This is a genomic window from Acinetobacter nosocomialis, assembly GCF_041021905.1.
GTDB classification, from domain to species: Bacteria; Pseudomonadota; Gammaproteobacteria; order Pseudomonadales; family Moraxellaceae; genus Acinetobacter; species Acinetobacter nosocomialis.
In genome coordinates this window covers 2,939,333-2,995,755 of record NZ_CP157432.1, presented here as the reverse complement: position 1 = coordinate 2,995,755, position 56,423 = coordinate 2,939,333, and the positions used below count along the sequence as shown (strand labels likewise).

Genomic DNA, 56,423 nt, shown 5'->3' with positions numbered 1-56,423 from the left:
CATTGCTTTATATGATGCATCGACTTTATTGCGTTTACCTGATGGTGCTCAAGGCGTCCGTTTAAAAATGGATGATATTTTTGCAGCACCTCAAGTTGCCGATGATATTGTGAAAAACTTGCCAAGCAATTTCTACGCAACGAACTGGACCTATACACACGGTAATTTGTTTAATGCCATTCAAATGGAAAAAACATTAGTTGGTTTATTACTTGTACTGATTATTGTGGTTGCTGCATTTAACATTGTTTCGTCTTTGGTCATGGTGGTAACTGACAAAAAATCGGACATTGCAATTTTACGTACTTTAGGTGCGTCACCATCCATGATTACTAAAATCTTTATGGTGCAAGGTACAGTGATTGGTGTGATTGGTACAGTTGCGGGCACGGTTTTAGGTGTAATTTTGGCACTTACGATCAGTGATATTATTTCTTGGTTTAATAATGTTCTTGGACTTAATTTGTTCGATGCCTATTTTGTACATTACTTACCTTCGTACTTAAGATGGCAAGACGTGACAATTATCGTGATTGTTTCTTTACTCTTAAGTTTCTTGGCAACTATTTATCCGGCGCTTCGTGCAGCCAAAGTTCAACCTGCCGAGGCATTGCGTTATGAGTAAAGTCGTTCTAGAAGCAAAAGATATTTATAAGCATTTTGATGATGGTAAATCTAAGGTTGAAGTCATTAAAGGTCTTTCTTTACAAGTTGAAGCAGGGCAGTTTGTATCTATTGTTGGTGCAAGTGGTTCAGGTAAAAGTACTTTGTTACATGTACTCGGTGGCTTAGATCAACCAACCCAAGGCCAAGTCTTTTTAAATGGTCAGCGCTTTGATAACTTGGGTGAAGCAGAACGTGGTTTTCAACGTAATCAGTATTTAGGTTTCGTTTACCAGTTTCACCATTTATTGCCTGAATTTAGTGCGCTTGAAAATGTGGCAATGCCTTTGATGCTTCGAGCGGACAGTCAATATAAGTCGGTTAAGGCCCAGGCTGAATATTTGTTAGATCGAGTTGGGTTATCTCATCGTATGGACCATAAACCAGGTGAACTTTCAGGTGGTGAGCGTCAACGTGTTGCGCTTGCTCGTGCATTAGTGACTAAGCCTGCGGTAGTACTAGCTGATGAGCCTACGGGTAACCTAGATCGTAAAACAGCAGTAGGTATTTTCGAGTTGCTCACCGATCTTAAGAAAGAACTAAACATGGCCATGTTAATTGTGACCCATGATGAGCAATTAGCTCAGGCAGCAGATTCAATCTTGCATATGGAAGATGGGCTGTGGGTAAACGGTTCTTAAAAAAATTGTCATTAAATCACATTGTTAAAGCCCACTGAGTTGGGCTTTAATTTTGCCCCTAAAATGATAATGACTAGATTTTTAAATGTTTAAGATTATTCTATTGGGGTGGGTTGGCGGTATTGCATTGATGGGAATAGATTTCCCTTTAATCATGCAATATGAAAAAGTGGGCGAGGCTCTACTGTTACTTGCCTTTATTTTTTATCTTTATAAACGCTCAGTATTCGTTAGCCGACCATTTTTAAAGGCAATGTATTCTTTGTTATGTGCAGCCAGCCTTTTTGTTGTGGGGTATCAATATGCCGAGAATGCGTTGGTCGAACGCTTACAACAAAGAGAAATGGATTCAAAAAATCTCGATATTATTGTTTATATAAATCAACTAAGTGAAGAAAAAGACAATAAAGTTCAACAAAATGCTCAAGTATTAAACCTATCTAAAGATCCGGTAAATTGGCTACTGTATTTAAAAAATGATAATCAAAGTATGTTGAAGAGCAATCAAGAACTTCAATTAGGCCATTACTATCGACTATCTGGAAAAACAAAACCTGCTCATAGTTACGCCACAGCAGGAGCTTTTGATCAGGAAAAGTGGTTTATTCAGCGAAATATAATGTCTGGTTTTATTGTTCAGTATATTGAGCCTTTAAGCCTTGATGAAATTTATCGATTGGGATATCAACAGCATTCAAGAGAACAGCAGTCCTTTTTTAATAGATTTCAAATAAATATAGAAAAGCTGCGCTTAAATTTTAGGCATCTATTGCAAAATTCTTCACTACAACAAAAAGGGCTAATTTTAGCTTTGCTGACTGGTGATGAAAGCCTTTTATCAGATGAGACCCAAATACAATTTAAACAATTGGGAATTGCTCACTTGTTAGCGATTTCAGGGCCACATGTACTTATTTTTGCCATCATGTTGTCTTGGTCCTGTCATCAAGTCATCTGCCGTTATTATCCTCAAATTTACTTATGGAAACCCAAACAAGTTTTGATGGCTATACCATGCTGTTTCGGTGTTTTAATTTATACAGCTTTTGTGGGGTTCGAAATTCCTGCACTACGGACATTGTTGTCAGTCTTTATATTTATTTCTTTTATAGTATTAAAACAACCTCTTAAACCATTTGCATTGCTCGTATACAGCGCAAGTTTATTATTACTCATGGACCCGTTTAGTGTCTTGTCTGCAGGTTTTTGGTTGTCTTATGGGGCATGCTTTATTTTATTAAGAATTTATCAAACTATAGTTCAAATACCTGATCAACATTTTTTAAGCTTACGCTCGAAAATGAATTTTATGACTAAGGTGTTAATTGAGTCTCAAGGCAAAATCTTTATTGCATTGAGTCCTTTAACCTTACTTTTCTTTCAACAAATTTCTTGGATTGCTCCATTAACCAATATTGTTGCGGTGCCTATCGTTGGTGGGATTATTGTTCCTTTAAATATTCTGGCTGCTTGTACATGGTTTATTGTCAAACCATTTGGAAACATGCTTTTTTATTTCAATGATATCTTGCTCAGCATATTGCTAAGTTGTTTGGGCTTATTAGAAAAACTCTCTTTACCATTACAAGGTATAAGCTTGACACCACTGTATTTATTAGCGATTAGTTTTGCCATAATTATTTTATTTTTACCTAAAGGAATTCTGCCCAAAACTTGGGGAATATTATGTTGTTTACCTTTAGTTATTGTGAACAACACGAGTCAGCAAATTCAGCTTAATATTTTAGATGTTGGGCAGGGGCAGGCCATTTTTTTACAACATTTCGAACAAAACTGGTTAATTGACACAGGCGGTTCTTACGATGAAAAAATATTTAGTATTGGACAAAATGTTGTAGTTCCATTCTTACGCCAACAAGGAGTAAAGCGATTAGATCGTGTTGTGCTATCTCATCTTGATCAAGATCATAGTGGGGCTTTTCCTTTCATTCAGCAGGAGATTCCTGTAAAGCAGGTTCTCTCAAATGAGCAATCTTCCACTACTCTAAAGCAGCCATTTCAGTATTGTCATCAAGGTCAACAATGGCAATATCCTGAATTAGATATTCAAATTTTATGGCCTAAAGAAAAAGATTTAGCTTTTGTCCATTCTCAACAGAATCAATATTCCTGTGTGGTATATCTGCATTTTAAAGGAATTAGTGATTACCAAAATTTTCTGATTATGGGAGACGCTGGATGGGAGGCAGAATACGAATTGTTAGAAGACTATCCAAGTTTAAAAGTAGATGTTTTGGTATTAGGCCATCATGGAAGCAAGCACAGTTCGGCTTATGATTTTTTAGCAACCCTAAAACCAAAACTGGCAATTGCATCGGCAGGGTTTGATAACCCTTATGGCCATCCAAGCCAAGAGGTTATCAATCGTTTAAAAGCCCTTCATATCCCGCTTAAAAGTACAGTAGAGCAAGGAACGTTAAGTTTTGTTTTGGAAAACCAAAAAATAGTTTTACACAACCGACGTTTTGAGCGCCTCTGGTTGCGTAGAGTTCCCTAAAGCTTCAGCCTTGAGCCTATTCACGGTTTTAATCGCTTCTGCAGGGTCAATATTATAAACATTGTCTAAAGCTGGGTTTGCTTTAAAGCGTTTATAGCTCCAGTGATAGTGTTCTGGATATTTATGGATGAGTTGCTCAATTGCCTGATGGATGACATAAGTACCATCGTCTGCAGTTCCTTCATAGATCTTCTCATCCATTGGTTCGATATGCATGGTAAAACCATCATTTTCATTACGGATCGCATAAAGGAATAAAGCTTTTGCCTTAGTCTTCTGGATGAGTTTTGCACTTAAATTACTTGAAGCAAGTGGCACACCAAAATAGTTCACCATATCTCCCCCAATGTTCGGAGTATGATCTGGCAAAATTACTGTAGTTTCACCTTGTTTGAGTGCTTTAAAAATTTGTCTTACACCAGTTTCATCGGTTGGGACTAGATTTGCTTGTTCACGACTGCGAGCTTCTCGTACAAAACGGTCAGCATCATCATTTTTGACTGGTTTATATAAAATAGTCATTGCTGTGAACTGAGCACACCATGCATTCATGACTTCCCATGTGCCAAAATGAGGAACAATGAGCACAACACCTTTTTTTGCTGCTAAAGCATCATGAAAGTATTGTTCGCCTTCTATCCGATGGATACGAGCAATATTTTCTTCATTAGATGAACCCCAGATACTTAAAAACTCGAAATATGAGGTTAATTCATTACGTACAGCTTTTTCTGTAATTGCTATACGTTGCTGTGGTGTTAAGTGGGGCAGTGCAATTCTTAAGTTAAGCTCTATACTTTTTGAAGTTTTAGTAATTTTTAAAGTATTTACAAGGCCAGCCAATAGACGAGCAATAGAACGCCCAAATTGAATAGGTAGTCGGCTAAATGTTTTGAGTAATTGATAGTTCATGCTTTTTGAATCTGGTCTGGTCATCTATAGCAGTAAGGAGGAAACAACAAGTAAAAAAAGACAAAAATATTATAAATGAAATCATATTATTTAGACAGTTTTTATCAAATCAACGTATATAATGACATCATTTCGATTGATTTGGATTGGAATTTTATGTCCGATTGGCCACCAAAACCACAAAATGAACCTATAACCCCTAAACAGAACGGACCGGAATGGCAAATCCTTGAGAAAGCTGTACTGGCTTCTGTAGAAGAACAACGCCGTAGTCGTCGCTGGGGTATATTCTTTAAAACACTTACTTTTATTTATCTATTGTTCATTGTTGTGTTAATGGGCAAAGGTTGTTCGACCAGCAAAGAAGGCTCAGCTGCAAGTAGTAGCAGTGCTCATCTGGCTGTGGTTGATATTGTTGGAACCATTGATGCTTCAAGCAATCAATCAGTAAATAGTGAAGATACGAACAAAGCGCTTAAGCGTGCTTTTGAAGCTTCAAATAGCAAAGCAATTGCACTTAATATTAATTCTCCTGGCGGTTCTCCTGTTCAGTCGGATGAAATTTGGCAAGAAATTCGCTATTTGAAAAAAGAACATCCTGACAAGAAAGTCTATGCAGTGATTGGCGATATGGGTGCTTCTGGTGCTTATTATATTGCTTCTGCTGCTGATGAAATTATTGTGAATCCATCAAGTTTGGTAGGCTCAATTGGTGTCATTATGCCGAACTATGGCATTACTGGTTTAGCTCAAAAACTTGGAATTGAAGACCGTACTTTGACAGCGGGCACCAATAAAGACATTTTAAGTATGACAAAACCGATTAATCCTGTACAACGAGAGCATATTCAATCTGTACTCGATAATGTTCACACTCATTTTATTAATGCAGTGAAAGAAGGACGCGGTAAACGCTTAAAATCAAATGATCCTGCTATTTTCTCAGGTCTTTTCTGGACTGGCGAGCAAGCAATCCAGTTAGGTGTCGCTGACCGCTCAGGTAACATTACGAGCTTGATGCGTGAACTGAAGCTTGATAATAAAGTTGACTACACAATTGAACGTAATCCACTGCAATCTATTTTAGGTCGAATGGGAGCAGAAATGGGTAAAGGTTTAAGTGAGTCAGTTGCTCAACGTTTAGAGACGAGCCAAGACGCAAAGCTACAATAATTTAAATCAGGATAACGGTATGTCAGTAAAACCGGTTATACACTTTGCGCATGCCAATGGCGTGCCGTCTAAGGTGTATCAAAAGTTGTTTGATCAATTAAAAGATGAGTATGACGTGATTTATGTTCCACTCATTGGACCTGACAAACGTTATCCGATTACCAATCACTGGCCTTTTTTGGTTGATCAGGTGATTGATAGTATTGTACGCCAAGCGAAGGGGCGCAAGGTGATTGGACTTGGTCATTCGCTCGGTTCAGTTTTAACTTTAATGGCCTCTTTTAAACGTCCTGAGCTTTTCTCACAAGTAATTATGCTAGATCCGCCTCTTATTTTGGGTAGATACTCTTTTGCTTTCCATATGGCAAAATTATTTAAACCTAAAATAGTCGATGACATGACACCTGCGGGTTTATCTGCACGTCGTCGTGAGCATTGGGAGTCTCGTGAGCAAGCCGCGGCATTGTTACGTCCAAAAGGTTTTTATAAAGACTTTGATGAAGACTGCTTTCAAGCCTATATTGACTATGCTTTAAAAGAAGATCCAATTCGTGGCGGTGTAACTTTAACTATTTCTCGTGAAGATGAAGTCGCGATTTTCCGTAAAAATCCTTCTTGGTGGTGGCTACCTATGCCAAAACCGAAAATGCCTGTACATCTAGTCGTGGGTAAAGAGAGTGCTTTCTTAAAAAGAGGTTTTCCTCAAATGGCAAAGCGTAAAATGGGAATTCCATTTAGTGTGGTTGAAGGAGGGCATATGTTCCCTCTAGAGCATCCAATTGATACAGTGAATTATATTAAAAAGCTTATCGATAGTAATTCGCGCTAATAAGACTTTTATAAAAAAAGGACATGCATGCATGTCCTTTTTTTACTTACGTTGAGCAAATCTTTTACCAAGATGCAAAACGAATAGGGTGTTCAAGAATTTGATTACGGAAATAGGCTTGTCCATCTTTCCATGTCAGCTGGCCATTACATAACCATTCTGCAACTTGAGGATAAATAAAATGCTCAAGTTTATGTACACGTTCTGCCAAAGAAGCAACATTGTCATGTTCTTTGACTTCAATTGCAGATTGAGCAATTGCTTGACCAGCATCAAGTTCAGAAGTTACAAAGTGAACTGTACAACCATGCAATCGATCGCCCGTATTTAATACACGCTGATGTGTATTAACACCTTTATAAGCAGGTAATAGCGAAGGATGGATATTGAGCATTTTACCTTGCCATTTATCGACAAAGTTTGCAGTTAAAATACGCATGAAGCCAGCTAAAATAACGATATCAGCTTGCCATGCCATAAGTTGCTGATGCATCGCTTCATCAAAATCGGCACGACTAGGAAAGTCTTTATGCGAAATTACCGCTGTTGCGATATTGGCATTTTGAGCACGCTCTAGGGCATAAGCATCGGCTTTATTGGACAATACACCTACAATTTGCCCTGATAGACGTGCATCTATCAAGGCTTGTAAGTTACTGCCGTTCCCAGAGACTAGAACAGCAATTTTCATCATTCAAAGATCACACGAATTTTTTCGTCTGCACCTTCCACTGATTCAGCATTTTCTTGGATATGTCCGATTTTCCAAGCTTTTTCACCTTGAGCATTAAGCACTTCAATTGCTTTTTCTGCATCATTTGCGTCAACTGCAATCACCATACCTACACCACAGTTAAAGGTACGGTACATTTCAAAACGTTCTACATTACCTTCACGTTGTAGAAGTTTGAATAATTCTGGCCATTCCCAAGAAGCTTCATTAATGACAGCTTGAGCACCATTTGGTAATACACGCGGTAAGTTACCAGGTAAACCGCCACCAGTGATGTGTGCCATAGCATGCACATCAACTTGTTTGCAAAGCTCAAGAACTGGTTTTACATAAATACGTGTTGGTTCCATTGCGACATCTGCAAGAGGACGGCCATCAATCACTTGAGTTAAGTCTACATTCTTAACATCAAGGATTTTACGTAGTAATGAATAACCATTTGAGTGAGCACCACTTGATGCAACACCAATAAGTACATCACCAGATTTTACTTTAGAGCCATCAATAATTTTGCTTTGCTCAACAACACCCACTGCAAAACCAGCAAGATCGTAATCTTCACCTTCATACATACCAGGCATTTCAGCTGTTTCACCACCTACAAGTGCACAACCTGCAAGTTCACAACCTTTACCGATACCAGTAACTACGTTTGCAGCTACGTCTACATTTAAGTGACCAGTTGCATAATAGTCGAGGAAGAATAATGGTTCTGCACCACAAACCAAAAGATCGTTAACACACATAGCGACAAGATCTTGGCCGATTGTGTCATGACGATTAAGGTTAAGTGCTAAACGTAATTTAGTACCTACACCGTCAGTTCCAGAAACCAAAACAGGTTCTTCGTAACCTTTAGGAATTTTGCATAGTGCACCAAAGCCACCAAGTCCGCCCATTACTTCTGGACGAGTTGTACGTTTAGCGACTGACTTGATACGATCGACCAGTGCGTCGCCCGCTTCAATGTCAACACCCGCATCTTTGTAGCTTAAACCGGTATTTGGGGTAGAAGTTGAGTTGCTCATAAATGAAGTCTCCGCATTGGCGGCAGATTATAACCTGAATATACGAAACTCTTATGTTATTTATGCTCGAAAATGCTATCTTTAATAAAAATATTTTTCCATTTATAACGATTAAATCAAAAAAGGCTAGATTTTATGCAAGATCGTATACTGCGCCGTATTTTCTTACTCGCAGGTATTGTATTGCTGGTATGGGTATTATACTTGCTCAAGCCTGTGGTCATTCCATTTCTTGGTGCTTTTTTCCTGGCTTATTTATTCAGTCCACTTGTCGATGTTCTAGTAAAAATTAAGCTCCCTCGTTGGTTGGCAATTAGCATCGTTTTTATCGGTATCGGTGTAACTTTAACTGTTGCATTATGGTATTTGGTTCCACTCATCTGGAAACAACTTGTTTATGCTCGAGATAGTATCCCTGCTGGAATTCATTGGATTAATGCAGAGCTACTGCCTTGGATTTCTTCGACCTTCCATGTACAACAAATGGAAATCGATACCGATCAAATGTCCAAAGCGGTTATGGATTATGTCCAGACCAATTACAGTGCCGATAGCATTCAGGCTGTTTTATTAAAGCTTGCACAATCAGGTCTGAATTTTATTCAGATTGGTGGAACACTCGTTTTAATTCCAATTATCGCTTTTTATTTTTTATTAGACTGGGACCGTATGTTGCAGAACTTACGTCGTCTCATCCCACGACCATATGAAGCCACTACCTTACAAATCGTTCGTGAATGCCATAGTGTTTTAGGAGCATTTGTTAAAGGTCAGTTCCTCGTTATGCTTTTGCTCGGTGTGGTCTATGCGGTAGGTCTACAATTAATTGGGTTAGAGGTTGGACTTATTATTGGTATGGTGGCAGGCCTTGCCAGTATTATTCCTTATTTGGGATTTGCAGTCGGCATTATTGCAGCCATTATTGCAAGTCTATTTCAGTTTGGAATGGACTGGACTCACTTGTTACTCGTTGGTGTGGTTTTTATGATTGGTCAAGCTGTAGAAGGCTATATTCTACAACCATTCCTACTCGGTGATAAAATTGGTCTTTCACCAGTTGCTGTTGTATTTGCTGTTTTGGCAGGCGCGCAACTTGCTGGTTTCTTAGGAATGCTCATCGCATTACCAGTGGCTGCGGTCATTGTTGTACTCTTAAAGCACTTAAGGGATAACTATGAAAAGAGTAGCCTTTATGGTGCGTATTCGGAATTATTTGTGCAAGAGGGTAATATTCAGCAAATTCATGTAGAAACTGAAAATACTAAACTTGATCTTGAAGTTAAAACACAGCAAGATACAGATACACCAAATCTTTCAGATCAGAAATAATTTCAAGGCCAATTCATTATATGCGTCAACTCCAACTGGATATAGAACCTCAACTTGATGCCCGAATCAGTGATTTTTCGGGACCAGGTTGGGGGCATGTAGTCGATGCAGTGCGTCAACTACATGCAGGTCTAGTCAATAGATTTTATATCTATGGTGGAGCTGGAACAGGTAAGAGTCATTTGCTTTCAGCGATTTGTGATTCTTATTTAGAAGTAGGCAAGTCAGCAATAAAAGTTTCACTGTTGGAACTTCTTGATGCTCCGATTGAGGCAATTACTTGTTTAGAGCATTATGATTTAGTTGCTTTAGATGATATTGAATCTATTAGTGGCGTGCCACACTGGCAAAAAGCTGTGTTTCATTTAATGAATAACCATGAAGGACAACTTGTATTTTCTTCACGGGTTGCGCCGATTGAACTAAAACTCGAGTTACCAGACTTGCAATCACGTCTTACCCAAGCGGTCAGTGTAAAAGTGCCAAGTGGAAGTCTATACGCAGACCGTTATGCTTTAGTTACTTCCGTTATGGCTAGACGTGGTATCCATTTCGATCAGCAGATTGTCGACTATTTACTTTTACATGGGCCGCATCAAGCTTCTGTTTTATTACAAACCGTAGCACAGTTAGAAAAACTTCTTAAAGGTGAGAAGACTAAGCTTTCAAATGCAACGTTAAGACAAATTTATGCTTTAATTGATGAGTACCAACAATAAATTGTTTCATACATCTCGTTATTTCTTTGGTTGGGGTGAACTTGGGTTTTTTGCTATAAAAATAATGAACTATTAAATACTTATGCTTTTAACTTTAAAGTGTATTGTTAAATTTTTTCCTAAGAAAATTTTCATATATCAATAGATGCTTAAATAACCAAATATTTATAAAGTTATATGAACAAAATGACCGGATAGACCGATCAAAATATCTTGAGAAATTCTGATTCCTGTGACAAAGTACGCACAAAGGATGCGATTGCAAAAGTGGACACTTTGCAATATTGACAAAGAAAAATGAAAAAAATAGGTAAGGAGAAGGGTATGCTCAAACGGAGCATTGCTTTTGCATTATTGGCTGCTGCTGGGCACGCTTATTCTGCTGATATTCAAGTGACAAGTTTAGCTGATGAAGATAAAGATGATACGGTATGTACGCTTAGGGAAGCTGTACAGTTCCTAAATTATCGTGGCTCATCTAATGCAGCTGACGTTGAAAAATATGCAAATGGGTATCATGGTTGTGGAAATAAAGATGCTTCATCAAATATTATTTTACAGCGCGATCAAGAATATAGCTTAAATAGCAGAATAACGATTACAGCTCCCCTTACAATTAGTACAGTAAAAAATGATTCTACATTAGTTGATACTGATCAGCCTGGTTCTCATAATGCAACTATCAAAATGGTCGGTACAGATCAATTATTTAAAATTGATGATGGTAGCGTTGAAAAAGCTTCTTTTGCTGTGACCTTAAGTGATCTTAACTTACAAGGTGCAGGCGCAAACTCTAATGTTTTAACAGGTGGTTTAATTTTAAACCATGAAAAATTGACTATTCAAAACTCTCGATTGATTGGTGGATATGCCAATCAGGGTGGGGCGATTTACAATCAAGGATTGTTATCGAAAACAGGTCAAACAGCTGGCTTTGTAACTATCATAAATAGTTTGATTCAAAATAATAAAGCAACCCAAGGCGGCGTCATTTACAGCGAACAGCCTTTATATTTAGTGACCCAATCTGTAGTCCGAGATAATGAAGTTTCTTCTGCAGATGGTGCCTTATTTTATGGCGCAACAAAATTTGATGATGAAAGTACTGGTGGATACTTAAATGTACGTGCCATAGGCTTTAGTAATAGTACCTTTTTCCATAATAAAGTTGGTTTTATTGCAAACATTAAAGATGGAATGTTTGTTAATAATATTACAATGATTAAAAATGCAGCAGGTTTATTTTTAGATGCTCCTCAAGGAAATGCTTCTGTTTCTAACAGTATTTTAGTCGGTAATGGGGTTAACTGTACTCCAAATACAAATGATCAAACTGTTGTCCAAAGTAACTTAGTGACCACTGACTGTAATCGGAATGCTTCTGCAAAGCTGCCTAATATACTTTTGCCTACGAGTGAAAAGTTAATTGCGGGTGATAGTGATGAAGGCATATGTGATGTAACCGCTAAAGACGGCTTGTTATGTCCATTTAATACACCAAAAGATAGTTTCCTTGGCTTTTTTAAACCACGATTACTTGAGAGCTATAACACTTTAGCTGACTCCTTAATTATTAATAAAGGACGTTTATATAGTGATGGCTCATCAATTGGTTTAGCGAGTTGTGAGAAACTTGATCAACGTGGAAAAAATCGTAGTGGTTATGATGAGTTATGTGATTTAGGGGCAATTGAATATATTTTAAATAATGAAATCGCAACAGTAGGGCAAGATATTAAATATGGACAAGTTGCAAAATTTAATATTTTAAATTCTTTAAGTGAAGCAGATTTGGTCACACCAGCTACATGTAAGCGTTTATTTGGTGACCGTCCCGATGGAAAAGAATGGCAACCAGGTTGTCTAAAAATAAAACAAAGTACTGATACGCCAGTCTCTAAAGGTAGTGTAACCATAGACCAAAATGGAAACGTGGTTTATACGCCAAATGGAAACTGGCATGGTGCAGACATTTTTAGTATTCAAGTCGTTACGAGTGTATCAAGATTTAATGATGGAACCGATTTCCAATATGTCTCGATTCCAGCAACCGTAGTCCAAGAACCTGTATCTGGTATTGAAGATAAGTCTGTTAGTACCGGTGGTGGGGGAAGTGTCGGTGGTGGATTAATTTTAGGATTATTCGGATTAATTGCATTGCGCCGTTTCAAGTCATAATCAGGGATGAGGACTATGAAAAACTATAAAAAAGCAGTATTAGCATTAGCTGTGCTAGCGGCTATGCCACTTTTTGCTGATACAGCAAATCAAAGAATCGAAGTAACAACTTTTGCAGATGAAGATGGTGAAAACCCTAATGCATGTTCGTTAAGGGAAGCCATAAAAGTTGCTGAAACACGAAGATCTGATTATGGATGTACAGTCTATAACACTTCTAAAAGTCAGGTAATCCAATTAAAAGCAGGAACTTATACATTAAACAAAGAATTGGTTCCAAATGCAGATATTGCGATTTATGGATATGGTGAAAAAGATCAAGATAAAAATTGGGCAGAAAAAAGTGTTTTAACCAATGATTATCCAGCATTACAATCGTTACAGACGAGAATTAATGCTGCTGGTAAGTCACGTATCTTTAATACAGCAGTAAATAAACAACCTTTATTTCTTCAAAATATTATTTTGGAAAATGGTTCAGCAACAGACTTTGGTGGTGCTATTTATGCAGGTGGTAATGTTACCTTATTAAATAGTCAAATCTTGAACTCACAAGCATCTAAAGGTGGTGCTATTTTCCTCGGTGGCGATAATGTTAATTTGTCTGCAACTCACTCTTTGATTCAAGGTAATAATGCAACATCTGGAAGTGTACTTTCAATGAGTTGTTGGAATGGCACAGCCTATACAAAACGGGAAGTAACATTTACCTCTTCTAGTGTTATGAGTAATGGTTCAAATAGTTCTAATAATACTTTTGAGTTTTGCGGAGAGCCGAAAGCAACCTTTACAATTAATACAATAGCTAAAAATATTGCAAATACAGTAAATGGTAGTATTTTGAAATTTACTGGTGATGCTACTCCTAACGGTACTCCTAATCCTTCAACCATACTTAGCGCTAACAGTAGTTTAACCTTAAAAAATAATACTATTGTTGAAAATAATGCTTATACCACGTTTTTATATGACACATTAGGAAGTAAAGAATTAAGATTTAATTTAATCGGTTATAACCCGGGAACCTATGCCTGTCATTATTTTATAGGGCCAGCCACTGATTTAAAAAATGCTGGTTTCATACTATCTTTTAATGCATTAAATTTGACGAATGATGCTGGAAAATGTGATCTACCAACGGAAGCTCTTACGTCTACACATCGAACTGTTGATATAGCAGGCCAGTCTTTTGACTCATTATTAGAACCTTTACATTCAGCTGGGCCAGAGACTGGTTTTTTACCAATTTATTATCCTAAAAATAATATAGGTGGTAAGAATCTAGTAGATGTAGACCCAGAGGGTAAAGACTCATGTACTTCTATCGACCAGCGCGGACTTTCACGCCTTGCCGATAGTAAATTATATTATCAACCAAATGGTCGTAATAGCTGTGATATTGGTTCGATTGAACTAATGAAACTGACCGCTGGAGATATAAAAGGTTTAGGTAATACGTCACTTACAGATCTGCTTGCAAAATATCAATCTCAATATGATACGGTTCAGAAGAATATCTTGAATCCAGATTATGCATATTTATTAAATGTATTAAAAATCGATTCAGCAAATTACAAGAACCTTCTTGATCAAACTAAAGCAAATGCAAAATATCGAGCAATTTATATCGACTTAAAGGCAAATGGTTTACCTTTACCAAATGAAGATAGTAGTCATTTATTAAAGTTCTTTAATACATCTGATTATAATATTAATCTTGAAACTGTCGGTACAGGATTGATCGACGATAAAGTTACAAACATTAAAAAGGATGATGGACTTTTTTGTGAATGGAATGATGCTTTACAGCAAATTATATTCTATCGTTCAGATGATATTATTACCCAAGCAGGCGATTATAACTATTGTAAATATACAATTAGCAGTAAAGATGGCACTACTCAATCATCTGGGTTATTAGAAGCCCGATTTGATAATATCCCACCAGTTGCTGGTGATGGAACTGTAACTTTTAAATATTTAGCAAATGAAGTCATTCCTTTGAATTTATTACAGTATGCGAATGATGATGGAGATGGTCCTACAAGTACACTTAAGACAAAGCCAAATAAACCTAAATTTTGGGTGAATGATCAGGGTGTAGAGTTACCGATTTATATACCAAGTAAAACTTCAAAGGATGGTATTTTCAAGGTAGTCAAAGCAGATCGAGAAGGGCCATGTCCTAAAGATGATAGCGGTAATACTTGCTATGGTGGTAACATCTATATTCAAGCGAGTAACGTATTTAACACCTTCAATGATACATTGACTTACTATGTTTATGATGCAGATGGAACTATTTCAGCTAAAGCAGGAACGATTAATTTAGTAAGTACAGCAACTACAACAGATGATTCTCGAAGTGGAGGTGGAGGAAGTATTGGAATTTTCTCTCTTGCTTCCTTACTAAGTTTAATTGCCTATAGACGTTACCGTAAATAAGCATAAATAAAAAAGCCTCCATAGGAGGCTTTTTTATTACTTGTTATATTTTTGAATAGCACATTATTAAAAAAACAGTTTTTAGTGCTCTAAATATTTGTTGATATATTCTTCACGTATAGCGGTTCTTTCATCAGCACTTGCTTTGAGCATGCGTTGACGTAAATCATTACGTTCTTGTGTACTCATTTTTTGCCAAGCTTCACGCATTTTCTGTTTTTCTGCATCTGGAAGTTGGTTGAACCAATCCATACGTTGTTGCAGATTAGCACTTTGGTTTGCTGGTAATTCTTTCAAGCTTTGATAGCGTTTAATTACTGCTCGTTGTTCTTCTTCAGACAAAGCATTCCAAGTATCATCTACTTGAGTATTGGCATCTTTAGAAAAAATCCAGAAACGTTCAAAACCCGCAAAACTGGTTTGCAGGAAACTTAATGAACAAAGGATAAGTGCTAACTTTTTAGCTACCATGTTGAACTTTATCCTCACCCAACACCATCAGCATTTCTAAATCTTCTACCATTTGTGGTGATAATTTAGGATTTACAACCACTTGATTTTGTGGCTTATCCATCATATCTACCGAATTAGGCAAAATAACAAAACCAGTAATTGCTGCTGCAAGTGCAAAACCAGTCATTTTCCAGACACTATAAAAAGAGGCTGGTTTTTGCTGGATATGGTCAAGCACATGATTCATCACCACTGTTTTATTTTTATGGTGATGGGCCAAACTATCGAGTTTAGACGTCACCTTTTTAGTGAAATCATCATGATTCATTAGAACCTCCCATGGGATTTAAATGCGCTAAGTACTCTCTAAGTCCCTGAATTGCTCGATGATAATGGGTTTTTACACTACCTTCAGTACAGTTCATAATTTGCGCTGTGGTGTGGGTATCGAAACCTTCCCAAGCACGTAACATGAAAGCTTGTTGTTGACGAACAGGTAGTTTTGCAATCGCTTCCTGAATTTCTTCTATGGTCACTGCTTGATCTAGAAAATCTGCTGGATTGATTGCTTTTTCATCGACAATATCAATGATTTCTTCATCATCATTGTCTAGACTAACTTTTTTGAAGAATGATAATGGATTTGCTCGACGAGCTTCTTTGCGGCGCCAATCCTGAAGTTTGTTGTTTAGAATGGTATAAAACAGCGGATACCATTCTTCAGTACTTCGATCGGCGTAAGACTTGTGTAAAGCAATAAATGCTTCTTGAACCAAGTCCATGGCAATGCCCTGTTGACCTTGGGTAGCACTTTCCATCATCACTAAAGCACGTCCAGTAACATCTTGCATAAAAACCTTTAGGCGTTGTTCAGCCGTGCTGGCATGAACACTAGATGCTTCCGATCGAGACTTTTTCGGTGCTAAATCCATGGAGATGGAAAATCCTGTCATTGGACGTACCCACCTTATCTTCAATATATCTCTTATATAACGTTGAAAAGAGGTGGGAGGTTGACAACAATCGGCTATTTTTTAGTAGTGTAAATGATTTTTTTCACAAATATGAGCGATGTAAAATAAATTAACGTTTTATTGGCGTTGGCGAACCATTTCAAAAAAACAAATTGATCCTGCAATTGCTACATTTAACGACTCTTGACCACCTGGTTGCGGTATCGTTACTGATTGTGCATGCTCTAAAGCGTAATCACTTGCGCCTTGTCCTTCGTTGCCTAAAATCCAAACACATGGTTTTGAAAGATCTTTTGAATAAAGACTAGTCGAGCGATGAGAGCTTGTAACGAAAACAGGAATATCGAATTTAGGAAGAATATCTGTCAATTGAAAGTTTTCAAAGCAAGACAGGCTAAAATGAGCCCCCATACCTGCTCTTAAAACACGTGGAGTCCAAAGTGAGGCAGAGCCTTGTGTACAAATAATTTGTTTAATATTCGCTGCTGCTGCAGACCGTAATAATGTACCTACGTTACCTGGGTCTTGTACATTTTCGAGAATTAGAGTGTCTACGTTATAGTCAATCGTTGATGCAGTTTTAGGCAAATCAATAATAGCTAAGCAAGGAAGGGTATTACCTAAGGTACTTAAGTCTTTATATAAAACTTCGCTAATAATAAAGACATGACCTTGGTGAAGTTCAATGATTTTCTTTAAATCGGGATGTTCTAAGGCTTGTTCAGTTGTAAACAAAGAAAAGAGTTTTTTCTGTTGTTGTAACCAAGCTAGGCAAAGGTGAGTACCTTCAAGAACCGTTTGTTGATGCTTTTTTCGGGCGCTATTGAGTTCAATTAAACCACGCAAATGTTTAATTTTTGCATTGTCTTTTGATTCTAAAAAAATAACCGCCATAAGGATATATCCAAAAGGGCGTCATCATACTATATGACGCCCTCTATAATTTAATTATTAATGATAGCTTGTTACGCGTTCAACTTCGTTTTTAGAACCGATAATTACCGGAACACGTTGGTGAAGCTCTGTTGGTTCAATATCTAAAATACGAACACGGCCTGTAGTTGATGAACCACCTGCTTGTTCAATGAGCATACTCATTGGGTTAGCTTCATACATTAGACGTAAACGACCAGCTTTTTTCGGGTCTTTTAAGTCATATGGATAAAGGAAGATACCACCACGGCATAAAATACGGTGAATATCACCCACCATACATGCTACCCAACGCATATTGAAATCTTTTTCACGTACAGATGTTTTACCTGCAAGTAACTCTTCAATATATTGTTTTACTGGTTGTTCCCAATGACGCTGGTTAGATGCGTTAATTGCAAATTCTTGAGTATCTGCTGATACTTGAACATTCTCTGTAGTAAGTAAGAATGTTTGAGTTTCTGGATCTAAAGTAAAGAAAGCTACACCATTTCCAACTGTTAAAGCCATCATTGTTGATGGGCCATATAATACATAACCAGCAGCGACTTGTTGAGTACCTGCTTGCATGAAATCTTGCGCTTGTGTAACTGCATTTTTTGCAGGAAGAATCGAGAAGATTGTTCCTACGCACATGTTGATATCAATGTTACTTGAACCATCTAATGGGTCGAATAGTACCAAGTATTTGCCGTTTTCTTGCGCAGGTGTAAAATCATCAAGTTCTTCAGACGCAAGACCACCTACGTGAGGATGAACTTTTAAAGCATCAATTAAATAGTCATTAGAAATCACATCAAGTTTTTTCTGTGTTTCACCTTGAACATTTTCATTACCTGCACTACCTAAAATTCCAGCCAATGCACCTTTTTGTAGGGCTTGGTCAATGGTTTTACAAGTCGTCGCAATCGTGTCGATAACTTGGGCCAACTCAGGTGTAAGGTTCCCTTTTTCTTGTTGTAAAAATTGGGACAATGTGAGGTTGGACATAAAAAAACGCTCCTGTGCGCAAGCATCAAAATGAGTCAAATAAATACGTGGCATATTCTAGATGAGAATGCCGGAAAATAAAAATTATCTTACTTTATTTGTGTTGCATTTATGCTTACAAGCCCCATTTTACGTGGTATGTTGTTTGCATAGCAAAGGAATGTATATTTAGGAGAATCGAAATGACAACTAAGAAGTTTGATGCGACCCCAACGGCAGGTGAACCAATCAATTTAGAAGAAATTTCGAAAGAAAGTGTTCAGGAGGCTTGGAAAGATTATGAAGCAAAACCTGAATATAAAGCTTTTAATAAGCACGATTTGATTGAGTCAATGCAACATTCAGAAGAAGAGGACAATAAATCTTCTTAAATTAAGAATGCAAAAATAAACGCCCATATTTGGGCGTTTATTTTTTTAGATGTTTTATTTTAATAGGGGAGGAACCGCTTCATAGTTAATTTCAACACGGCGGTTTTCTTTCCATGCTGATTCGTCATGTCCTGGATTAACTGGTGCTTCTTTACCATAACTTACCGCTTCAAGTTGCTGTGGATTTACACCACTTGTAATAAGGTAACTTTGAACGGCTTTTGCACGACGTTCACCTAAAGCCATGTTGTATTCACGCGTACCGCGCTCATCTGTATGACCAGTTAATGCAACTTTTGAGTTTGCATTGGCCATGAGGAATTGAGCATGGGCTTGAAGAGTTTGATAGTCTTCAGCAGATAAATCACTACTGTCGTAATCGAAGTGAACAACACGTTTAGCTAAAGCAGCTTTATTTGCCTCAGTTACACCTTTTGATGAAGCACCTGCCAAATTTTGGGCATTTAATGCAGCATCTTCACTTAAACCTGTGGTGTTTACGGTGCTTGGGTTTGTAGTACCAGCATTTGCAGTCGTTGCTGGTTTACGGCTCGCACAACCTGTCATGACAAGCGCTACACTAAGTAGAGGAAAAGCCAAATATTTGATTGATTTCATCATCATCTCCATCAATGGAAGAAAAAGTTATTTAGGTGCCCAGGCTGGTTCACGTACTTCACCTTGCTCACTCGGTAAATTCATACGGAAACGACCATCAGTGGACATGATAGACAGTAAACCACGGTTTCCTTCACGAGTTGCGTAAACCACCATTTGCCCATTTGGTGAGAAACTTGGTGATTCATCTAAACTGGTTGGGGTAAGAATATTGACAATGCCTGTATTAATATCTTGGATAGCAACTTTATAGTTACTGCCACTTGGTCGATGCACCAGTGCAATTTTTTTACCATCTGCACTTAAAGTGCCACGAGCATTAAACGACCCTTTAAATGTTAAACGTTTTACTGAGCCATCTCCAAAATCATAGCGATAAATTTGAGGAGAGCCTCCACGGTCAGATGTGAAAATAAAAGCTTTTCCATCTGGTGTATAACGTGCTTCTGTATCAATGCCTGAGTCATTTGTCATACGTTTGACTTGGCGAGTTGATAAATCCATTTGATAAATTTCAGGGTTACCATTCATCGATGCTGTAAATAGCATTGATTTGCCATCTGGTGAAAAGCTTGGTGCACCATTTAAGCCTTTAAAACTCGTAAGTACTTCACGTGTTCCAGTAGAGAGATCTTGTAAATAAATGGCTGGACGTTTAGTTTCAAAAGAAACATAAGCAATTTTTTTGGCGTCAGGAGTCCATGCCGGAGACAAAATCGGGTCACGTGAAGAGAGAACAGTTTTTGGTTGTTCACCATCTGTATCGGCGATTTGTAAGGTGTAACGTTCAGCAGGAGTGGCAGGATTACGTAATACATAAGCGATACGACCACTAAAATCACCTGGAATTCCGGTTAAGGCCTGATAAATAGCGTCACTTACCATATGCCCTGCTTGACGTATGCGTGAAGCAGGAACATTTAACAACTCATTCAGAAGATATTGCTGTTTTTGTACATCATAAAGTTGGTAATGGACTTCAAACCCGTCAGCTGTTTGCTTAATTTGTCCAGTAACAACATAAGGGATACCCGCAACTTGCCAATCAGATGCTTGAATCTGGTTAATAGCAGCATTTGCAGGTAAGTTTTTTGATGAACTCGTGAAACGTCCTGAGCGGTTCAAGTCAGTTTCAACAATAGGATAAAGTCCATTGTCGTTATTAAAAGGCACAATAGCGATTTTAGGCGCCTGATCAGGTGCTTTTGCAATCTCTAAATGTAATTGAGCAAAGGCAGCTGTTGGTGCAAGAGGACTTAATGCTGTAAGTAGCGTTAAGGCTAGAAGGTGTTTGCGGCTCGTTTTCATAGGTTTAAAGTCATTGAAGGTATTTTTTGTGACTGGTGATTTTGTAGCATAGTTACATGCTTCAAACTATTTAAAGCATGTAACTCTTACAAAATTATTGTGCTCTGAAAGTAGAGGTAACGCTTCGTGCTTCTCGTCTTGCATCAGGATCCGATGGCATTGGGTAGGGAGCAGATGCCTGAATTGCAGCTTTGATACTTGCATCCAATGCATCATCTCCACTTGACCGTGTAATAACAATCGAGCTAACACTACCTGAGTCAGACAGGGTAAATCTAACGCTAACAGTTTTACCACTGCTTCCTGTAGGAACATCCCAAGCACGACGAATTTTCTGCTCAAAATCACGTTTAGCTGAAGATGCAATTTTTTTAGCTTCACCTTTTTTCTGAGCAGCTTCTTCTTGAGCTTTTTTAGCAGATGCAGCTTTTTCTTCGGCCTCAATTTCGGCTTTACGTCTAGCATCTTCAGCTGCTTTTTGCTGTTTAGCTTTTGCATCAGCCTCAGCTTTGCGCTTAGCATCTTCAGCTGCTTTTTGTTGTTTGGCTTTTGCATCAGCCTCAGCTTTGCGCTTAGCATCTTCAGCTGCTTTTTGCTGTTTGGCTTTTGCATCAGCCTCAGCTTTGCGCTTAGCATCTTCAGCCGCTTTCTGCTTTTGGGCCTTCGCATCAGCTTCAGCTTTATGCTTAGCCTCTTCAGCCGCTTTCTGCTTTTGGGCTTTCGCATCAGCTTCAGCTTTACGCTTGGCTTCCTCAGCTACTTTCTGCTGTTTAACTTTCGCATCTTCAGCTGCTTTACGTTTAGCATCTTCCGCAGCTTTGCGGGCCTCATGTTTAGCTTTTGCCTCAGCTTCAGCTTTACGTTTTGCTTCTTGTTGTGCCTGAAGTTTTGCATTTTCTGCTTCACGTTTTAGTTTTGCGTCAGCCTCAGCTTTACGTTTGGCTTCCTCAGCAGCTTTGCGAGCTTCACTTTGTTCATGTTTAGTTTTTGCTTCAGCTTTACGCTTTTGTTCAGCCTCAACTTTTGCAGCTTTCGCTTCAGCTTGACGCTTAGCTTCAGCCTGCTGTTTTTGAGCTTCCTCTAAACGTTGTTGTTCCGCAGCTTGCTTCGCTTTAGCAGCTTCTTCAGCTTTACGTTTTTCCTCAGCTAATTTTGCTTGCTCAGCTTTTTGCTTTTGGGCAACCAGATGTTGTGCTGTTGGTGGAGGAGGTGGCACTGGTACTGCTGGAATATTTTGAGGAACATTTTCATCCACAATCGGACTTAAAACTTCTTCAGCCTGATTTTCTGCTGTGGTTTGTTGCTCAACTTCTTTTGCTAAAGGCGGTGGTAAATCTTCTGGCTTAACTAAAATAGTCGTCAGCTTTTTTGGCTGTTCAGGTGGTTTACTCAAGCCTAAAAAAAGCAAGCCGACAATAGCAATTGCATGAACTCCAAGTGTGAAGCCCAATGCAATTGCATTTTGTTTAAAAGGAGGCTTTTGATTTTTGTTCATAGCTTATTTTAAAGGCTCTGTCAGAAGGCCAACTTGCGTTAAACCTGCTTCTTGTAAACTTGCCATCAATGATACGACTTCGCCATAAGGACGAGATTTATCACCATTCACTAAAACCGTAAGCTGTTTGTTTTCTTGTTCAGCTTGCTTTTGTGCTTCACTTAAAACAGATTCAAGTTTTTCACGAGAAAGTGGTTCGTTATCTTTGTAGTCTTGATATTGAAGATAAATATTGCCGTCTTTACCAATGGTTACCATGGCTGGCATATCTTTGGATTCAATTGGACGATTATTTGCCTGCGGTAAATCAACTTTAATACCGCTAGTAATCATGGGAGCAGTCACCATGAAAATGACTAAAAGCACAAGCATTACATCGATATAAGGGACGACGTTCATGTCACTTTTTAATGGTTTTTTTATGCGCTCAAAGCGCCCTGAACGTTGAATAGCCATTATGCATCTTCCTGTGATGAACCCACAGATTGACGTTGCAATAAAGCAATCATTTCTTCGGCAAATAGTGCACGGTCAGAGTAGACGCTTTCACCTTTAGCCGTAAAGTGGTTAAAAGCTAATACCGCAGGAATTGCAGCAAATAAACCAATAGCAGTTGCAATAAGCGCTTCAGCAATACCCGGCGCAACTGTTGCTAAAGTCACTTGATCAACGGCAGCCAAACCGATAAAGGCATTCATGATTCCCCAAACTGTACCGAATAAACCGATATATGGAGCAACAGAACCGATACTTGCTAGAGTACCTAGGCCATATTCAAGAGTACCCTGATCACGACTTAAACCTACACGTAAAATACGCTCGGTGCCTTCGATCGTTTGAGAGGTAGACGCGTTACGCTTTTTAAGTTTGAAAAACTCACTCAGTCCTTGATAAAAGATATCCTCAAGGCCTGAGCGTTTTGAATTGAGTTGTGCGTTGTTATAGAGCGTATTAAGTTCAGCACCAGACCAGAACATTTTTTGGAAATGTTCATCACCTTGACGTGCTTTTTTATAACCCATATGTAACTTGGCAATTAAGTACCAACTAAAGATTGATGCTAACAATAAAATTAGCATGACCAATTGGACGACTGGACTTGCTTGTAAGATAAGGTCAGAAATATGCAGGGTTGATTCAATGTTTGTTGCCATAGTTACATATGCCGGTTGCTTTTTTTAGTCTTGTTCCAATTCTTTACGAATAAGATCACGTATTTCTTCAGGAAGGCGACGTGGCATCATTTCTTTACTTAAACATGCCAATTCAACCTCGCCAGAAGCAAGCAAGATTTCACCACGATAAATATTTTGTTGCAACACAAATGACGCAGCTTTACATGAAACTACACGTGCTGTAACAGTAATTAAGTCATCCATTAAAATAGGACGCATGTATTTCACATCAATTTTATGAACAACAAAGTTGTAATCTTTTTGACGCCAGTAATGGTCAACACCAGCAGCGCGGAGCCATTCTGTACGGGTACGTTCCATATAGCGAATGTGGTTGGCATGGTAAACAATACCACCTGCGTCCGTATCTTCGATATAAACACGAATGTTGAATTCAAAATGATTCGCCATGAGAGTATTCCGTTTTAGTTCACTATAGAGCTTTATATTTAAAATATGACTGCTGAATAAAACATCAGTTCTATCTCAAGTCATACATCTGCTTTTAAATACGGGGCAGTTTAGCAGATTGCATACTAAGTCCTATGGCACAACCTTTCAATTGCGATGGCTGTCTTTGTTGTCTAAAACCGTACCCTCTATGACGAGCATATTGTTAAGTTAAGACTGTTTCCAAGCAGCCTGAACTTGTTTAGCTATATTGGGATAATCTAATACAAATCTTATATGCAGCTCAGTTCCTGTTTTTAAGGCCTTATTATCTACAATAAAATAGGGGCTATGATTTGGTGCAGCTTGAGTTAAATCATGATTTTCTGGTGTTGCACCCAAGAAAATAAAAAATGAGGGCATTAATTTACCATAATAGGCAAAATCTTCACTTGCGCTTGCATTATGATCCAAAACATGAAGTTTTGAGTCTCCAACAACCTTGAGTAATGTGGGTTGAATAAGTTGAGTCAGTGCTTTGTCATTCATTGTTACGGGAGCATAGGGCGCAATTTCAACTTTGGCAGTCACATCATTGGCTTGAGCATTATGCTCTATCATGGCTGGTAAACTTTTTAAGATATTCGCCCGTATCTGTTCGTTATTAGAACGAATAGTCCCCACCATATTAACTTGTTCAGGAATTATATTTCCTGCTGTGCCACCCTGAATATTACCAATGCTCACTACACCCATACCTTTGGTGAGATCAGTCCTTCGGCTAATAAGGCTTTGTAAATTATTAATCATTTGTGCCGATGCATAAATTGGATCTCTACCTAACCAAGGGGTAGAGCCATGTACTTGCTTGCCGTTGACTTGGATACGTAAATGATCTGCACTATTTAAAATTGCACCGTCTTTATAATAAAGATGTCCACTTTGCATACCAGATATGACATGTATGCCAAAAATGGCTTCAGGTTTATAGTCTCTAAATGCTCCATCTGCGATCATTTTTCTTGAACCGATTTGATCACCTTGCGTGAAATTGTCTATATCTGCTCCACCTTCTTCAGCGGGTTGAAAAACAAAGACAACGGTACCTGATATTTTATCTTTATTGGCAGCCAGAATTTTTGCAGCCCCTAATAACATTGCAGTGTGCGCATCATGTCCACAAGCATGCATTACATAGGTTTCTTTACCTTGGTAAATTGCTTTTTGTTTACTTGCAAATGGCACACCACTTTTTTCTTCCATAGGTAGTGCATCCATATCGGCTCTAAGCGCAATAATAGGGCCGGGTTTATTTCCTTTTAAAATACCTACAACCCCTGTTTTGGCATAACCCGTTTTGACTTGAATGCCATAAGACTTTAATTCTTTTTGAACAAGTGCAGATGTTTTAAATTCCATATTGCCAAGTTCAGGATTTTGATGAATATGTTGTCTTAACTGAATGACCTGATTTTCATTTTGTTGTGCAGCATCTTTGATCCAATCTGCTAGGCTCAGTTGACTCATTAAGGCGAATGGCAGAAGTAAAGCGGCTTTTTTGTACATGTCCTTATCCTAAAAATATTATTGTTCATAAGATTTAATATCTAGATTTCTTATAATTCAGTTTTTAAAAATATTAAAAAATCAATAAGGTATAAATAAAGACTTAAAAGGTATAGAGTAATTAACTTATTGATAAGACAGTTGTTATTTGAGTTAAAAAGAATAGTTAAATTAAAAAAGGAAGAGAAAATTCTCTTCCTTTGATTAGTTTTTAGGCTCAGGGGGCGTCATTCCAAACTGTAAATAAGATTGGTTGGTTGCTATACGACCTCGTGCGGTACGCATGACATAACCTTGTTGAATTAAATAAGGTTCAATCACGTCTTCAAGTGTGCCGCTGTCTTCAGCCATGGCAGCTGCAAGCGCTTCAACTCCAGCAGGACCGCCATCAAAACGCTCGAGTAACATGCTCAAATAACGACGGTCTAGGGTATCTAGACCAGCTTTATCAACATTGAGCATATCAAGCGCACGTTGTGCCATTTCATGAGTCACTTCACCCGTACCTTTTACTTGTGCATAGTCTCGAACACGTCGTAATAAACGGTTGGCAATACGCGGAGTACCGCGTGAGCGACGAGCTACTTCTTCTGCACCTTCAACTGTAATTGGTACATCCATGAGGTTTGCAGAACGTGACACGATATGAGTTAGGTCTTCTACAGAGTAAAACTCAAGACGCTGCACAATACCAAAACGGTCGCGTAGAGGTGAGGTGAGTAAGCCGGCACGTGTGGTGGCAGCAACGAGCGTAAAAGGTGGTAAATCTAGTTTAATTGAACGAGCAGCAGGGCCTTCACCAATCATGATATCGAGTTGGTAATCTTCCATTGCCGGATACAGAATTTCTTCAATCACTGGAGAAAGACGGTGAATTTCATCAATAAATAGAACATCGCCTTCTTCAAGGTTGGTGAGCATTGCAGCCAAATCACCCGCACGCTCTAAAACAGGTCCTGAAGTGGATTTGAGATTGCCACCCATTTCACGCGCAATAATATTGGCAAGCGTGGTTTTTCCTAAGCCCGGTGGACCGAAAATCAGTGTGTGATCGAGTGCTTCACCACGACCACGAGCCGCACCGATGAAAATTTCCATTTGCTCGCGTACAACTGGCTGTCCAATATAATCGGCAAGTGAAGTCGGTCGAATAGCCCGATCAAAATGATCTTCAGGTTTTTCTGTTCCACTGATTAGACGGTCTTGCATAAGTGTATTTACTTCATCATTGATTTAAGAGCAGCACGAATAATATCGGCTGATTCAGTGTAATCGGCTTTAACCGCAGCTACAGCTTTTTGTGCTTCAAGTGGTTTATAACCTAAAGATTGCAGCGCAGCTTCTGCTTCAGCAACTGGAGAGTTCGCAGCAAATTGAATTTGAGGCATGGTAGCCACAGTTGAAGTGCCTTGAGCCAAGGTTTTGAAACGGTCACGTAGTTCAATCATTAAACGTTCAGCCGTTTTTTTACCTACGCCCGGAACTTTAACCAAAGTGTTTACATCGTCATGTTCAATTGTGTGTACTAGCAATTCAACACTTAAAGTAGAGAGAATACCTAATGCCATTTTCGGGCCAACACCATTTACTTTTAATAAGGTGCGGAAAATTGTTTTCTCTTGAGCATCACTAAAACCATAAAGCTGCTGAGCATCTTCACGGACGACCAAATGTGTCCATAGCGTAACTTTCTGGCCTTTTTGTAATTGGCAAAATGTTGAAAGTGGCGTATCAATTTCATAGCCCACACCATTTACATTCAGTAAGACAGTTGGGGCTTCTAAGGCAAACACTTCGCCAATTAAACATCCGATCATTGAATCTTTCACTTATTTGTTAATGGTTGAATAGTAGATGCCATTTGTTCTAAACGCAAAATGGCTTTTAAAATTTCCTTTCGATTTCGTGTGGATTTTATCCATGCAGGTAGACGCGAAAAGTAACTGCTATTACCAGTCTGTTTCGTTCGTTCTCTTAGATTAGCTTCAACAAACATTTTTAATTCTTTTAAATGTGTAGGGTTATAAACGTATATATCTCCATGCCTACTTGAAGTTTTCAAATAAAGTTCAAGTCCATAATTTGTATAACCAAATTTTTGGTCTAAAACAAAATCTACATTATATTTTTCAAATTTTGAAAAATTTTGGCATAAATGACATTTAGCTTGAATATACGGAGGATATGCTCCGGAATTATTCAGCTTTTGATTTGCTTTGAGCCATGACCCCCCACAACTGTGACAACGCTGATAAGTTGTGGCGTAAAAATGGCCATTGTGACGACTCGATATTGAACTATCTTCAGCTTTAATTTGATAACAACAATTTAAACAACTAAAAGAAAAAGTTCCGTGATAAGGCGCATTTACTAGTGACAAAGGACTGTCATATTTCAAGATACTCAGATAAGAACATTTAGGACATTTGACCCACTGATCTGAATACATAAAAGATGATGGATAAAGCCCTCTATCAACATGTCGACTTATCATTAAAACAGACCTATTTTATTACCTTGTAGCTCTTGCGCCAAGCTATAAGCCTGATGATCTGAAAACTTACTAATAATATCGAGTACCTGCATGATATTGTTATAGTGGTTGTTGCTAAAGCGAGCACCGTATAAATGGAGAATAGACATTAAACGTTGCTCTTTAAAGCTTAAAGATTTATGCGGCATGGTTAATGGTACAAATGCATCAAGAATAGTTTGCAAACTTTGGTGAGCAATAATTTCTAAACCAGACTTTTGTGGATGTTCAAATATTTTTTCACGTGCCAGATTTTTGGCTGTTTCAATTCCTTTAGCAATATCAGGTGAGCAGTATTGTAAAAGGCTACCTTGAAGCTGACCCGTAATAATTTCATACTGATGCTTGGCAAAAGCTGTTGTGACTTCATCAACCAAACGTTTCATAACACGGCCACGTAATGCCGAGATTTTTTGTTGCCATGTGCTGCTTGGAAGTGATAGCTCTTCAGGTTGACCATAATCTGCAATTAAGTTGAGAAAAATCGGCTCAACCTCTTGGTAACTCAGCATATTTAGAATAATGCCATCTTCTAAGTCGATGAGGGCATAGCAAATATCATCAGCAGCTTCTAACAAATAGGTAAGTGGATGGCGGCAGTAGTGATATTCACCTAATTGAATGAGACCAAGCTGTTCAGCAATTTGCTTTAAAATTTCTTTTTCAGATTGATAACAACCAAACTTCGCCCGTTGGTGAGAGGGACGATCGCCTTGGGAAGCAATTGTTTTTGAAAGCCAAGGATATTTTAAATAAGCGCCTAAGGTCGCGTAAGTTAAACGCATACCTCCATCATCTGGGTGGTAGTCAATACGGGTTAATAAACGTAAACCTTGAGCATTGCCTTCAAACTGACGAACATCGGCTTCTTCTTCGGGCGTCAATTTTTTTAGAAAATCATTATGTGAGGCATCGTCAAACCATTCACGAATCGCATACTCGCCGGCATGACCGAAGGGTGGGTTGCCAATATCATGAGCAAGGCAGGCTGCTTGAATGATTGCACCGACATCGGCAGGAGAAATCCAAACGGGCAATTCATCTTTTATTTTTTCGGCTGCCAGCATGCCCATGGAACGGCCAATACAGGAAACCTCAAGGGAGTGAGTTAAACGGGTATGGATACCGTCATGCTGTGCTAGAGGGTGAACTTGAGTTTTACGGTTTAACTGACGAAAACTTTGCGAGAATATAATGCGGTCATAATCTTTATGAAATGGGCTACGAGCCAACTCTGTACTGCTTTTTTTACTGCCTAAACGAACTGCAGAAAGCAGTTCTAACCAACGCATTTGTTCCATTTATCATTATTCAAAACTATAAAGCCTGATCATGCCAAAAAAAACTTAAAAGCACTAGCGTGGTGCGACATAGTTTGTCTTAGTTCAGGTTTTATTATGTTATTGAATAAACATGAAACAATTTATTTTGAGTGAGAATGATTAAAAAAATGATTTTGAACAAAAAACACGTCACTTCTTGCAGAATTAGGTTACAGAATACTGATTCTACATCTAGCTGATTTTAGCAAGACACAGTAGAATATGCGCTCTCTCTAAAGTCACATTGCGGTAAGGTTCACAAGACCTGCCCGTGGAGCCAAAATCAACATGTTTATCGTGGCCGGTGCAGCAGCACATTCTTCTTTTAAGAAAGCTCAACTATTAACACGTTTATCGTCAATTAGTTCTGTTCAATCTTTTGACAGCCAATGGGTCTATTTGTTTGATCAAGCGCTCAACGAGCAGCAACATCAATCTGCTTTGCAATTATTAAATGACGGTGAGTCTTTTGAACTTCGTCAACCTGCAAGTGATGAGATTCAGATTTTAGTGACACCACGTGTGGGTACTATTTCACCTTGGTCTTCTAAAGCAACTGATATCTTCAAGAACTGTAATACACCAGTTCACCGTTTAGAACGTGGTCTTTTATTTACGTTAAAAGGTGTTTCTGAAATTTCTAATGAAGTAAAACAAGTACTTCATGACCGTATGACTGAAACTGTTTTTGCACAAATTGAAGATGCAAAAGCACTATTTTCAGAAACAGCACCAAAACCTTTAAATTCAATTGATATTTTAGGTCAAGGTAAAGAAGCATTAGTAAAAGCCAACAACGAATTTGGTTTTGCTTTATCTGAACAAGAAATTGATTATTTAACAGAAACATTTACTCGACTTGGTCGTAACCCAAATGACATCGAGTTAATGATGTTTGCACAAGCAAACTCTGAACATTGTCGTCATAAAATCTTTGGTTCTGAATGGACAATTGATGGTGAAAAACAACCATTATCATTGTTCCAAATGATTAAAAACACCTATAAAGAATCTCCAACTGACGTGTTATCAGCATATAAAGATAACGCTTCTGTAATTGTTGGTTATGACACGATGCGTTTTTATCCGAAAGCAGATGAAAACGGTCATTTTGTTTACAAATATAAGAGCCAAGCTGCTCATATTTTAATGAAGGTTGAAACGCACAACCACCCAACAGCAATTTCTCCATTTGCTGGTGCAGCAACAGGTTCAGGCGGTGAAATCCGTGATGAAGGTGCAACTGGTCGTGGTGGTAAACCGAAAGCAGGTTTAACAGGCTTTACAGTTTCTAACTTAAATATTCCTGGTTTTGAACAACCTTGGGAAGAAAACTACGGTAAACCTTCACGTATGGCATCGCCATTACAAATTATGATTGAAGGTCCATTAGGTGGCGCGGCATTTAACAATGAATTTGGCCGTCCTGCATTAAATGGTTATTTCCGTACTTTCGAACAAAATGTAAATGGTGAAGTGAAGGGCTTTCATAAGCCAATCATGATCGCTGGTGGTTACGGTAACATTCGTCCTGACCATGTAGAAAAAGATGCGATTCAACCGGGTGACCTGCTCATTGTATTGGGTGGTCCTGCGATGTTAATCGGTCTTGGTGGTGGTGCAGCCTCTTCTGTAGATAGCGGCACAATGGGTGAAAGCCTTGATTTCGCATCTGTACAACGTGAAAACCCAGAAATGGAACGCCGTTGTCAAGAAGTGATTGATACATGCTGGCGTTTAGAAGACTTCAACCCAATCGTATCTATTCATGACGTAGGTGCAGGTGGTTTATCAAATGCAATGCCTGAGCTTGTAAACGACCACGAGTTAGGTGCAGTTCTTAACCTTCGTAAGATTCCTTCATTAGAGCCGGGCATGAGCCCAATGGAAATCTGGTCAAATGAAGCACAAGAGCGTTATGTTCTTGCAATTCGTCCAGAGTCTTTAGAACAGTTCGAATCAATCTGTGCTCGTGAACGTTGTCCGTTTGCCGTGTTAGGTGAAGCAACTGAAGCTCGTCACTTAACTGTTGAAGATCCATTGTTCCAAAACAACGCAGTTGATATCCCAATGCAAGTGATGCTTGGTGGTACACCGCGTATGCAACGTTCTTATGAAACAATTGAACGTAAAGGTAACGAATTTGACGCTTCAAAAGTTGATTTGAAAGATGCCATTTTCCGTGTATTGAAAAATCCTACAGTTGCGTCTAAGTCATTCTTAATTACTATTGGTGACCGTTCAATTACAGGTATGGTTGCACGTGACCAAATGGTTGGTCGTTGGCAGATTCCTGTTGCAGATGCAGCAGTAACGACTACAAGCCTACAAGGCTTCACTGGTGAAGCAATGGCAATGGGTGAACGTCCACCAGTTGCATTGTTAAATCCAGCAGCGTCTGCTCGCTTGGCTGTTGCTGAAGCAATTACCAATATTGCATGTGCAAATATTGAACAAATTAGCGATATCAAACTTTCAGCAAACTGGATGGCTGCTGCTGGTCAAAAAGGTGAAGACCAAGCATTGTTTGAAGGTGTGAAAGCGATTGGTATGGAAATGTGTCCAGCTTTAGGAATTGCGATTCCTGTAGGTAAAGACTCACTTTCAATGCGTACGACTTGGAATGATAACGGTGAAGATAAAGCTGTAACCTCTCCAATGACTGGTGTAATTACTGCATTTGCTCCAGTAGCTGATGTTCGTAAGACTTTAACGCCTGAACTTAAGAATTTAGAAGATTCAGTACTTGTACGTATTGATTTATCTAAAGGTCAGTTCCGTTTAGGTGGTTCGATTCTTGCGCAAGTATATAAAGCAATTGGTTCAGTCACTCCAGATGTTGATAGTTTTGATGATTTCAAAGCGTTCTTTGCTTTAATTCAAGACTGGAATAACCGTGGCTTGATTCAAGCTTACCACGACATCGGTGATGGTGGTTTACTTGCAACTGTAGCTGAAATGATGTTTGCTTCACGTTTAGGTGTAGCATTAGAGAACCAAACTACTGCGGGCTTATTTGCAGAAGAAATTGGTGCCGTGGTTCAAATCAAAGCGGCTGATTGGGAAGCTTTACAAGCAGAAGTTGCTGCTTCTAGCTTAAAAGATGCAATTGCTGTAGTTGGTCGTGTAAATAACACCGATCAATTATCTGTAAATGGCTTAACACTAGAGCGTGCAGAGTTACAACAGGCTTGGTCTGAAGTCTCTCATCAGATCCAACGTTTACGTGATAACGTTGAAACTGCTGATCAAGAATTTGCTTTAATTACTGATAAATCACATCAAGGTTTAATTGCAAAACCTACATTTGATTTAAATGAACCTATTGAAGCGCCGTTTATTAATAGCCGTCGTCCTAATATGGCAATCTTGCGTGAGCAGGGTGTAAACGGTCATATTGAAATGGCAGCAGCTTTCGACAAAGTTGGTTTCAATACCGTTGACGTACACATGAGTGATTTACTTGCTGGTCGTGTAAGCCTAAGTGATTTCGAAGGTTTGGTAACTTGTGGTGGTTTCTCTTACGGTGACGTAATGGGTGCAGGCGGTGGCTGGGCAAAATCAGTTTTATTCAATGCAAAATTACGTGATCAGTTTGAACAATTCTTCCACCGTGAAGGTACGTTTAGCTTAGGTATCTGTAATGGTTGCCAAATGTTGTCACAATTAGCACCGCTTATTCCGGGTGCTGAACACTGGCCACGTTTCCACCGTAATATGTCAGAAGTTTTTGAAGCGCGTAGCGTAAACGTTCGTGTTGAAAAATCTGTTTCTGTATTACTAGATGGTATGGAAGGTTCGATTTTACCGATTGCTGTAGCACATGGTGAAGGCCGTGCAGTTGCTAGCGAAGCTGATATTGCAAGCTTAAATGCAGCGAATCAAGTTGCATTGCGTTATGTTGATAGTCACGGTAACCCGACTCAACATTATCCATTGAACCCGAACGGTTCGCCGGAAGCGATTACTGGTGTAACATCTAAAGACGGTCGTGCAACGATTATGATGCCGCACCCAGAGCGTACTTTCCGTGCTATCCAGCATTCTTGGAGTCCAGAAGAGTGGACTGAAGACGGTGCTTGGTTACGTATGTTCCGTAACGCACGTAAGTTTATTGGATAATATAAAAATTGAAATAAGCCACCGTCAGGTGGCTTATTTGTATGTAGTACAATGTGAATAAAATAAATAGTAGAGAAGAAAAATGAATTCAAAAATCCATTTCCGTGAGTTTGCACTTCTGATGGCATTACTCATGTCTATTGTTTCTTTTTCGATAGATGCAGTTTTACCTGCCTTAGGTGAGATTGGACGAGTTTTTGACTTAAAAAATAATAATCAGACACAGTGGGTCATCATTGGTATTTTTTCCGGTATGACAATAGGTCAGCTTATAGCGGGACCGCTATCCGATGCAATCGGCCGTAAGCGCATTTTATTTACCGGTATCATCATTTACTTTTTGGGAAGTTTATTGTGCTTTACCACACAAAGTTTTGAATGGTTTTTAGTAGGACGCTTCATTCAAGGTATTGGGGTTTCTGGGCCTTATGTTGCTTCTATTTCAATTGTTAGAGATAAATACAGCGGTGCTCAAATGGCCCGTATCATGTCTTTAATCATGATGGTCTTTATGGTTGCACCTGCGATTGCACCAAGTCTGGGGCAGCTTATTATTCATTTCTTTGGTTGGCGTGATATTTTTGTTTTATACATGGCGTATGCACTAGTCGTTGGGGCATGGGTCGCTCTACGATTAGAAGAGACACTACTTCCTGAAAACCGTTTACCTATGCGTTTACAAGCATTTCAAGAGGGCTTTAAAGAAGTAGTGAGTAATAAAACCACCATGAGCTATTTGCTATGTGCGGGCTTTTGTTTTGGTGGATTTATTGGTTACTTAGGAACTTCTCAGCAAATTTTTATGCAGCAGTTTGGTAAAACTGGGCAAGAATTTAGTGCTTATTTTGCTGTGCTTGCTGGTGTAATGGGCATTGCTTCATTTACCAATTCTAAAATTGTCATGAAATTTGGTATGCGTCCAATCTGTATTTATGGATTTCTCGGTCTTTGCTTAATTTCAGTCATTTTCTTAGGGATTCAACTTATAGGTGTGACTGTAGCATTTTGGATGTTCATGCTTTATGCCTGCATTCTGTTCTTATTATTTGGAACTCTATTTGGTAATTTAAATGCGATTGCAATGGAGCCAATGGGGCATGTTGCCGGCATGGCATCGGCTATTATTGGTGCAGCGTCCTCCGTTTTGTCACTTATTCTTGCCGCTATTATTGGGCAATTATATAACGGCACATTAATTCCAATGACTTGCGGTTTTGTCATTTTATGTGGTTTAGCATTTATGATGACCGTATATGAGAAGAGGCAGTTAAAGATTGTAGATAATGCAAATCTTTGATTAATTATGATAAAAGTTTTATTTCTATATTATTGTCTTTAGATAAATGAAGAAAAGATTATTAGATACAGCAACTGTATTACTAGATAAGTTTGTTAATCGTTATCATGATTGTGAGGGTTTTTGGGCAATCGGTGTTTTGTATACACATTGTTTTTCACTAGGTGAGTTTTCCTTAACATTTGATCTATTAAATCGTAACTCTTTCATAAATGATGAATTTTTGAAGCAAGTAAATAATAAATTCTCGAGCTATCTAGATGATTATTTAGCAATTCATAAGAAAAAAAGAGAGGATTTGATTGAGGCCGTCATAAAAATTGCATTTGATAAAGATCATAAAATATCAGCAGGTACTTTATATGGTGATTATTTCCAGGTTAGAGTAATTCTTGTTGATTCATATACAAGAACTTTTTCAAGATACAATGATGGATATTGTGTGGCTCATACTCATTGGATAAAGCAAAGAAATTATATAGATTCATTACCAATAGAAGATCATCCACTCATAGGGAATTATAATTTCTCATTAAATCTATCTCCAAAATCTTTAGAGATTACAGATGTGTTATTTAATATTCCTAAAGTTCTATAATCCATCAGCTCGTGGTGAAAGCCAATCTTGATACTTATTTATTAACTCATTCCTTTTGGCGTCATTAAAGATGATAAGATCAATGCCACCATCATATGGAGCAATAATTATATTTTGCTCAAAAGAAATCATAAAGGCTCGAACCTCATCGTTGGCGATCTTTTTTAATAAATCATTGTGTTGATTTTTTTTCCAAATTTCATTGATGGAGTACGGTCTATAGAAATGATCTTCTTCGTCATCATCATAATATTCGGGATTAGCTTGTGTTAGATTTATTTCTTTTTCTGGATGAAATTCGTATTTGAGCCTTAAAGTTGGATCATATATTTTATTATTATCGCTTTGGCTGAAATAATGACCGGTAACAATAAAAATAGAAGCATTAGAATCGAAACAGTCATCAATAATTTGATTATGACGATTTAATAATAATTCATATTCTGCAGGTGTATCTGCATATCTTTTTGATTCTGGAAGGCTATGAATTCGGAACCAAAATTGTGAAAAATATTGTCGAAAATAATGTGAAATTGGAAGTTTATTGGGATAAAAAAACTTCCATTGATTTATGAATGAATTAGTCATTTTCTTTTTAGCCTAAATATTTGTTAACATGTTATTTGATAAGTTACACAAAAAACAATTTAATAAGAAAAATATTTCGATGGATAAGGGAAATTTATATTAAATTATACTTTAAGGAAGTTGGTTCAATTTTTGCTTTCTCTGTAACAACGATAAAAATCGGAGATCAAAATGATGAAAAACAAAAATCATATAAGAACGATGTACACAAGAGATAAAGGTTTGCGCTTATTTGGTTTGGCGCTTGCCATACAAGTACTTTTTATTGCAGCAAATTATTTATTAATGATGAGCTGACTTTGATTCGGGCTCTTCTTAAAGGGTATGATTTAAAGCAAATTTACTAATTTTGAGTCATTCTATTCATGTTAAAGCTGATTTATTACGTACCTGAGTCACATCTTGAGTCGACTAAACAGTCCATATTTGCGGCCGGAGCAGGTGGGATAGGGAACTATGAACAATGTGCTTGGCAAGTTAAAGGAATAGGGCAATTCAAGCCAGTTAAAGGAGCTGATCCTTATATTGGAGAGCTAGGTGAACTTGAGCAAGTTGACGAATGGCGTGTTGAAACGATTGTGCTTGAAGAAAAGGCAAATGCAGTAGCAAAAGCATTAAAGGCAAGCCATCCTTACGAAGAGCCTGCCTTTGAGTTTATTCAAATCATAGAAGTTGATTTTTAATTAAATTGTGAAAAGTCCGGTTTACGTTTTTGCATAAATGCCTGCACAGCTTCTAGCATTTCTGGAGATTGAACGCGTTGCATAAAGATTTCTGCTTCATGGTCAATACATTCAATAATCTGATCTAAATCATGTTTCATTAAGGCTTTGGTTTGTTTTAATGAAGCAAGTGGTAAAGCTGTTAAGTGTTGAGCAGTTACCTGAGCAGTTGCATAAGTATCTTCGACGATTTCATTCACTAAGCCAGCTTGTAGAGCAGTTTCTGCATTGATCTTTTTCGCAGTAAACAGTAGTTCAGCTGCTTTGTGATAACCGGCTTGTTTAACCAATAATTGACTTGCGCCACCTTCAGGAGAAAGCCCAAGGCTAACAAAAGGAATTTGGAAGAGGGCCGTATTGTCGGCAAAAACGAGGTCTGCCTGTAATAAAATCGTAACGCCAATACCAATTGCTACGCCTTTTACTGCAATAATAAGCGGCTTTGATAGTCTGGCAGCAGATTTAAGGAGTACAAATGGAGGAACTTGACCTGCTGGGCCAGCATTCGGATTTTGTACAAAACCCATAAAGTCTTTCATGTCATTACCAGCGGTAAAGTCATGTTCGGCACCACGTAGAACGACTACTCGTACATCTTTATTTTGGTCAGCTTCATCAAGTGCTTTGGCAATCCATAAATAAAGTTCGCCATATAATGCATTTTTTGCTTCTGGGCGATTTATGGCTAAGGTGAGTACGCCACCTTCTAAATTTGCTTGTAAATGTTGATGAGGTTGTTGAATACAGCTAAGTGTCATCGTACTATCCTTGCTTTAAACCACGTTGTTGATTTTTAGGTTCTCATTATGGCGCATATTTTTTGTAATAAGCGTAACTGGTGAGTTCATAAAAAGTGAAAAACTCATTATGTATACATTTGATTATCTCGTTTTTATAGGTCGTTTTCAGCCATTTCATTTAGCACATATGCAAACGATCGAAATCGCGCTACAACAAAGCCGTTATGTGATTTTGGCATTAGGTTCCGCCCAAATGGAACGTAATATTAAAAATCCTTTTCTCGCGATTGAACGAGAGCAAATGATTTTATCTAATTTTTCATTAGATGAGCAAAAGCGTATTCAATTTGTGCATGTTGTTGATGTTTATAATGATGAGAAGTGGGTAAAACAAGTCAAATCACTGGTAAATGGCGTGATAGAGCCGAACTCAAAAGTTGGTTTAATTGGCCACTTTAAAGATGAGTCATCTTATTATTTAAGATTATTTCCAGAATGGGTAATGGTGGAGCTGGATAGTTTAAAAGACTCTATTTCAGCAACACCAATGCGTGAGGCGTATTATCGTGGTGAAATCCAAACGGAATTTTTTCCTGTTGGAACTATTCAATTTTTAGATGAATTTAAAAAAACACGTACTTACCAACAACTTCAACAACGTTTTGAGCAAGATGACCGCTCTAACTTAGATGAAATTGAGTAATTAAATATAGATTAAGCATCGGCCCAAAAGATAATTCGGTTGGAAAAAGGATCGGTAATACTGAGTTCCAGCGTTTCCCAATCTGTTTTTTCAACCTGAGGTTTAGAAAATTTATAATCTTTTTGACTGAGTTCACTATGTAACTCATAAATATGTTCCCAATAAATACGGATTGCGCTGTGCGGACTTGCATCTCCAAAATGTTCAGATAAATGAATGATGCAATCATCTTTGGAAATCTGTAAATACAGTGGAAAGTTGTCTTCAAACTGGTGTTGCCAATCGAGCTGAAAGCCTAAAAACTCAAGGTAAAATGATCGAGCTAAATCAACATCAAAAATTCTTAAAATTGGTGTAATAGAACCTGATTGCATCATTTTTCCTTTTAACGTGTACCAAATTGTTGAGTCCAATAGCTCTTTTGTTTAGCAGTTTGGTCAGAAGCACAAGCAATTGCATAAGTTGTGAATTTTGGATTCATTAAATTGCTACAGTGTAGGGGACTCGATAGCCATTTAGACATTACCTCATTTAAAGTTTTCTGCCCGCTCGCGACATTTTCACCGTTGGCTTTACCAAGTGAATTATAAAGTTTTAGTCGTGACTTTAGATCGAGGCCAGTCGAGCCAACATGCCCAAGAAAGTTATGTGCCGCCATATCTTCACTATGAGAAAGTGCGCCTTTATATAAATTATTATTCCAACTCAGCGGCGTGGTTGCGGAAAAATACTGCGGACCACATTGGCGTGATTGCTGGCGTATTTGATTGATTGTACTAAGAATAGCTTTTTGGTAGGCAGGGTTTTGTAAATCTTGGCAGCTTATTTCTATAGATGATTTTTGAACTTGTGGAGTAGAAGAGCTAAGTGCAGGATGCATGCTTGATGAGTTAACTGAGCACGCAGCAGTAATAAGGCTACAAGGCAATAAAGTATAAACTTTTAGTAGATTCATAATAATGCTTGAGTTCGAATTATTTTAATATTTTTATCATACGCCAAATTAAAATATATGAGTAATTTTTGTACATGTAAAAAAGCGAGTCTTAAACCCGCTTTTTTGTTGCTCAAGCTTATTAAGCCGTTTGTAATGCTTTTAAGTCTTCTAAAACTTGTTCTGCATGTCCAGCAGCTTTTACTTTGCGATAGCTTTTAACTAAAGTTTTGTTATGGAAAATAAAAGTAGAGCGCTCAATACCCATTACTTTTTTTCCATACATATTCTTTTCTTTAATGACATCAAAGTGATTACAAAGCACTTCTTCTTTATCACTAATGAGATCAATGGTCAGTGCCTGTTTTTCTGTAAAGTTTTGGTGGGCTTTTACTGAGTCACGTGATACTCCAAAAATACGAGCACCCAAAGCATCAAACTGGTCTTTTGAACAAGAAAAACCGACAGCTTGTGTAGTACAGCCTGGAGTTGAATCTTTAGGGTAGAAGTAAATAATCAGCCATTCATTGTCGACTTCAGCTAAATTCACTTCGCCGTGTGTAGTTGGGAAAACCTGATTTGGTAGTTGAATATTTTCAGACATTTCTTATCCTTTAAAAGTTAAATTCGATCTAATTCAAGTGGTAGAAAAGCATATTCTTCATGATAAACAATATCGAGTTTTCTTACAGGAATAGCTTTGTTAAAAATTGGGCCGTCAATGACAGTGGTATGGAATTCGCCGCCCTCACCACATGGATCAATTCCGCGGTTTTCAAGTTCCTGTATATACTCTAGCGATAACATTTGACCTAAATCTTCTACCTTCATCCCGAGTTTAAGGTTTACGGTCACAATGATGCTCTGAAATCCAAGTTGAATAAACTCTTCAACAACTTCACGGTGAGGGCGTAGCCAAAGTGGCATTCCTAGTTTAAGTCCAACCATTTGAGTGACGCGATCATGCCAACAGCCATGTTCAGGCATATCTAAGTCACCTGTAACCAGTACTTCTGCACCTTTTTGTTTAGCTTCATTCAATAAGTTAATGAATTTACTTTCATAGTCATTCCAGCTAGATGAAGCCATAAACACGGGTAAGCCAATTGCTTTCGCTTGTGCTTGAATAATATCAAGTGGCATAGCATGGGAACGGGAGCATTGGCCATGTTCTTCCAGCATAACGATTAAACCAATTACATTCCCAGTTCGCATTGCATCATACAGTGCAAGAGAACTGTCTTTACCTCCACTAAAGGAGACAATTGACTGTCTGTTATGTGCGTTGGTTTTCCATTGTTCTTGCATGGTTTATTTCGAATGATGAGGTCAGTGTCATTTTAACAGAGCTATAAAAAAAGCCTGCATAAATGCAGGCTTAATTTGGAGCAACAAAAGCTTATTTTTTAGGAGCTTGTTGTTGAGCTGCTTTCATCGCTTCTTCAGTTAATTTTTCAAGCTTAGTTGTTAACTGCGGACCGAAACATGCTTTAAGATCACGGTTTTGTTGTTGTACAAAAGCTAAAGAGCTTGGGCTTTTCTTCGCATTGATTGCGCTTTGGATTTCCCATTTTTGTGCTTCAGTCACTTTACCTTGTGCTTCCACTTGGCAGCTACAGAATTTGCTAACTTCAGCTGAGCTTAATTTACCGCCTTTTGCAGTTTGGTCTTTACAAACGTTGATTAATGCACCTTTAACGTTAGTGCTTTTATATGCTGCTTGAACTGGGTTATCAGCTGCATGAACTGAACCAGCCATAAGTGCAGCTGCTGAGAATAAAGATGAAAGAATAAGATTTGATTTTAACAACTTCATAAATTTTACCTACTTATTGCGGTATATAGCGTGTTGGATCGGTGACACCAGCATCGATAAAGCCTTCTTTACGCAAACGGCAACTGTCACACTTGCCACACGCACGTCCTTGAGCATCTGCTTGATAGCAAGATACCGTTTGACTATAGTCTACGCCATGTTCAATCCCTAAACGTATAATATTCGCTTTGGATAAATGTAACAGGGGTGTTTCAAATTTAAGTGGTTTTCCTTCAACGCCAGCTTTAGTTGCTAAACGAGCCATATTGGCAAAAGCATCAATAAATTCTGGGCGACAATCAGGATATCCTGAATAATCAACAGCATTGATACCAATAACAATCGCTTCAGCATTGAAAACTTCTGCTGCTGCTAAGGCATAAGAGAGGAAAATTGTGTTACGTGCTGGTACATAAGTTACAGGAATGCCTTCTTGTAATTGTTCTGGTACAGCAATGTTATGGTCTGTAAGTGCAGATCCACCTAAATTGGCTAAATCGATATTAATAACACGATGTTCAACGCCTGCGCGCTGCGCTAATGCTTTTGCTGCATCAAGTTCAGTGGTTGAGCGTTGACCATACATAAAACTAATAGCGATACATTCATAGCGCGCTTGTGCCCAAGCTAGGCAAGTGGTTGAGTCTAAGCCGCCTGAAAGTAAAACAATGGCACGAGGGCGCATATTTTTCTCCATATTCGGAATGATTTGTTTTATTGAATGATTAACGACCTGATTCATCGTTCCAGAGCAGTTTATGTAACTGTAGCTGGAAACGAACAGGCAGTTTATCGTCCAGTATCCACTGTGCCAGATCACGTGCTAAACGTGGTAGGCCAACAGCACCTTTTTCAACTGCAAAGGCAGGGGAGAACCAAACGGTACTGACTTTGTTCTGCAGTTGATATTGTTCAACTTGTTGTTTTGACCACTCATAGTCTTCACGATTACAAATCACAAATTTGATTTGGTCATGTGAAGTTAGGTAGTCAAGATTGCTGATGAGATTACGATGTTCTTCACCAGAAGTTGGAGTTTTTAAATCGAGAACTTTAGAAACACGTGGGTCTACTTTTGACACATCGAGCGCGCCACTGGTTTCCAAAGAAACGTCAAAACCGGCATCGCATAAACGTTGTAATAAAATTAAGCAATTTGGCTGTGCTAAAGGTTCGCCACCAGTTACACAAATATAAGGCGTTTGATATTTTTCAGCCGTTTCAATAATGTGCTCTAGTGATAAACGTTCACCTCCTTCAAAAGAATAGGTGGTATCACAATAACTACAACGTAAAGGGCAACCTGTGAGACGAATAAATACAGTCGGTAGACCAGAGGCATTTGCTTCACCCTGCAACGAGTAAAAAATCTCGGTAATGCGTAAACCAGACGCAGGGTCAGAGACAGGAATTGCAGAGGAACGTAAGGAAGCCATTCTAGAAATACCACACTATATAAAAAATAAAATCTCTACGATCAGTGTTGACCGTAGAGATGCTTGATCAAACTGAAATTAGTCAGCGCGTAACAAATCGTTCAAACTTGTTTTTGCACGTGTTTGCGCATCAACTTTTTTCACGATAATTGCAGCGTATAAGCTGTATTTACCGTCAGCAGACGGGATGTTACCTGGTACAACAACTGAACCAGCAGGAACGCGGCCATAATGGATTTCGCCAGTTTCACGGTCATAAATTTTGGTTGATTGACCAATGAAAACGCCCATTGAAATGACTGAACCTTCTTCAACAATAACGCCTTCAACGATTTCAGAACGCGCACCGATAAAGCAGTTGTCTTCAATAATAGTTGGGTTAGCTTGTAATGGCTCTAAAACACCACCGATACCAACACCACCAGACAAGTGAACGTTTTTACCGATTTGAGCACATGAACCTACAGTTGCCCATGTATCAACCATTGTACCTTCATCTACATAAGCACCAATATTGACATAAGATGGCATTAACACCACATTTTTAGCTTGGAAGCTACCACGACGAGCAACAGCAGGAGGAACAACACGAACACCAGCAGCTTTAAATTGCTCTTCAGTCCAACCAGAGAATTTAGTTTCAACTTTGTCGTAGAAACGAAGATCACATGACTCGATTGGTTTATTGTCATTTAGTTTAAATGATAATAAAACAGCTTTTTTTAACCATTGATGAACAACCCATTCACCATTGATTTTCTCTGCAACACGAAGTGTACCGTTATCTAATCCAGCAATTGCTTCTTCAACAGCTTGGCGAATTTCGCTTGAGCAATCTGCTGCAGTAAAGTTTGCGCGGTCTTCAAATGCTTGCTCAATGATCGTAGAAAGCTGAGACATGATCTTCCTTCCATAAAAAATTTTAAAGATTTTACACTAATTTGTGACAAGAATCTTTGAAAAAACGTGTTACGTTTAAAGCGAGAGTTAAAGTGGAAAAGCTTATTAGATAATCAAGTGTTTTTTACACAAAAATGATTTGAAAATAAAAATTTAACTCAATTTGTATCAAAAAATAACAGAAATCTAGCAGTTTTTGTATAAAAAAGAATCTATGCTCTTGAATATAATTTTTGTCACAAGCTGAATAAATTAAAAACAGAGCCTTTTCTTGAGGAGAAAACGATGAAAGTATTACGTGTTTTAGTGACAACTACAGCTTTACTTGCTGCTGGTGCTGCAATGGCAGATGAAGCTGTTGTTCATGACAGTTATGCATTCGATAAAAACCAATTAATTCCAGTAGGTGTTCGTGCTGAGGTAGGTACTACAGGTTACGGTGGTGCTTTATTATGGCAAGCAAACCCATATGTAGGTTTAGCATTGGGTTATAACGGCGGTGATATTTCTTGGCGTGATGATGTGTCAGTAAATGGCACTAAGTACGACTTAGATATGGACAATAACAACGTTTATTTAAATGCTGAGATTCGTCCTTGGGGTGCAAGTACTAACCGTTGGGCTCAAGGCTTATATATCGCTGCAGGTGCTGCTTACTTAGATAATGATTATGATCTTGCTAAACGTATTGGTAATGGTGGAACATTAACAATCGATGGTAATACTTATCAGCAAGCAGCTGCCGGTCAGGAAGGCGGTGTTCGCGGTAAAATGAAGTATGATAATGATATTGCTCCTTACGTTGGTTTGGGTTTCGCACCTAAAATCAATAAAAACTGGGGCGTATTCGGTGAAGTAGGTGCTTACTATACTGGTAATCCAACAGTTCAGTTAACGCAATATAACCTTGCACCTGTAACAGGTAATACTACGCTTCCACAAGATGCAGTTGATAAAGAAGCAAACAAAATCCGTAACGATGACAAATACAAATGGTTACCAGTGGGTAAAGTTGGTGTGAACTTCTACTGGTAAGATCCTAAAGAAAAAACGAGCCTCGGCTCGTTTTTTTATAGATAAAAATAAAAGAGCTAAAAAGCTCTTTTATTTTTTTGCAGTTCTTATTCATCTGGATAAGCAATTTTCTTCAACGCTTTAATGTCAGCATCAGGTGAGCATAAAGAAATAAACTCATAACCGTAACCGCGTAATAAGTGACCTTTGCGAACAGCAATCCATGTAGTATTAACACCAAAGATATCAGTTTTAATTTGCTTTAAACGATAGTCACGTTCCGCATCATAGGCAACATCGTTGACAATTCCGACTCCCATACCAAGTTCAACATAAGTTTTAATAACATCGGCATCAAGTGCAGACATTACGATATCTGCATCAATTTGAGCATCTTCAAATGCTTTATCAATTTTAGAGCGACCTGTAAAACCACCGTGATAAGTAATCAATGGATATTCAGATAAAGCATCAAGATCGATTTTATCGAGCTTTGCAAGTGGATGATCTTGCGGAGTAATAATACTGTGCTGCCATTGATAGTATGGAATACTTGCTAAGTTTTCTTCAGTGGTTAAAGACTCTGTCGCAATACCAATATCGGCTTCGCCTTGTAAAAGCATTTCTGCAATTTCGACAGGACTGGCTTGTTGCAAAATCAAATGGACTTTAGGGAACAGCTTTTTAAATTGATTGACAATCGGTGGTAGCACATAACGCGCTTGAGTATGCGTTGTCGCAATTGTTAAAGTACCTTCGTCCACTTTATTAAAGTCATCTGCAAGACGTTTAATATTTTCTGCATCTACAAGCATACGTTCCACAATGCTAAGTAGCGATTGGCCTGGTTCAGTTAAACCAAGTAAACGTTTACCTTTACGAACGAAAAGTTGTACACCTAACTCATCTTCTAAATCTTTAATATGTTTACTTACACCTGATTGAGAGGTATATAACGCGGCAGATGCTTCCGTTAAATTAAAGTTTTGGCGTACTGTTTCTCGGATAATTCTTAATTGTTGAAAGTTCATTTACACTTTTCCTCGAAAGAGGTGAGGAACGGCTTTAAATTCCGCGAGATGGCTCCTCACCAAATAATTCCTTAAGCAACTTGATCTGCAAATAGGTGAAGTTGAGATGCACTCACCCAAACAGTTTGATTCGGTTTAAATGCATGTTGTTTTGCAGCTTCACTGCTCAAAGCAATCTCAATTAAACGTCCATTACGATCTTGTAATTCCGCCACTACTTTTCCAGCAATCCAGACTTCACGTACAAAAGTTGCTTCAATTGTATTTGCCTGTGGTTGCGAATGAATATGTAACTCATCCGGACGGGCAAAAGCAATCACTTTTCCTTGCGGTGCCTGAACTGTAGTCGGTAATTCGATACGATCATTGCCAATACGGATAATACCGCCAGCATGTTCGCCTTCAAAACGGTTTGCTTGACCTAAGAAATCAAATACGAATGGTGTGGCAGGTTTTTCGTAAACTTCACGCGGCGAACCAATTTGTTCGACGTTACCTTTATTCATCACAATAATTTGATCAGCTACCTCAAGTGCTTCTTCTTGATCATGGGTTACGAAAATTGAAGTGATATGCAGCTCATCATGCAAGTTCCTTAACCAGCGGCGTAGTTCTTTACGGACTTTGGCATCAAGTGCGCCAAATGGTTCATCAAGCAATAGCACACGAGGCTCTACAGCGAGTGCTCGCGCTAAGGCAATACGTTGACGTTGACCACCAGAAAGCTGAGCAGGGTAGCGGTCTGCTAAAAAGCCCAGTTGAACTAGGTCAAGCAAGCGAGTAACACGTTTTTTAATCTCAGCTTCCGAAGGACGTGTGGCACGAGGGCGAACACGTAAGCCAAAAGCAATATTGTCAAATACAGTCATATGGCGGAATAAAGCATAGTGCTGAAATACAAAGCCAACTTGACGTTCGCGAACATGGACATTAGTTGCATCTTCGCCTTCAAGTAATACTTGACCGCCATCGGCCGATTCTAAGCCGGCAATAATACGAAGTAGTGTGGTTTTACCGCAACCAGATGGTCCGAGTAGCGCAACCAGCTCGCCCTCTGGAAAGTCTAGGGAAATATTTTTAAGCGCATGGAATGCACCAAAGTGTTTTTCAATATTCTTAACTTGAATACTCATGATTTCATTCCTTACGAATCAGTTGAATGCGGTTCTGGTTTGTCTTGATGTAGTTCTAACCAAGTTTTCAATACCAGTGTTAATAAGGCTAAGAAAGCAAGCAATGAGGACACGGCAAAGGCTGCGCTGAAGGTGTACTCGTTATATAAAATTTCAACATGCAGTGGCAGAGTATTGGTTTCACCACGGATGTGTCCCGAAACTACCGATACTGCGCCAAACTCACCCATTGCGCGGGCATTACACAAAATCACACCGTAAATCAGACCCCACTTAATGTTAGGCAGAGTGACTTTCCAAAAGGTTTGCCAACCTGATGCACCGAGTACAATAGCTGCTTCTTCTTCCTCTGTTCCTTGCGCTTCCATAAGAGGAATTAACTCACGTGCAACAAATGGAACTGTGATAAAGATGGTCGCTAAAACAATTGCAGGTACGGCATATAAAATCTTAATGTCATGATCCATTAGCCAGCCGCCTAACCAACCTTGAGCACCAAAAATCAGTACAATCATTAAACCTGCAATAACAGGTGAAACTGAAAAGGGCATATCAATAATGGTGGTTAAAACTGCTTTGCCTTTAAACTGGAACTTAGAAACAGCCCATGCTGCTGCAACACCAAAAATCACATTAATCGGAACGGCAATTGCTGCGGTGAGTAATGTTAATTTCACTGCTGACAGGGTATCTGGATCAATTAAAGCTTGAACATAGACTTCAAGGCCTTGTTTAAATGCTTCAACAAAAACCAGAATAAGTGGCAGCATGAGGCAGCTAAGGAAAAAGATCAGCGCAATTGTAATGAGCGTATAACGTACCCAAGTTGGTTCACGTGTCGCATCACGAGATTGCAATTTCAAAGCAAGAGCATTGCTGTCGGTATGTAGGTTCATGTGATATTTCTCCCTGTACGACGGTTTGCCCATGCTTGAAGTAAGTTAATGACAAATAAAATAATGAAAGAGAGAACCAACATTACTGCTGCAATAGTCGTTGCACCTGCATAGTCATATTCTTCAAGGCGCGAAATGATCATGAGCGGGGCAATTTCAGTTTTAAACGGCTGGTTTCCTGCAATGAAAATTACAGAACCATATTCACCTACACCGCGAGCAAATGCTAAAGCAAAGCCTGTAAATAGGGCAGGGAGTAGTATTGGTAAAATAATTTTAGTAATGGTCTGCCAACGATTTGCACCGAGTGCGGAAGCCGCCTCTTCAAGTTCAGTTTCAATATCGCTTAATACCGGTTGAACGGTTCGAACAATAAAAGGAATACCGATAAACACTAAAGCTAGCGTAATCCCGATAGGGGTATATGCAACATGAATACCAAGTGGTTCTAAATATTGACCAATCCAGCCAGTAGGAGCATAAAGCGAAGTGAGTGCAATACCTGCGACTGCCGTTGGTAGTGCAAAAGGTAAGTCTACTAAAGCATCAACTAGACGTTTTCCGGGAAAGTTATAACGGACAAGGCACCAAGCTAAAAGTAGTCCGAAAACAACATTAATAAACGCCGCAATTAAAGCTGAACTAAAGCTGAGTTGAAGCGATTTTAAAATACGTTCAGAGGTTAAAATTTCCCATAGTCCGTCCCATCCGATTCCAAATGATTTGATAAAGACTGCGGCTAATGGAATAAGCACAATAAGAGAAACGTAGGCGAGGGTGAAGCCCAATGATAGACCAAACCCAGGCAGCACTCGGGATCGCTGCGACATGATATTTCCTCAAAGAGAAAAGCCTGCTGAAACCAGTAAGCGAATAAATAAAGATAAACGGCGCGGTATAAAGCTGGGTATTAAGCAAATTTCAAAGAGAAATGTGTCTTTACCGGATCAATAGATGAGTGGCTACACATCGAGTCTTCAGGAAGTAGATAGTTCAGTAAGTCAGGAAATGGGCCAAAACCAGACGCAACATTAATATGCCCAACTTGTCCAAGATTAATCGGGTCTAATTGCCAAGCTTTAGCAAGTTGTAAAGCATCGAAAAAATCTAGCCAAGGGTCATTTTCACTAATCAGTAGTGTTGTAGGCACATTAATTTTTAACTGATGAAAATAATCTTTGTAGTCAGTCAGGCTATGGCGGGCAAAACCTGCTTCACCAAAACGTGCTGGATTTGCAGGAGCAACCAAAATTAATTTTTTAACTTGAAGTTGTAAATCAGGATGCTCAGCCAAAGCAGCAACACTGGTTAAGCAACCGAAACTATGCGCAACGATTTGTACGGGTGCTTGTACTGCTTGAACTGTTTTAACAAATTGCTCAATCCATTCACTTAATACGGGTCTATCCCAGTTTTTTTGCTCAACACGAGAACTAGACACGAGTTGACGCTGCAACCAAGATTGCCAATGTTGATGTTCACTTCCACCTACACCTGGGACAATTACAGAGTGAGTCATGTCTGTTCTCCTTATCGTTAGTACAAAGAATTACTTCTCTGCACTATTGATTTTCACGATTTGATCGAAAACACCACCATTATCAAAGTGTTGTTTTTGTACTTTTGTCCAACCGCCAAACTCTTTATCAATTGTCACGAGTTTCAATGGTTTAAATACATTGCTGTATTTTTTGAGTACAGCTGCATTACGCGGACGGTAGAAGTTACGTGCTGCAATTTCTTGGCCAGCAGGTGAGTACAGGTAGTTGAGGTAACCTTTCGCGATGGTGAGGTTGCCTTTTTTGGCAGCGTTTTTCTCAACAACAGCAACTGGTGGTTCAGCTAAAATAGATAGAGATGGGGTAATAATTTCAAACTTGCCTGGCTGTTCGCGAACAGCTAAATGAGCTTCGTTTTCCCAAGCAAGCAATACGTCACCAATGCCACGTTCAGCAAAAGTTGTTGTTGCACCGCGTGCACCTGAGTCTAAAACTTTAGTGTGCTTATAAATTTGGCGGACATATTCTTGTGCTTTAGCATCGTTACCACCTGGTTGATGTTTTGCCCAAGCCCAAGCTGCAAGATAGTTCCAACGAGCACCGCCAGAAGTTTTCGGGTTTGGTGTAATAATTTCTACACCTGGTTTGATTAAGTCACCCCAGTCTTTAATTTGTTTAGGGTTACCCTTACGTACCAAAAACACGATTGTTGATGTGTATGGTGTAGAGTTTTGTGGCAACTTCTTTTGCCAATCAGTTGGAAGTAATTTTGCTTTTTCAGCAATTTCGTCAATATCAGCTGCAAGTGCTAATGTCACAACGTCAGCATTTAAGCCATCAATTACTGCACGAGCCTGTTTACCAGAACCGCCGTGTGATTGCTTAAACTGAATGTCTTGACCAGTACGCTGCTTCCAGTAAGTACCAAACTGTTTATTAAAGTCTGTATATAACTCACGAGTAGGATCGTAAGAAACGTTTAAAAACTCTTGCGCTGCAAATGATGAAACAGAAAGAAGCGCAGCAATAACCCCAACTTTTAATTGAGAAAAACGCATGAGATAACCCCTCAAAAATACGAAATGTTCAAAACATGAACGCAGAATAGCGCTAGTCTTTATTCTAAAAAAATAATAAAAAACGAATTTAATATGAAAAAAATAGAAATAATAAAAATGGATAAACTATTCTTAAATCTTGATATATAACAAGTTTCAAAAGTTCAAACTAAATCGGTATAATTTTTAAAAATCAGTCGTTTATTAATTAAATGAATGGTGTTGTATTGTTGAGCGGTTTTTAAATAAAGGACGGATTAAACATGTGGTGTTTTAAAAATGGACAACCTGTTGAAACTATTCCGTTACTAGACCGAGCATTTCATTATGGAGATGGTTGCTTTAGCACAATTCGTGTTTTTCAGAATGAGATAGAGCTTAAAGCTCGTCACTGGGAACGTCTAAAACTTGCTTGTCAAAAACTAGCTTTAATTGCAAATTTTGAATTAATTGAACAGAGTTTGCAGCATTTATACCAACAAAACCTTGTGCTCAACGGCACTTTAAAAATTGTGATTAGCCGCGGTGAAGGTGATCGTGGTTATACTTTACCAAAGCATGAGGCAGATATTTATGTCTGGTTTTATCCAAAAGCACTGGAGCAATTCCAACCCGACTTTATACAGTGCGGGGTTTTAAATCAGGCCTTAGGTTTAACCATGCCGAGTCTAGTTGGACTTAAATCTTTAAACCGTCTAGAACAGGTATTGCTAAAAAAAGAAGCAGATCAACAAGGGTGGGCAGAAGCATTAGTATCTGATGTACAAGGTTATATTGTTGAAGGGGTAAGCAGTAATTGTTTTATTCGTTTAAATGATAGATGGATTACACCGGAACTTCGCTATAATGGCGTCCACGGTGTGATGCGTGCAGAAATTTTGGCACGTATGCAGCACCATGGAATTGCCTGCGAAGTCAGAATAATTGAATTAGATGAAGTGCCACAAATACAGAGTCTATTCTTTTGTAATGCTTTACATCCAATGCGAGTGGTTACTCAAATCGGTGAACAAACTCTAGATTCACAGGCGTGCCTAAATTTATTTCATAATCTTAACTTGAATCAGATTCATTAATATGCCGAAGCCACCTGTGAACGCGAAAGCAAAAAATGCTAAAAAAAAGAGCAAGAAAACAGCATCTCATTTTCCTAAAAAGTTGGTGCTGATTGGCTTTTTTATCGTTTTAATTTCTATTTTTGCTATTTTGTGGTCAAGTTTATTTAAAGCTTATCCTGTTGAAGGGAAAAAGCAGATGCTATCGATCACATCAGGTGAGACCTATTCTGGTTTTATTGATCGTTTAGCCAAAGAAAATAAAATCCATTTCCCAATTGTACTTAAGCTTTATCAAAAGTTTATGATTCATGACAGCATGAAAGCTGGTGTGTATGAAATCGAACAGGGAATGAGTGTAAGACAAGTATTGGAGATGTTGTCTAATGCTGATAATGCTCAGATGAACCGTATTTTGGTGATTGAAGGTACGACTTTTAAACAGCTTATTACTGCACTCAAAAATGATAAAAATGTAAAAAATACAATACTCGATTTACCAGATGACCAGCTTATGAAGGCTTTAGGTATTCCTTATCATCATCCGGAAGGTTTATTTGCGCCTAACACTTATTTCTTCGCAAAGGGTGAGACTGATAAAAAAATCCTCACCGATTTATATCATCATCAAATGAAAGCTTTAGATACTGCTTGGGCAAATCGCGCACCAAACTTACCTTATAAAGATAAGTATGAAGCTTTAATTATGGCTTCAATTGTTGAGAAAGAAACAAGTGTAGATAGTGAGCTTGAGCAAGTATCTGGTGTATTTGTACGCCGTCTGAAAATTGGTATGCGTTTACAAACTGACCCAACCGTGATTTATGGAATGGGTGATAACTATAAGGGTAAGATCAGTCGCGAAGACTTACGTACACCAACCGCATATAATACCTATACAATTAATGGCCTACCGCCAACACCAATTGCTTTGCCAAGTCAAAAAGCAATTGAAGCAGCACTACATCCAGATGACTCAAATAATATTTATTTTGTGGCAACTGGTAATGGTGGCCATAAATTTACAGCAGATTTACAGGCTCATAATCAAGCGGTGCAAGAGTACTTATCCGTGTTGAGATCGAAGAAATAAGGAAAAGAGATGTTTATTAGCTTTGAAGGCACGGAAGGGGTAGGTAAAACTACACTAATTCGAAAAATTCATCAGCATTTTGAAGAGCAAGGTAAACAAGTTGTTTTAACTCGCGAGCCAGGTGGTACACCGCTCGCAGAACAAATACGTTCGATGCTTTTAGCGGTAAATCATGATGAAAATATGAGTCATGATACTGAGCTACTCTTAATTTATGCGGCACGTGCTCAACATTTACAACAAGTGATTTTGCCGGCTTTAGCCTCTAACAAAATTGTTTTAAGTGATCGTTTCACAGATGCCAGCTTTGCTTACCAATGTTCTGGTCGTGGTTTAAGCCAAGATAAATTACAGCTTTTAAATCAGAACTTTGTTTCACGTATGCCAGAGGTGACTTTCTGGTTAGATGCACCGATTGAACTCGGTATGAATCGTGCACGTGAGCGTGGAGCTTTAGACCGTTTCGAGCAAGAAAAGTTAAGCTTCTTTACTAAAGTTCGCGAAGGTTATGAGACTTTATGGAAATCTGAACCAGAACGTATTAAACGTTTAGATGCTACGCAAAGTCCTGAACAGGTATTTGAGCAAGCCTTGCAATACTTAGGATAAATAATAAAAGCCACTCTCAGTTCTGTGGGAGTGGTTAAAAATGACGAAAAATCTGCTTAAAAAGATCATAGAACATATTGAACAGTATTTTATGCTATTTTGAATACTGTTCTAAAATTGAAGAAAAATAAGGATGAAAAGTTCAAAAGAAGAAATCATAGCGTTTCTTGAAAAGGAATTTCCCCCAAGTCTTGAACATTGCACGATTGAATCAGTTACACCTAGAGCTGCTGTCGTTTATTATCATGTAGATCAAAGACATCAACGCCCAGGCGGTACCATATCTGGTCCAACCATGATGACTTTGGCAGATTTTGCTTTGTATATTGCAATACTCGGTGAAATTGGAATTGTGGGTTTGGCGGTAACGACGAATTTTAATATTAATTTTCTAAGAAAACCTGCAGGTGATAAAGACTTACGTAGTGAATGTAAGCTTATGAAAGTAGGAAAAAGCTTAGTCGTGGGTGAGGTCTGGATTTATTCAGTTGGGCTAGAAGAACCAGTAGCGCATGTGACCGCGACTTATTCAATTCCACCAAGACCACAAATATAAAACTAAATAAAAAGCACAGCCAGAGCTGTGCTTTTTTGTAGAAAAATAGCCTAAATGTCGGTATTAACCAAGGGCTGCTCTACTGCAAAGTTTGGAGGCGTTAGAACTGTCTTACGAATCTCACTCGAAGTTCCCGGATAATCTAGAGTGTAATGTAGGCCACGCGATTCTTTACGTTGCATGGCACAGCGCACAATCATTTCAGATACTAAAACAAGGTTACGCAGTTCAATTAGGTTTTTGCTGACACGGTAGTCTTGATAATATTCAGTGATTTCACGCTTTAACATCTCAATACGGTGTAAAGCACGTTCTAAACGTTTTGTGGTTCTGACAATACCAACATAATTCCACATGGTTGAACGTAACTCATCCCAGTTTTGTAAAATAACCACATCTTCATCTGGGTTGGTTACTTGTGAATCATCCCAAGTTGGTACTTCTGGTAATTTGAAGTTTTCATCAAATTTATTTTCGATGTCTTTTGCTGCACTCATACCGTAAACAAAGCACTCAAGTAACGAGTTACTTGCCATACGGTTTGCGCCATGTAAGCCTGTATAAGAGGTTTCACCAATTGCATATAGACCTTCAATATCGGTCTGACTATTTGAGTCAACTACAACACCACCACAGGTATAGTGTGCAGCCGGCACCACCGGAATCATGTCTTTGGTAATGTCGATACCTAGCTCAAGCAATCGTGCATAAAGTGTAGGGAAGTGCTCTTTAATAAACTCAGGTGATTTGTGCGTAATGTCCAACCATACGTGACGAATACCAAGACGTTTAATTTCATGGTCAATGGTACGTGCCACAATATCGCGAGGAGCCAACTCTGCACGATCGTCAAAACGTAGCATAAAACGTTCGCCGTCTGGTAGACGTAAATAAGCACCTTCGCCACGCATGGCTTCGGTGATTAAGAAAGAACGTGCTTGCGGATGGTAAAGGCAGGTTGGATGAAACTGGTTAAACTCCATATTGGCTACACGGCAACCTGCGCGGTAAGCCATAGCAATACCATCACCTGTAGCAATATCTGGATTAGATGTATAAAGATAAGCTTTCATCGCACCACCGCAAGCAAGTGCGGTAAATGGAGCAAGGAAAGTATGAACTTTTTCTGTTTTTTCATCTAATGCATATAAACCAATAGCACGATTCGCTTGATCTATATGACCCAACTTATGCGACGTAATTAAATCAATCGCAATGTAATTTTCAAAAATTGTAATATTCTTGCGTTCTTTCGCTCGTTCAACCAATGTAGTTGAAATAGCTTTGCCTGTTGCATCAGCAGAATGGATAATACGGCGCTGTGAGTGACCGCCCTCACGAGTTAAATGAAGCTGTTCATCTTCATCTAAGGTGAACTGCACGCCTTGCTTTAAAAGAAAATCAACAGAAGGACGACCACCTTCTACAGTATGCTGTACTGCATCTATTTCACATAAATGAGCACCTGCAATCATAGTGTCATTAATATGTTGTTGAATAGAGTCAGTTTCATCAAGAACTGCAGCAACACCACCTTGTGCATAGAAGGTACTTGCTTCAGTTAAAGCAGCTTTGGCTAAAACTGCAATATTAAAATGACTTGGTAACGATAAAGCTAAGCTTAAACCAGCACCGCCACTGCCCACAATAATCACGTCAAAGTGGTGAATTGTCTGTTGATTAGGCATGTCCATTCGCATCAATTTAAAACGTCCGCTAATGACACCCCTTTTTACCTAAAAAGGCAAGAGCTTAAGCGCTCTAAGTCATAGAAAAATTGCAATTAGCTTAAAAAACTGCAATGTGTAAAATAAACGTGATGAGGATGCCTTACAAATAAACATATTGTTACGCACAATTCCAAAGCGTTGTGATACAACAGTTTTATTCTTATTCTCGTAGACCAATTGTGGGTGAGCACCGAATGAAATCTCGCTATTTACAACAAGGAATGTATGCAGCGGTATTTACAGTTGCTGCTGTTCAAGCAAACGCTGCTGTTGATTTTTCAAACCTCGTTGAACAAGTTAGTCCGGCTGTGGTGAGTGTAAACGTTGTAAAAAAAATGACGCAGGATGAACTGTTACAGCAGCAAGTTCCTGAAATTTTAAAACGTTTCTTTGGTAATCAGGTCATCATTCCACAGCAACAAGGTCCTCAAGAAAAAACCGCATACGGTAGTGCATTCTTTATTAGTAAAGATGGTTACTTACTTACAAACCATCATGTGATTGAAAATGCTTCCCGCATTAGTATTACTTTAAATGACCGTCGTGAGATTGATGCAACTGTTGTTGGTAGTGATGAACGTACCGATGTTGCTTTATTAAAAGTGAATGGAAATAATTATCCTGCTTTAAAAGTAGGAAATGTTGACCGTTTACGCGTAGGAGAGCCGGTTTTAGCAATTGGTTCACCATTTGGTTTTGACTACTCTGCTTCAGCAGGTATTGTCAGCGCTAAATCACGTAACATGAGCGGTGAAACCTCTGTACCATTTATTCAAACAGATGTAGCTTTAAACCCTGGTAACTCAGGCGGTCCATTGTTTAATCAAAATGGTGAAGTTGTCGGGGTGAACTCACGTATCTTTAGTGGTACTGGCGGTTATATGGGCTTGTCTTTCTCTATTCCAATCGATGTTGCGATGGATGTAGCTGAACAGCTTAAAACGAAAGGGAAAGTCACTCGTTCATATCTAGGCGTTATGATGCAAGATATTGACCGTAACCTTGCCGATGCTTACAAACTGCCTAAACCAGAAGGTGCTCTTATCACACAAGTTACGCCAAATTCACCTGCTCAAAAAGCAGGACTTAGAGCTGGCGATGTGATTTTAAAACTTAATGGTGCTTCTGTACTACGTACAAGTGATTTGCTCTATGCCTTAAACAAAGTACAGCCAAACCAAACAGTTCAGTTTGAAGTATTACGCGATGATAAAACTCGTAATATTTCGGCAACTCTGGCAACTGCACCAGATGAAACACCTGCTACAGGTACTCAGGCTTCTACTTCTAAAGGTCCAGTATTAGGCATGAGTATTCGTGATTTGGCTGAACCAGAGAAAAATGCGTTAAGCGTGAAAGGTGGTATTTATGTTCAAGATGTTCGCCGTGGTGGACTAGCATCATTGTCAAATATCATTCCTGGTGATGTAATTGTTCAGGTTAATAATACTCAAATTTTGAATAGCCAAGATTTTGCTAAAGTTGTTTCTAACTTACAAAAAAATACGGTTGCTCGGGTTGGGATTATTCGTCAAGGCCAACGTGCAATGCTTGGTTTACGCATCCAGTAATATGACATAAAAATGAGCCACCCTGA

58 protein-coding genes (1 of these 58 cut by a window edge) are annotated in these 56,423 nt (G+C 38.6%); 22 read left to right on the top strand and 36 right to left on the bottom strand.

Translation table 11 applies throughout. From position 1 onward, the window contains the following. From ABLC00_RS13990 to ABLC00_RS13980, 3 genes are all read left to right on the top strand, one after another. Positions 1-625, top strand: the 3' portion of a protein-coding gene (locus ABLC00_RS13990; protein WP_004707458.1) for a lipoprotein-releasing ABC transporter permease subunit. The gene continues 611 nt to the left of window position 1, outside the view; the window shows 625 of its 1,236 coding nt (coding positions 612-1,236); the start codon falls outside the window, past its left edge; the stop codon is at positions 623-625. Continuing rightward, positions 618-1,304, top strand: a complete 687-nt coding sequence (lolD, locus tag ABLC00_RS13985; protein WP_004885722.1) for a lipoprotein-releasing ABC transporter ATP-binding protein LolD — start codon at positions 618-620, stop codon at positions 1,302-1,304. Before ABLC00_RS13990 ends, lolD begins: the two co-directional genes overlap by 8 nt. Positions 1,305-1,389: 85 nt before the next feature. Then, positions 1,390-3,822 (top strand): DNA internalization-related competence protein ComEC/Rec2, encoded by a 2,433-nt coding sequence (locus ABLC00_RS13980; RefSeq protein WP_044422436.1) that lies wholly within the window; start codon positions 1,390-1,392, stop codon positions 3,820-3,822. Here ABLC00_RS13980 and ABLC00_RS13975 read toward each other — a convergent pair. Further along, positions 3,775-4,758, bottom strand: a complete 984-nt coding sequence (locus ABLC00_RS13975; protein WP_004707465.1) for a lysophospholipid acyltransferase family protein — start codon at positions 4,756-4,758, stop codon at positions 3,775-3,777. The genes ABLC00_RS13980 and ABLC00_RS13975 overlap by 48 nt on opposite strands. Positions 4,759-4,890: 132 nt before the next feature. Between ABLC00_RS13975 and sppA the strand changes: the two genes are divergently transcribed. Continuing rightward, positions 4,891-5,907 (top strand): signal peptide peptidase SppA, encoded by a 1,017-nt coding sequence (sppA, locus tag ABLC00_RS13970; protein ID WP_009500454.1) that lies wholly within the window; start codon positions 4,891-4,893, stop codon positions 5,905-5,907. Positions 5,908-5,926: 19 nt separating this feature from the next. After that, complete coding sequence (locus tag ABLC00_RS13965; RefSeq protein WP_004885735.1) at positions 5,927-6,736, top strand: alpha/beta fold hydrolase; 810 nt, start codon at positions 5,927-5,929, stop codon at positions 6,734-6,736. A gap of 64 nt (positions 6,737-6,800) precedes the next feature. Here the strand turns inward: ABLC00_RS13965 and purN are convergent, their stop codons facing one another. Together purN and purM are read right to left on the bottom strand one after the other, a co-directional pair. After that, on the bottom strand, positions 6,801-7,430 hold the full coding sequence (gene purN / locus ABLC00_RS13960) for a phosphoribosylglycinamide formyltransferase (RefSeq protein ID WP_002052470.1): 630 nt from the start codon (positions 7,428-7,430) through the stop codon (positions 6,801-6,803). Continuing rightward, positions 7,427-8,497, bottom strand: a complete 1,071-nt coding sequence (gene purM / locus ABLC00_RS13955; RefSeq protein ID WP_000071984.1) for a phosphoribosylformylglycinamidine cyclo-ligase — start codon at positions 8,495-8,497, stop codon at positions 7,427-7,429. The genes purN and purM overlap by 4 nt, the downstream gene beginning before the upstream one ends. 135 nt (positions 8,498-8,632) lie before the next feature. Between purM and cxpE the strand changes: the two genes are divergently transcribed. The 4 genes from cxpE to ABLC00_RS13935 all read left to right on the top strand — a co-directional run bounded on the left by cxpE (position 8,633) and on the right by ABLC00_RS13935 (position 15,168). Continuing rightward, positions 8,633-9,826, top strand: coding sequence for a chloramphenicol efflux transporter CxpE (gene cxpE, locus ABLC00_RS13950; RefSeq protein WP_002052735.1), 1,194 nt, complete (start codon positions 8,633-8,635; stop codon positions 9,824-9,826). Positions 9,827-9,846: 20 nt separating this feature from the next. Beyond that, the gene (gene hda, locus ABLC00_RS13945; RefSeq protein WP_001249536.1) at positions 9,847-10,545 is read left to right on the top strand and encodes a DnaA regulatory inactivator Hda; all 699 of its coding nucleotides are present in this window, start codon (positions 9,847-9,849) and stop codon (positions 10,543-10,545) included. A gap of 324 nt (positions 10,546-10,869) precedes the next feature. Beyond that, the gene (gene rbtA, locus ABLC00_RS13940) at positions 10,870-12,723 is read left to right on the top strand and encodes a rhombotarget A (RefSeq protein WP_006581839.1); all 1,854 of its coding nucleotides are present in this window, start codon (positions 10,870-10,872) and stop codon (positions 12,721-12,723) included. Positions 12,724-12,738: 15 nt separating this feature from the next. Beyond that, complete coding sequence (locus ABLC00_RS13935) at positions 12,739-15,168, top strand: CSLREA domain-containing protein (RefSeq protein WP_004885749.1); 2,430 nt, start codon at positions 12,739-12,741, stop codon at positions 15,166-15,168. Positions 15,169-15,249: 81 nt separating this feature from the next. Here ABLC00_RS13935 and ABLC00_RS13930 read toward each other — a convergent pair whose 3' ends face one another. From ABLC00_RS13930 to ABLC00_RS13910, 5 genes are all read right to left on the bottom strand, one after another. Then, positions 15,250-15,639, bottom strand: coding sequence for a DUF3106 domain-containing protein (locus ABLC00_RS13930; protein ID WP_002052406.1), 390 nt, complete (start codon positions 15,637-15,639; stop codon positions 15,250-15,252). Further along, positions 15,629-15,949 (bottom strand): hypothetical protein, encoded by a 321-nt coding sequence (locus tag ABLC00_RS13925; protein WP_002052599.1) that lies wholly within the window; start codon positions 15,947-15,949, stop codon positions 15,629-15,631. The genes ABLC00_RS13930 and ABLC00_RS13925 overlap by 11 nt, the downstream gene beginning before the upstream one ends. After that, positions 15,939-16,553 (bottom strand): RNA polymerase sigma factor, encoded by a 615-nt coding sequence (locus tag ABLC00_RS13920; protein WP_004885751.1) that lies wholly within the window; start codon positions 16,551-16,553, stop codon positions 15,939-15,941. Before ABLC00_RS13920 ends, ABLC00_RS13925 begins: the two co-directional genes overlap by 11 nt. A 159-nt stretch (positions 16,554-16,712) precedes the next feature. Continuing rightward, on the bottom strand, positions 16,713-17,489 hold the full coding sequence (locus tag ABLC00_RS13915) for an RNA methyltransferase (RefSeq protein ID WP_004885756.1): 777 nt from the start codon (positions 17,487-17,489) through the stop codon (positions 16,713-16,715). 57 nt (positions 17,490-17,546) lie between these two features. Beyond that, positions 17,547-18,518, bottom strand: a complete 972-nt coding sequence (locus ABLC00_RS13910; protein ID WP_004707484.1) for a class 1 fructose-bisphosphatase — start codon at positions 18,516-18,518, stop codon at positions 17,547-17,549. A gap of 182 nt (positions 18,519-18,700) precedes the next feature. Between ABLC00_RS13910 and ABLC00_RS13905 the strand changes: the two genes are divergently transcribed. Then, a complete protein-coding gene (locus tag ABLC00_RS13905; protein ID WP_004707487.1) occupies positions 18,701-18,889 on the top strand; it encodes an NF038105 family protein in 189 nt (62 codons plus the stop codon). Positions 18,890-18,943: 54 nt separating this feature from the next. On the opposite strand, the gene pal is transcribed toward ABLC00_RS13905, so the two are convergent. The 11 genes from pal to ABLC00_RS13850 form a co-directional block, all read right to left on the bottom strand. Next, complete coding sequence (gene pal, locus ABLC00_RS13900) at positions 18,944-19,507, bottom strand: peptidoglycan-associated lipoprotein Pal (RefSeq protein ID WP_002052670.1); 564 nt, start codon at positions 19,505-19,507, stop codon at positions 18,944-18,946. Positions 19,508-19,534: 27 nt separating this feature from the next. Beyond that, positions 19,535-20,815, bottom strand: a complete 1,281-nt coding sequence (gene tolB, locus ABLC00_RS13895) for a Tol-Pal system beta propeller repeat protein TolB (RefSeq protein ID WP_004885760.1) — start codon at positions 20,813-20,815, stop codon at positions 19,535-19,537. A gap of 94 nt (positions 20,816-20,909) precedes the next feature. Next, entirely contained in the window at positions 20,910-22,310 is a 1,401-nt protein-coding gene (gene tolA, locus ABLC00_RS13890) for a cell envelope integrity protein TolA (protein WP_033846095.1), read from the bottom strand. A 3-nt stretch (positions 22,311-22,313) separates the two neighbouring features. Continuing rightward, positions 22,314-22,766 (bottom strand): protein TolR, encoded by a 453-nt coding sequence (tolR, locus tag ABLC00_RS13885; protein ID WP_002052868.1) that lies wholly within the window; start codon positions 22,764-22,766, stop codon positions 22,314-22,316. After that, positions 22,766-23,464, bottom strand: coding sequence for a protein TolQ (tolQ, locus tag ABLC00_RS13880; protein ID WP_002052880.1), 699 nt, complete (start codon positions 23,462-23,464; stop codon positions 22,766-22,768). The genes tolR and tolQ overlap by 1 nt, the downstream gene beginning before the upstream one ends. A 24-nt stretch (positions 23,465-23,488) precedes the next feature. After that, the gene (gene ybgC / locus ABLC00_RS13875; protein WP_002052673.1) at positions 23,489-23,896 is read right to left on the bottom strand and encodes a tol-pal system-associated acyl-CoA thioesterase; all 408 of its coding nucleotides are present in this window, start codon (positions 23,894-23,896) and stop codon (positions 23,489-23,491) included. 210 nt (positions 23,897-24,106) lie between these two features. Further along, positions 24,107-25,441 (bottom strand): M20 family metallopeptidase, encoded by a 1,335-nt coding sequence (locus tag ABLC00_RS13870; RefSeq protein ID WP_004885765.1) that lies wholly within the window; start codon positions 25,439-25,441, stop codon positions 24,107-24,109. 204 nt (positions 25,442-25,645) lie between these two features. Beyond that, the gene (gene ruvB / locus ABLC00_RS13865) at positions 25,646-26,650 is read right to left on the bottom strand and encodes a Holliday junction branch migration DNA helicase RuvB (RefSeq protein WP_002052424.1); all 1,005 of its coding nucleotides are present in this window, start codon (positions 26,648-26,650) and stop codon (positions 25,646-25,648) included. 8 nt (positions 26,651-26,658) lie between these two features. After that, entirely contained in the window at positions 26,659-27,258 is a 600-nt protein-coding gene (ruvA, locus tag ABLC00_RS13860; protein WP_004707498.1) for a Holliday junction branch migration protein RuvA, read from the bottom strand. Between the two features lie 8 nt (positions 27,259-27,266). After that, on the bottom strand, positions 27,267-27,935 hold the full coding sequence (locus ABLC00_RS13855) for a hypothetical protein (protein ID WP_004885766.1): 669 nt from the start codon (positions 27,933-27,935) through the stop codon (positions 27,267-27,269). Then, on the bottom strand, positions 27,935-29,275 hold the full coding sequence (locus ABLC00_RS13850; RefSeq protein ID WP_004885767.1) for a deoxyguanosinetriphosphate triphosphohydrolase: 1,341 nt from the start codon (positions 29,273-29,275) through the stop codon (positions 27,935-27,937). Before ABLC00_RS13850 ends, ABLC00_RS13855 begins: the two co-directional genes overlap by 1 nt. Before the next feature lie 309 nt (positions 29,276-29,584). Between ABLC00_RS13850 and purL the strand changes: the two genes are divergently transcribed. The 3 genes from purL to ABLC00_RS13835 all read left to right on the top strand — a co-directional run bounded on the left by purL (position 29,585) and on the right by ABLC00_RS13835 (position 35,313). Further along, on the top strand, positions 29,585-33,418 hold the full coding sequence (purL, locus tag ABLC00_RS13845; protein WP_033846094.1) for a phosphoribosylformylglycinamidine synthase: 3,834 nt from the start codon (positions 29,585-29,587) through the stop codon (positions 33,416-33,418). Between the two features lie 82 nt (positions 33,419-33,500). Beyond that, on the top strand, positions 33,501-34,715 hold the full coding sequence (locus tag ABLC00_RS13840) for a multidrug effflux MFS transporter (RefSeq protein WP_033846093.1): 1,215 nt from the start codon (positions 33,501-33,503) through the stop codon (positions 34,713-34,715). Positions 34,716-34,761: 46 nt separating this feature from the next. Then, positions 34,762-35,313: a hypothetical protein gene (locus tag ABLC00_RS13835; protein ID WP_017398136.1), complete on the top strand. Its 552-nt coding sequence runs from the start codon at positions 34,762-34,764 to the stop codon at positions 35,311-35,313. On the opposite strand, the gene ABLC00_RS13830 is transcribed toward ABLC00_RS13835, so the two are convergent. Beyond that, positions 35,308-35,901 carry a hypothetical protein gene (locus ABLC00_RS13830; RefSeq protein WP_033846091.1) on the bottom strand — a complete coding sequence of 198 codons (594 nt, stop codon included), beginning with the start codon at positions 35,899-35,901 and terminating at the stop codon, positions 35,308-35,310. The genes ABLC00_RS13835 and ABLC00_RS13830 overlap by 6 nt on opposite strands. Before the next feature lie 171 nt (positions 35,902-36,072). Here ABLC00_RS13830 and ABLC00_RS13825 point away from each other — a divergent pair, with 171 nt between their 5' ends. Next, positions 36,073-36,198 carry a KGW motif small protein gene (locus tag ABLC00_RS13825; protein ID WP_033846090.1) on the top strand — a complete coding sequence of 42 codons (126 nt, stop codon included), beginning with the start codon at positions 36,073-36,075 and terminating at the stop codon, positions 36,196-36,198. 68 nt (positions 36,199-36,266) lie between these two features. Then, positions 36,267-36,584 (top strand): hypothetical protein, encoded by a 318-nt coding sequence (locus ABLC00_RS13820; RefSeq protein WP_002052616.1) that lies wholly within the window; start codon positions 36,267-36,269, stop codon positions 36,582-36,584. Here the strand turns inward: ABLC00_RS13820 and ABLC00_RS13815 are convergent. Continuing rightward, positions 36,581-37,381, bottom strand: coding sequence for an enoyl-CoA hydratase-related protein (locus tag ABLC00_RS13815; RefSeq protein WP_033846089.1), 801 nt, complete (start codon positions 37,379-37,381; stop codon positions 36,581-36,583). The genes ABLC00_RS13820 and ABLC00_RS13815 overlap by 4 nt on opposite strands. A gap of 109 nt (positions 37,382-37,490) precedes the next feature. Here ABLC00_RS13815 and ABLC00_RS13810 point away from each other — a divergent pair, with 109 nt between their 5' ends. Then, entirely contained in the window at positions 37,491-38,066 is a 576-nt protein-coding gene (locus ABLC00_RS13810; RefSeq protein WP_080775597.1) for a nicotinate-nicotinamide nucleotide adenylyltransferase, read from the top strand. A gap of 11 nt (positions 38,067-38,077) precedes the next feature. Here ABLC00_RS13810 and ABLC00_RS13805 read toward each other — a convergent pair whose 3' ends face one another. The 8 genes from ABLC00_RS13805 to dapD all read right to left on the bottom strand — a co-directional run bounded on the left by ABLC00_RS13805 (position 38,078) and on the right by dapD (position 43,152). Next, positions 38,078-38,440: a glyoxalase superfamily protein gene (locus tag ABLC00_RS13805; protein ID WP_002052476.1), complete on the bottom strand. Its 363-nt coding sequence runs from the start codon at positions 38,438-38,440 to the stop codon at positions 38,078-38,080. Positions 38,441-38,451: 11 nt separating this feature from the next. Beyond that, the gene (locus tag ABLC00_RS13800) at positions 38,452-39,021 is read right to left on the bottom strand and encodes a CAP domain-containing protein (RefSeq protein ID WP_033846088.1); all 570 of its coding nucleotides are present in this window, start codon (positions 39,019-39,021) and stop codon (positions 38,452-38,454) included. Between the two features lie 121 nt (positions 39,022-39,142). Then, the gene (locus ABLC00_RS13795; protein WP_033846087.1) at positions 39,143-39,604 is read right to left on the bottom strand and encodes a peroxiredoxin; all 462 of its coding nucleotides are present in this window, start codon (positions 39,602-39,604) and stop codon (positions 39,143-39,145) included. Between the two features lie 17 nt (positions 39,605-39,621). Beyond that, entirely contained in the window at positions 39,622-40,308 is a 687-nt protein-coding gene (locus tag ABLC00_RS13790) for a diphthine--ammonia ligase (protein ID WP_033846085.1), read from the bottom strand. 91 nt (positions 40,309-40,399) lie between these two features. Continuing rightward, positions 40,400-40,816 (bottom strand): hypothetical protein, encoded by a 417-nt coding sequence (locus ABLC00_RS13785; RefSeq protein ID WP_002052853.1) that lies wholly within the window; start codon positions 40,814-40,816, stop codon positions 40,400-40,402. A gap of 13 nt (positions 40,817-40,829) precedes the next feature. Next, positions 40,830-41,501, bottom strand: coding sequence for a 7-cyano-7-deazaguanine synthase QueC (gene queC / locus ABLC00_RS13780; RefSeq protein ID WP_001247780.1), 672 nt, complete (start codon positions 41,499-41,501; stop codon positions 40,830-40,832). A 40-nt stretch (positions 41,502-41,541) separates the two neighbouring features. Further along, on the bottom strand, positions 41,542-42,252 hold the full coding sequence (gene queE / locus ABLC00_RS13775; protein WP_004885803.1) for a 7-carboxy-7-deazaguanine synthase QueE: 711 nt from the start codon (positions 42,250-42,252) through the stop codon (positions 41,542-41,544). Between the two features lie 78 nt (positions 42,253-42,330). Beyond that, positions 42,331-43,152 carry a 2,3,4,5-tetrahydropyridine-2,6-dicarboxylate N-succinyltransferase gene (gene dapD, locus ABLC00_RS13770; RefSeq protein ID WP_002052807.1) on the bottom strand — a complete coding sequence of 274 codons (822 nt, stop codon included), beginning with the start codon at positions 43,150-43,152 and terminating at the stop codon, positions 42,331-42,333. Between the two features lie 285 nt (positions 43,153-43,437). Between dapD and carO the strand changes: the two genes are divergently transcribed. Next, positions 43,438-44,187 carry an ornithine uptake porin CarO type 1 gene (carO, locus tag ABLC00_RS13765; protein WP_004885810.1) on the top strand — a complete coding sequence of 250 codons (750 nt, stop codon included), beginning with the start codon at positions 43,438-43,440 and terminating at the stop codon, positions 44,185-44,187. An 86-nt stretch (positions 44,188-44,273) separates the two neighbouring features. Here carO and ABLC00_RS13760 read toward each other — a convergent pair whose 3' ends face one another. The 6 genes from ABLC00_RS13760 to ABLC00_RS13735 all read right to left on the bottom strand — a co-directional run bounded on the left by ABLC00_RS13760 (position 44,274) and on the right by ABLC00_RS13735 (position 49,783). Beyond that, a complete protein-coding gene (locus tag ABLC00_RS13760; protein WP_002052645.1) occupies positions 44,274-45,197 on the bottom strand; it encodes a CysB family HTH-type transcriptional regulator in 924 nt (307 codons plus the stop codon). A 71-nt stretch (positions 45,198-45,268) separates the two neighbouring features. After that, on the bottom strand, positions 45,269-46,330 hold the full coding sequence (locus ABLC00_RS13755) for a sulfate/molybdate ABC transporter ATP-binding protein (RefSeq protein WP_002052588.1): 1,062 nt from the start codon (positions 46,328-46,330) through the stop codon (positions 45,269-45,271). Between the two features lie 11 nt (positions 46,331-46,341). Beyond that, positions 46,342-47,226 carry a sulfate ABC transporter permease subunit CysW gene (cysW, locus tag ABLC00_RS13750; protein WP_004707525.1) on the bottom strand — a complete coding sequence of 295 codons (885 nt, stop codon included), beginning with the start codon at positions 47,224-47,226 and terminating at the stop codon, positions 46,342-46,344. Beyond that, positions 47,223-48,056: a sulfate ABC transporter permease subunit CysT gene (gene cysT, locus ABLC00_RS13745; RefSeq protein ID WP_004885813.1), complete on the bottom strand. Its 834-nt coding sequence runs from the start codon at positions 48,054-48,056 to the stop codon at positions 47,223-47,225. Before cysT ends, cysW begins: the two co-directional genes overlap by 4 nt. An 80-nt stretch (positions 48,057-48,136) precedes the next feature. Further along, positions 48,137-48,745, bottom strand: a complete 609-nt coding sequence (locus ABLC00_RS13740) for an alpha/beta hydrolase (RefSeq protein WP_004885816.1) — start codon at positions 48,743-48,745, stop codon at positions 48,137-48,139. 30 nt (positions 48,746-48,775) lie between these two features. After that, entirely contained in the window at positions 48,776-49,783 is a 1,008-nt protein-coding gene (locus ABLC00_RS13735) for a sulfate ABC transporter substrate-binding protein (protein ID WP_002052521.1), read from the bottom strand. Positions 49,784-50,046: 263 nt separating this feature from the next. Between ABLC00_RS13735 and pabC the strand changes: the two genes are divergently transcribed. The 4 genes from pabC to ABLC00_RS13715 all read left to right on the top strand — a co-directional run bounded on the left by pabC (position 50,047) and on the right by ABLC00_RS13715 (position 53,096). Next, positions 50,047-50,859: an aminodeoxychorismate lyase gene (gene pabC, locus ABLC00_RS13730; RefSeq protein WP_004885819.1), complete on the top strand. Its 813-nt coding sequence runs from the start codon at positions 50,047-50,049 to the stop codon at positions 50,857-50,859. Position 50,860: 1 nt separating this feature from the next. Then, positions 50,861-51,931 (top strand): endolytic transglycosylase MltG, encoded by a 1,071-nt coding sequence (gene mltG, locus ABLC00_RS13725; protein ID WP_004885822.1) that lies wholly within the window; start codon positions 50,861-50,863, stop codon positions 51,929-51,931. A gap of 9 nt (positions 51,932-51,940) precedes the next feature. Further along, positions 51,941-52,540: a dTMP kinase gene (gene tmk, locus ABLC00_RS13720; protein ID WP_002052412.1), complete on the top strand. Its 600-nt coding sequence runs from the start codon at positions 51,941-51,943 to the stop codon at positions 52,538-52,540. Positions 52,541-52,673: 133 nt separating this feature from the next. Continuing rightward, positions 52,674-53,096, top strand: coding sequence for a PaaI family thioesterase (locus ABLC00_RS13715; protein ID WP_004885824.1), 423 nt, complete (start codon positions 52,674-52,676; stop codon positions 53,094-53,096). A 50-nt stretch (positions 53,097-53,146) separates the two neighbouring features. Here the strand turns inward: ABLC00_RS13715 and nadB are convergent, their stop codons facing one another. Continuing rightward, complete coding sequence (gene nadB / locus ABLC00_RS13710) at positions 53,147-54,790, bottom strand: L-aspartate oxidase (RefSeq protein ID WP_031944226.1); 1,644 nt, start codon at positions 54,788-54,790, stop codon at positions 53,147-53,149. 230 nt (positions 54,791-55,020) lie between these two features. Here nadB and ABLC00_RS13705 point away from each other — a divergent pair, with 230 nt between their 5' ends. Further along, complete coding sequence (locus ABLC00_RS13705) at positions 55,021-56,397, top strand: Do family serine endopeptidase (protein ID WP_002052609.1); 1,377 nt, start codon at positions 55,021-55,023, stop codon at positions 56,395-56,397. The last annotated feature ends 26 nt before the right edge of the window (positions 56,398-56,423 follow it).

What these genes read in the sequence shown, in the direction of transcription:
- lolD (WP_004885722.1), top strand. Translation starts at nt 618, where the DNA reads ATGAGTAAAGTCGTTCTAGAAGCAAAAGATATTTATAAGCATTTTGAT.
- ABLC00_RS13980 (WP_044422436.1), top strand. Translation starts at nt 1,390, where the DNA reads ATGTTTAAGATTATTCTATTGGGGTGGGTTGGCGGTATTGCATTGATG.
- ABLC00_RS13975 (WP_004707465.1), bottom strand. Translation starts at nt 4,758, where the DNA reads ATGACCAGACCAGATTCAAAAAGCATGAACTATCAATTACTCAAAACA.
- sppA (WP_009500454.1), top strand. Translation starts at nt 4,891, where the DNA reads ATGTCCGATTGGCCACCAAAACCACAAAATGAACCTATAACCCCTAAA.
- ABLC00_RS13965 (WP_004885735.1), top strand. Translation starts at nt 5,927, where the DNA reads ATGTCAGTAAAACCGGTTATACACTTTGCGCATGCCAATGGCGTGCCG.
- purN (WP_002052470.1), bottom strand. Translation starts at nt 7,430, where the DNA reads ATGATGAAAATTGCTGTTCTAGTCTCTGGGAACGGCAGTAACTTACAA.
- purM (WP_000071984.1), bottom strand. Translation starts at nt 8,497, where the DNA reads ATGAGCAACTCAACTTCTACCCCAAATACCGGTTTAAGCTACAAAGAT.
- cxpE (WP_002052735.1), top strand. Translation starts at nt 8,633, where the DNA reads ATGCAAGATCGTATACTGCGCCGTATTTTCTTACTCGCAGGTATTGTA.
- hda (WP_001249536.1), top strand. Translation starts at nt 9,847, where the DNA reads ATGCGTCAACTCCAACTGGATATAGAACCTCAACTTGATGCCCGAATC.
- rbtA (WP_006581839.1), top strand. Translation starts at nt 10,870, where the DNA reads ATGCTCAAACGGAGCATTGCTTTTGCATTATTGGCTGCTGCTGGGCAC.
- ABLC00_RS13935 (WP_004885749.1), top strand. Translation starts at nt 12,739, where the DNA reads ATGAAAAACTATAAAAAAGCAGTATTAGCATTAGCTGTGCTAGCGGCT.
- ABLC00_RS13930 (WP_002052406.1), bottom strand. Translation starts at nt 15,639, where the DNA reads ATGGTAGCTAAAAAGTTAGCACTTATCCTTTGTTCATTAAGTTTCCTG.
- ABLC00_RS13925 (WP_002052599.1), bottom strand. Translation starts at nt 15,949, where the DNA reads ATGAATCATGATGATTTCACTAAAAAGGTGACGTCTAAACTCGATAGT.
- ABLC00_RS13920 (WP_004885751.1), bottom strand. Translation starts at nt 16,553, where the DNA reads ATGGATTTAGCACCGAAAAAGTCTCGATCGGAAGCATCTAGTGTTCAT.
- ABLC00_RS13915 (WP_004885756.1), bottom strand. Translation starts at nt 17,489, where the DNA reads ATGGCGGTTATTTTTTTAGAATCAAAAGACAATGCAAAAATTAAACAT.
- ABLC00_RS13910 (WP_004707484.1), bottom strand. Translation starts at nt 18,518, where the DNA reads ATGTCCAACCTCACATTGTCCCAATTTTTACAACAAGAAAAAGGGAAC.
- ABLC00_RS13905 (WP_004707487.1), top strand. Translation starts at nt 18,701, where the DNA reads ATGACAACTAAGAAGTTTGATGCGACCCCAACGGCAGGTGAACCAATC.
- pal (WP_002052670.1), bottom strand. Translation starts at nt 19,507, where the DNA reads ATGAAATCAATCAAATATTTGGCTTTTCCTCTACTTAGTGTAGCGCTT.
- tolB (WP_004885760.1), bottom strand. Translation starts at nt 20,815, where the DNA reads ATGAAAACGAGCCGCAAACACCTTCTAGCCTTAACGCTACTTACAGCA.
- tolA (WP_033846095.1), bottom strand. Translation starts at nt 22,310, where the DNA reads ATGAACAAAAATCAAAAGCCTCCTTTTAAACAAAATGCAATTGCATTG.
- tolR (WP_002052868.1), bottom strand. Translation starts at nt 22,766, where the DNA reads ATGGCTATTCAACGTTCAGGGCGCTTTGAGCGCATAAAAAAACCATTA.
- tolQ (WP_002052880.1), bottom strand. Translation starts at nt 23,464, where the DNA reads ATGGCAACAAACATTGAATCAACCCTGCATATTTCTGACCTTATCTTA.
- ybgC (WP_002052673.1), bottom strand. Translation starts at nt 23,896, where the DNA reads ATGGCGAATCATTTTGAATTCAACATTCGTGTTTATATCGAAGATACG.
- ABLC00_RS13870 (WP_004885765.1), bottom strand. Translation starts at nt 25,441, where the DNA reads ATGTACAAAAAAGCCGCTTTACTTCTGCCATTCGCCTTAATGAGTCAA.
- ruvB (WP_002052424.1), bottom strand. Translation starts at nt 26,650, where the DNA reads ATGCAAGACCGTCTAATCAGTGGAACAGAAAAACCTGAAGATCATTTT.
- ruvA (WP_004707498.1), bottom strand. Translation starts at nt 27,258, where the DNA reads ATGATCGGATGTTTAATTGGCGAAGTGTTTGCCTTAGAAGCCCCAACT.
- ABLC00_RS13855 (WP_004885766.1), bottom strand. Translation starts at nt 27,935, where the DNA reads ATGATAAGTCGACATGTTGATAGAGGGCTTTATCCATCATCTTTTATG.
- ABLC00_RS13850 (WP_004885767.1), bottom strand. Translation starts at nt 29,275, where the DNA reads ATGGAACAAATGCGTTGGTTAGAACTGCTTTCTGCAGTTCGTTTAGGC.
- purL (WP_033846094.1), top strand. Translation starts at nt 29,585, where the DNA reads ATGTTTATCGTGGCCGGTGCAGCAGCACATTCTTCTTTTAAGAAAGCT.
- ABLC00_RS13840 (WP_033846093.1), top strand. Translation starts at nt 33,501, where the DNA reads ATGAATTCAAAAATCCATTTCCGTGAGTTTGCACTTCTGATGGCATTA.
- ABLC00_RS13835 (WP_017398136.1), top strand. Translation starts at nt 34,762, where the DNA reads ATGAAGAAAAGATTATTAGATACAGCAACTGTATTACTAGATAAGTTT.
- ABLC00_RS13830 (WP_033846091.1), bottom strand. Translation starts at nt 35,901, where the DNA reads ATGACTAATTCATTCATAAATCAATGGAAGTTTTTTTATCCCAATAAA.
- ABLC00_RS13825 (WP_033846090.1), top strand. Translation starts at nt 36,073, where the DNA reads ATGATGAAAAACAAAAATCATATAAGAACGATGTACACAAGAGATAAA.
- ABLC00_RS13820 (WP_002052616.1), top strand. Translation starts at nt 36,267, where the DNA reads ATGTTAAAGCTGATTTATTACGTACCTGAGTCACATCTTGAGTCGACT.
- ABLC00_RS13815 (WP_033846089.1), bottom strand. Translation starts at nt 37,381, where the DNA reads ATGACACTTAGCTGTATTCAACAACCTCATCAACATTTACAAGCAAAT.
- ABLC00_RS13810 (WP_080775597.1), top strand. Translation starts at nt 37,491, where the DNA reads ATGTATACATTTGATTATCTCGTTTTTATAGGTCGTTTTCAGCCATTT.
- ABLC00_RS13805 (WP_002052476.1), bottom strand. Translation starts at nt 38,440, where the DNA reads ATGCAATCAGGTTCTATTACACCAATTTTAAGAATTTTTGATGTTGAT.
- ABLC00_RS13800 (WP_033846088.1), bottom strand. Translation starts at nt 39,021, where the DNA reads ATGAATCTACTAAAAGTTTATACTTTATTGCCTTGTAGCCTTATTACT.
- ABLC00_RS13795 (WP_033846087.1), bottom strand. Translation starts at nt 39,604, where the DNA reads ATGTCTGAAAATATTCAACTACCAAATCAGGTTTTCCCAACTACACAC.
- ABLC00_RS13790 (WP_033846085.1), bottom strand. Translation starts at nt 40,308, where the DNA reads ATGCAAGAACAATGGAAAACCAACGCACATAACAGACAGTCAATTGTC.
- ABLC00_RS13785 (WP_002052853.1), bottom strand. Translation starts at nt 40,816, where the DNA reads ATGAAGTTGTTAAAATCAAATCTTATTCTTTCATCTTTATTCTCAGCA.
- queC (WP_001247780.1), bottom strand. Translation starts at nt 41,501, where the DNA reads ATGCGCCCTCGTGCCATTGTTTTACTTTCAGGCGGCTTAGACTCAACC.
- queE (WP_004885803.1), bottom strand. Translation starts at nt 42,252, where the DNA reads ATGGCTTCCTTACGTTCCTCTGCAATTCCTGTCTCTGACCCTGCGTCT.
- dapD (WP_002052807.1), bottom strand. Translation starts at nt 43,152, where the DNA reads ATGTCTCAGCTTTCTACGATCATTGAGCAAGCATTTGAAGACCGCGCA.
- carO (WP_004885810.1), top strand. Translation starts at nt 43,438, where the DNA reads ATGAAAGTATTACGTGTTTTAGTGACAACTACAGCTTTACTTGCTGCT.
- ABLC00_RS13760 (WP_002052645.1), bottom strand. Translation starts at nt 45,197, where the DNA reads ATGAACTTTCAACAATTAAGAATTATCCGAGAAACAGTACGCCAAAAC.
- ABLC00_RS13755 (WP_002052588.1), bottom strand. Translation starts at nt 46,330, where the DNA reads ATGAGTATTCAAGTTAAGAATATTGAAAAACACTTTGGTGCATTCCAT.
- cysW (WP_004707525.1), bottom strand. Translation starts at nt 47,226, where the DNA reads ATGAACCTACATACCGACAGCAATGCTCTTGCTTTGAAATTGCAATCT.
- cysT (WP_004885813.1), bottom strand. Translation starts at nt 48,056, where the DNA reads ATGTCGCAGCGATCCCGAGTGCTGCCTGGGTTTGGTCTATCATTGGGC.
- ABLC00_RS13740 (WP_004885816.1), bottom strand. Translation starts at nt 48,745, where the DNA reads ATGACTCACTCTGTAATTGTCCCAGGTGTAGGTGGAAGTGAACATCAA.
- ABLC00_RS13735 (WP_002052521.1), bottom strand. Translation starts at nt 49,783, where the DNA reads ATGCGTTTTTCTCAATTAAAAGTTGGGGTTATTGCTGCGCTTCTTTCT.
- pabC (WP_004885819.1), top strand. Translation starts at nt 50,047, where the DNA reads ATGTGGTGTTTTAAAAATGGACAACCTGTTGAAACTATTCCGTTACTA.
- mltG (WP_004885822.1), top strand. Translation starts at nt 50,861, where the DNA reads ATGCCGAAGCCACCTGTGAACGCGAAAGCAAAAAATGCTAAAAAAAAG.
- tmk (WP_002052412.1), top strand. Translation starts at nt 51,941, where the DNA reads ATGTTTATTAGCTTTGAAGGCACGGAAGGGGTAGGTAAAACTACACTA.
- ABLC00_RS13715 (WP_004885824.1), top strand. Translation starts at nt 52,674, where the DNA reads ATGAAAAGTTCAAAAGAAGAAATCATAGCGTTTCTTGAAAAGGAATTT.
- nadB (WP_031944226.1), bottom strand. Translation starts at nt 54,790, where the DNA reads ATGGACATGCCTAATCAACAGACAATTCACCACTTTGACGTGATTATT.
- ABLC00_RS13705 (WP_002052609.1), top strand. Translation starts at nt 55,021, where the DNA reads ATGAAATCTCGCTATTTACAACAAGGAATGTATGCAGCGGTATTTACA.